We start from the raw sequence: 56,878 nt of genomic DNA on the forward strand, positions 1-56,878 counted from the left end.
GCGATGGAGGAGCCGCCGGCCTGTAGCTGCATGGTGATGCCCGGATGACGCGCGGCCAGCGCCTCTCCCCAGCGCAGCACCAGACTCGCCATGGTGTCCGAGCCGGTGGCACCCAGGGTACCGGTGATCGGCGCCGCCCAGGCGGCAGGCGTGGCGAGCCATAAAAGCCCACCCGTGAGAAGCGCCGCGACAATCCTGGCGGGCCTGCTTCTGCAACTCTTCAAACGCACCACCTCTTGTGATTAACTGACGCCGTTGAGTAACACATCATCGTTACCCTTTCCTGTTACAAACATACGTCACCACGATATGCCACGCGACATTCGACAACAACAAGCCCCCGAAGTGACCCGACCATGACACCCCTTGAACACGATCTGGACGACGTGCCTGCCCCGCTTGGGCAGCTGACGTTGAAACTACTGGCGTCGCGCCAGGAGACCAATCTTTACGGCGATATTCCCGGCGGTTGGCTGGTCAATCAAATGGACCAGGCCGCGGAGCTTGCCGCTGGGCGCGAGGCCTGCGGGCGCACCGCGACGGTGGCGATCGAATCGATGGATTTCTTGAGCCCGGTGCGCGTTGGTTCTACCGTTAGCGTCTACACCCAGGTCAAGGAGATCGGCCACAGCTCGATCAAGATCGACGTCGAGGTGTGGGTCAGACCACCCCTGGGGCGCACCCTCAATGAGCGCCAGAAGGTGACCGAGGCGCGCTTCGTCGTCGTCGCCCTTGACGACAACGGCCGCATTCGCGCGGTGCATGCGACTAACGAGCTTTAACGCGTCGCTTTTACCCTGACAAATGAGAAAAGGGCGCCTGAGCGCCCTTGCATTGACATCATTAAACGCTGAAAGCGCTACGCGCCGATGCTGTCGCGGCCCTTGAAGTAGGCGTACTCGCCGATGTCGCTGAACGGGCGCATCAGCTGTTGGAACGCCGAGTAGGATTCGTAGACGCGGCGCGACTCTTCGTCGTTTTCGGTCTGGGTCTGAATTACCTCGCGGGTCGCCTCATAAAGCGCCTGCATGACGTCGTCCGGGAAGGTGCGAAGCTCGACGCCGTGCTCGTCGACCAGCGTTTCCAGCGCCTGGGCGTTATGGAAGGCGAACTCGGTGAACATGGCCAGGTTGGAGGCCCGTGCCGCTTCGCGAATGACCGCCTGCAGATCTTCCGGCAGCTCGTTCCAGGCATCCAGGTTGATGAAGCTTTCGACCAGCGCGCAGGGCTCGTTCCACACCGTGGTGTAGTAGTAGTCCGCCACTTGGTGCAGGCCGAAGGCCAGGTCGTTGTAGGGGCCGACCCAGTCCGCGGCGTCGAGAACGCCGGTTTGCAGTGATGTGAAGATTTCCGAGCCCGGCAGGGTCACGGTGCTCACGCCGATGGCGTTCATCGCTTCGCCGGCAAGCCCGGGCAGGCGCAGACGCAAACCCTGCATGTCCTCGAGCGAGTTGATCTCTTTTTTGAACCAGCCGGCCATCTGCGGACCGGTGTTGCCCACGGCGAAGGGCTTGAGGTTATGGTTGGCGTACACCTCGTCCCACAGCTCCTGGCCGCCGCCGTGGTAGATCCAGGCGTTCATCTCGGTGGTGGTCATGCCAAACGGCACGGCGGTGAAGAACTGCGACGCCGCCACCTTGCCGCGCCAGTAGTAGGGCGTGGAGTGGCCCATTTCGGCGGTGCCGGCGGACACCGCGTCGAACACCTCGAGCGCCGGCACCAGCTCGCCGGCGCCGTGCACGCGAATACGCATGCGCCCGTTGGAGAGCTCTTCCACTCGGCGGGCAAAATCGTTGGCGCCGGTGCCCAGCGCCGGGAAGTTTTTCGGCCAGGACGTGACCATGTCCCAGGTGTAGGTTTCCTGAGCCTGGGCGGTGCTCACGAAGGGAGCGGCGGCGACACCGGCGGCCCCGAAACCGGCGGTCTTGATGAATTGACGGCGTTGCATGAAGGAATTTCTCCACAGAATCTGTTTTTTTATAGTTGCACCTGAGCGCAAGCATCCCAGCCGAGTATGCGCCAAACCGGTTTTGCTGGGCAAGTTAGCCTAAAGGGGGGTGAGCTTGGCAAAGCCCAGTACCAGCCACTTATCGCCTTCGCCTTCGAAGCTCACCTGCACCCGCGCCCGCGCCCCCTGACCTTCGGCGTTCAAGATCATGCCCTCGCCGAACATCGGGTGGCTGACGCGCTGACCGATATGCAGCTCGGGCAGCTCGCCGTCGGACTCGATCGAGGTTTGCGCGTAGCTGGGGCGCGCTTGCGCGGTCACCGGGCGCGAGACATGGCCGCGCAGGCGCACCTCTTCCAGAAGCTGCGCCGGCAATTCGCGCAAAAAGCGCGACGGGCGTGGAAACACTTCCTTGCCGTGCAGCCGCCGCGTTTCGGCGTGGGTAAGATAGAGCTTCTGCATGGCACGGGTCACGCCCACGTAGCAGAGCCGGCGCTCTTCTTCCAGGCGCCCCGGTTCTTCGACGGACATCTTGTGCGGGAACAGCCCTTCTTCCACACCGGCGATGAACACCACCGGAAACTCGAGGCCCTTGGCGGAGTGCAGCGTCATCAGCTGCACGCTGTCCTCGAACTCCTCGGCCTCGTGGTCGCCGGCGTTGAGCGCGGCCTCGGACAGAAACGCCTCCAGCGCGGTCATGCCTTCTCCCGCTTCTGGCGTTTCAAAGGCATCGCCCTGAGTAAAGGCGCGCGCGGCGGTCACCAGTTCTTCCAGGTTTTCGACCCGCGCCTGGCCCTTCTCGCCGCGCTCGCTCTTGTGATGTTCGATGAGCCCGGTATGGGCAATCACATGATCGATGATCTCATGAAGGGTGAGGCCCGCGGCATCGTTATCGAGCTGCTCGATCAGGTTGGTGAATGCCTGCACCGCGTTGCCCGCCCGGCCCTTGAGCGTGCCGTCGCCGAGCGCATCGTGCAGCGCCTGCCAGAGCGATACGCTTTCAAGGCGCGCGCGGTGGCGCAGGATCTCGACGGTGCGCGTGCCGATGCCGCGAGTGGGCACGTTGATCACCCGCTCGAGAGAGGCGTCGTCGTCGCGGTTGAGCAGCAGGCGCAGGTACGCCAGGGCGTTCTTGATCTCGAGACGCTCGTAGAAGCGGTGGCCGCCGTAGATGCGGTACGGCATGCCCTGGCGGATCAGCGTCTCCTCGATCAGCCGCGACTGGGCATTGGAGCGGTACAGAATCGCCACGTCGCGCCGGTTCACGCCTTCGTCGACGCGCTCCTTGATGGTATCGACGATGTAGCGCGCCTCTTCGAGATCATTGAAGCCGGCGTAGACCGAAATCGGCTCGCCTTCGACGCCGTCGGTCCACAAATTCTTGCCCATGCGCTCGCTGTTGTGGCTGATCAAGGCGTTGGCCGCGTCGAGAATCGCGCTGGTGGAGCGGTAGTTCTGCTCGAGCCGCACGGTTTTGGTCTCGGGGAACTCCTCCTCGAAGCGGCGGATGTTCTCGATCTTCGCCCCGCGCCAGCCGTAGATCGACTGGTCGTCGTCGCCCACCGCGGTCATCGGCGTCTGCAGGCCGGTCAAAAGCTTGAGCCAGGCGTACTGCAGGGTGTTGGTGTCCTGAAACTCGTCGACCAGCACGTGGCCGAAGCGCTCGCGGTAGTGGTTCAAAAGCGCCGGGTTGTCGCGCAGAAGCTCCAGGCTTCGAAGCAACAGCTCGCCGAAATCGACCAGGCCGCCGCGCTCACAGGTGAACTGGTAGCGCTCATAGAGCTCGACCATCTGACCGAGATAGCCGTCACCGTCGACGTTGACCTGGTGCGGGCGAAGCCCCTCCTCCTTGCAGCCGGAGATGAAGCCCTGCACCTGGCGCGGCGGAAAGCGCTCATCGTCGACGTTGTAGTCCTTGATCAGGCGCTTGATCAGCCGCAGCTGGTCGTCGGAGTCGATGATCTGAAAGTTCTGGGGGAGCCTGGCGTCCTGCCAGTGAGTGCGCAGAAGCCGGTGGGCGATGGAGTGGAAGGTGCCCACCCAGACATGGCGCATCGAGATGCCCAACAGCGCCTCGAGGCGGGTGCGCATCTCGCGCGCGGCCTTGTTGGTGAAGGTGACGGCGAGCAGCGCGTAGGGCGAAAGGCCCTCGGCCTGCATCAGCCAGGCGATTCGATGCACCAGCACCCGGGTCTTGCCCGAGCCCGCGCCGGCGAGCACCAGAAGGTTGCCCTGGGGGGCGCTGACCGCCTCGCGCTGAGCGGGGTTGAGCTGATCGAGAATCGCCGTTACGTCATCCATGGTCGCCGCTGCCGGTTTGCAAATGGGCGGGTAGTTTAGCACAGCCCCGCCACTGGACGACCATACAGTGGCGCGAGGGCGGTTTGATCAGCCCTCTTCCGGGTAGCGCAGTGTGTTCAAGCTCTTCTTCACCGCCTTCAGCTGCTCGGCGAGCTTCGGCCCACGCGTTTTCGCCACGCCCACCGCCAGCACGTCGATCAGCACGAGATGCGCGATGCGCGAGCTCAAGGGCGTGTAGATTTCGGTGTCTTCGTGAACGTCGATGTAGAGCGGTAGGCTCACCTCGCTTGCCAGCGGCGATTCGCTCGGGCAAAGGCCGATCACCGTAGCGCCGGCCTCGCGCGCCAGGCGCACGCTCGCCACCAGCGCCCGGGTGCGCCCGGTTTGCGAGATCGCCACCACCACGTCGCCCTCCGTAAGCGTGACCGCCGACATGTTCTGCATGTGCGGGTCGGCGTAGGCCGAGGTCGAGATCTGCAGGCGAAAGAACTTGTGCTGGGCGTCGAACGCCACCGCGCCGGAGGCGCCGAAGCCGTAGAACTCCACCCGGTTGGCCATCGCCAGCGCGTTCACCGCGCGGCCGAGCGCCTCGTTGTCGAGCCGGTCGCGCACCGATAGAAGCGTCCCCACGGTGGAGTCGAAAATGCTGTGGGAGAACTCCGCCACCGAGTCGCTATCGTTCATCGAGAACTGGGCGAACTGGCTGCCCGAGGCGAGCATCTGCGCTAGCTGAAGCTTGAAGTCCTGAAAGCCGTTGCAGCCCAGCGCCCGGCAAAAGCGCACCACCGTGGGCTCGCTGACGCCGGCCTCGGTGGCGAGATCCACGATGCGCATATGGATCACTTCGTCCGGGTTTCGCAGCACGAACCGCGCGACCTTTTGTTCGGAGCGGCGAAAGTGCTCCATGCGGCGTCTCATTTCATCGAACAGGGCGCGACTCACGGTGAGCTCCTTGAGTGTCAGGGCACGGCCTGGTGCCGTTGGCGTTTGCGACAGTATGCCTGAACCCGGTGCGCTGTGCGCTCCCGGCTCGCGGGCAAGAGGATAGCGTTTAAAGGCCGTTGGCCTCTTTCTTCCTGAGCCGTCATCATTTTGTCAAGTAGGTTATAGTAATAAGTGTCGTGCCGCACTGCATCATTGCTTTCGCCGTCACGGATGCAGGTGGACAAGTGCTTATTCACCCAAGGGAGCATCGATGATGAAAAACGTCGAACGACTGACGTCGCTTAAAAACGAGCTGCTCGATATATTCATGGGAATGGAAGTCGACGAACACACCAAACGCCGCCAGAGCGCCGCCCAGCGCAATCTGCGCGCCCGACGCGGCATCGAGCTGCATCGCGAATCACAGAAGCTGTCGCGCGCGATCGCCCCGCTGGCAGACGAGGAGTTCCCGCCCAGCGCACTCCATTAAGCTTTCAGCGATCAAAATATCGCCGCGTTAATGCGCGGCCATAAAAAAGGCCCTGCCAATGGCAGGGCCCGGAGTTGGCTACAACTTCGCCGCGGTTTAAATGAAGCCCGCCACGAAGACCACGACCACGCCAATGGGCGCGACGTATTTGGTCAGCAGGTTCCACAGGCTGTAGTCGTACACGTCCATACCGAGTTCGCGCCGCGACTCCTCCTTGTTCAGACAGAGCGAGTAGAACACGATCGCGCCAAGGCCGGTCAGCGGAAGCAGAATCTTGCCGGTGAAGGTATCCAGGAAGTCGAAGATGTTCAGCCCGAACAGCAGCACGTCGGCCCACACGTTGAACGACAAGAGTGCCGCCACGCCCACCAGCCAGACGGCCAAGGCGCTTACCACCGTGGCGCCCAAACGCCCAAGCGCGGTGCGCTCTTCCAGCGTTTCCACCACCGGCTCAAGCAGCGAGATCGCCGAGGTAAGAGCGGCAAAGGTCAACAGCAAAAAGAAGCCGAGGCCCAGCAGGGTGCCGCCGACCATATTGCCAAACGCGATGGGCAGCGTGACGAAGATAAGGCCAGGACCGCTGGAGGCGTCCAGATTGGTCGCGAACACGATCGGGAAGATGGCAAGGCCGGCCAACAGCGCGATGGCGGTGTCCAGAATGATCACCGTACGCGCGGTGCCGAGCAGGTTGACGTCCTCACCCAAATAAGAGCCGTAAGCCATCATGATACCCATGCCCAGCGACAGGGTGAAAAATGCCTGACCCATGGCCGCCAGCATGACGCCGCCGTCGAGTGCGCTCCAGTCCGGTGTGAACATGAAGGCGAATGCCTGGCCGAAAGCGCCGCTGGTGGCGCCGTAACCCACCAGCACCAGCAGCAGCACGACCAGCGCCGGCATCAGAATGCGCGCGGCGGCCTCGAGCCCCTTGGTAACGCCGCGAGCGACGATGCCCACGACCAGTACCATGAAGAGCGTGTGCCAGATCAGAAGTGAGCCCGGGTTGCCCAGCAGCGCACCGAACGCCGCTTCGCTGGCCGCGGCGTCCTGGCCACTGAACGAGCCGATCACCGCACCGACCGTGTAATTGAGCGACCAGCCGCCGATGACGCTATAAAACGACAGAATCAAAAACGACGCCAATACGCCGCTGACCCCCACCATGGCCCAGCCGCGCGAGCGACCGTGGCGCTTGGCAAGATCCGCCATGGTATTGATCGGGTTTTTCTGACCGCGTCGGCCGATCATCCACTCCGCCACCAGAATCGGCAGCCCCACCAGCGCCACGCAGGCCAGGTAGACCAGTACGAACGCCGCGCCGCCGCTCTCCCCCGTGAGATACGAAAAGCGCCAGATATTCCCAAGACCTACCGCGGACCCCGCGGCGGCCAGCACGAAGCCCATCTTCGAGGACCACTGTGCGTGTGCCAGTTTTGCCATACATCACCCAGGTGTTCAGTTTTTAATATGCGTGTGTGCGTTTCGTCGAGCTCGACCTTACCAGGGCCAGGCCGAAAGTACGCGCAATTTATAGGAACGCGGCGCGCCATGCCAGCCGCTTGGGCTCAGTTTGATGAGCAAAGCATCATGAAACAACCCGTGCTAGAAAAGAGACGTTTGGGTTTCGCCGGGAAAGGCCGCAAGAGGCGCCAGAGAAGCTTTTTCGTTCAAGGCGTTATAGAGCAGCCGCGCCATCTGCGGCGAGGCGCGATTATCCGCGGTATGCACAAACAAGAAAGGGGTTTTCCCCTGATTTATCCACAGGTTGATGCGTGATATCCAGGGGGCGAAGTAGCGGCTATTGATCGCTTTGTCAATATGGCCGATGAAGCGAATGACCGGCGCATTTCCCGTGGAAAGCACGTGTAGCGGGAGTTTCGGCTTTTCCTGCTGCGCGTGGGCAAGCCCCTCGTGGCCATTGGGCGGCGTAGAGAAGACCGGGCGCACATCCAGCATCACGCGGTTGGCCCCAAAAGTTATCAACAATTGGTTGAGTCTCTTTTCTGCCTCTCCCTTGTGGAAAAAGAGCGGATGGCGCACCTCGACGGCGCAGGGCAGATGCGCCGGCCATCCAGCGAGCAGCGCCTCCAGCCGGGGCAGCTCATCGGGGCCGAAATCCCGCGGAAGTTGGACCATGGTGGGCCCCAACCGGTCGTGCAGCGGCGTAAACGCCTCGAGAAAGCACCATGCCTCATCCAGCCGCGTCAGACGCTGTTCGTGGGTAACGCGGGCGGGAAGCTTCAAACAGAAGCGAAAATCGCTCGGCGCCTGGCGCGCCCAGGCGGCGATGGTCTCGGCCTTCGGCGCCCCGCTATAGAAGGTGGTATTGCCCTCGACGGTCGAAAACACCGCCGCGTAGTCACTCAAAAGCTCGGTTTTGGCGTGGCGGGCGTAAAGGCTGCCCTGCCAATCCTGGTTGGCCCACATCGGCAGGCCCAGGTAGAAGGGGCGCGATGGCTGCATTGGCGCTTGTCTACTGGCCAAAACGTAATGGGGTAAAAGCGGTCGGCATGGGGAGGCTTAACTCGCGATAGAGGCGCGTATCTGCGCGGCTTTATCCTGCAACAGCGGCAGATAATCTCCGAGCAGCGTATCCATATCGATGCGCGCCGCGTTGGTGCTGATATTGATCGCACCGAGCAGGTGGCCACTTGCGTTGAAGGCGGGCACCGCCAGCGAGCGCAGCCCGGAATCCAGCTCCTGGTCGGCGATGGCATAGCCCTGCTTACGAACGGTGTCGATGCGCTGCCTGAGCGCGTGTTTATCCACAACGGTCTTGTCGGTGTGGCGCGTAAGGGCAATGCGCTCGAGATACGCGTCGAGCGCCGGCTCATCAAGCTGCGCCAGCAGCACGTGGCCCATCGACGTATAAGCGGCGGGCAGGCGGGTGCCCACGGAGAGCGTGATCGCCATGAGACGATGCGGCGCAGCGGAGCGTGCCACGTAGATCACCTCGTCGCCGTCGAGCTGAGCCAGCGACGAGGACTCGCCGGTCTGCGCGGTGATATCTTCCAGGAACTGCTGGATGACGCTACGATAATTGTTCGCGGACAGAAACGCATAGCCCAGCTGCAGCACCTTCGGCGCCAGCTCGAAATAGCGCTGATGCTTTCGCACGTAGCCCAGCGCGTGCAGCGTGAGTAGAAAGCGGCGCGCCTTGGCGCGGTTCATACCGGTACGCGCGGCGACCTCGCTTAGCGTCATGCGCGAATGGACGTCGTCGAAGGCGAGAATGACGTCCAGCCCGCTGGAGAGGGCGGAGACGAAATCACGGCTATCCGGCGTGAGCGTATCTTCCTGTAAAGCGTCTTTCATAATGAATCATTGACCGATAGGCGCGCAGTTGAAACCCTGAATCTAACACGATGTTCGAATAGCGAACAATTATTCGTTCGCCCTGGGTGCTGTCCTCGCCGACAATATCGTCCTGTGTTACTTACGAGGAGCCCTTTTAATGAAACAGAAAAAAATCACCGTGCTACACGGGCCGAACCTTAATCTTCTGGGCACCCGCCAGCCCGAGATCTACGGGGCCGACACGCTGGAGGACGTGAACAACCGGCTGCGCGAAGCGGCGCTGCTGGCCGGCTGGGAGGTCGTCTGCTTTCAAAGTAACCACGAAGGCGCCTTGATCGATGCGATTCACGCCGCCCGCCAGGACGGAACGCACGCGATCATCATCAACCCGGCGGCCTATACGCACACCTCCGTGGCGATACTCGATGCGCTCAACGCCTTCGAGGGCACGGTGTTCGAGGTACACATCTCCAACGTGCACCAGCGCGAAAGCTTTCGCCACCACTCCTACGTCTCGCTGCGCGCCGATGGCGTCATCGCCGGGCTCGGCACGTACGGGTACCGGGCTGCGCTTGATGCCATCATCAAAAGCGACGGCGCCTCTTAAAGCGCCAGCGACGGGGTATGCAGCAGTAGCGCGATGATCAGGCTTAGCGTGACAAACGATGCCACCGTCGCGGTCAGCATGGCCGCCGCGCTCATATCGCCCACACCAAAACGCTGGCCGAACAGTGGATAGATGCTGATCATCGGCGCCGAGGCGAATAAAACGGCGCCGACGATGTACACCGGGTCGATGCCGGGTATCACCCAAAAGGCCGCGAGCACCGCCAGCGGGTGGATCAGCAGCTTGCCGATCACGATCAGGCTGACGTGCCGGGTCTGCCCCTTGAACCGCAACCCGAACAGCGCGCCCCCGATCACAAACAGCGCTGCCGGCCCCGCTGCTTCAGCCAGCATGTCGATCGCCTTGGCCAGCGGCGCCGGCAGCAAAAGGCCGGAGCCTGCAAAGCCCAATGCGATCGCAAGCCCGACCAGTACCGGATTTTTGACCAGATTGAGTGCGGTTTTCTTGAGCGTCGTGCCCAGCCGCCCGCTGCGTTGGCTCGCCATCTCCGCCAGAACGAGCGCGGCGGGAATGATCAGCAGGTTCTCGACCATCATGTTCAGCGCCAACAGCACCGCCGCCGGCGAGCCGATGACCATCGCCGCTACCGGGTAGCCGATGAAACCGCTGTTGGCCGCCGCCATACCAAGCGCCTGCATGGCCCCAACCGCCAGGTTCTCGCGTTCGCGCCTCAAGCTGATCAGAAGCCCCAAACCGAACACCAGCGCCGACGCCAGCCCGTAAGCCACCAGGTAGTTGAGCTGAAGAATCTCGCCCAGCGGCTGCTGATTGAAAGCGCGTATCACCAGCGCCGGCAGCGCCAGGTAGAGCACGAAAATACTCACGCCCTGCATTTGTTCAGCACTCATCAGCCGGCTACGTCTTGCGACATAGCCGGCACCGATCAATAAAAAGATAGGCGTTGTGATCGCAAGAATGGCGAGCATGGAGATCCTTTTCGGCACGTGAAGCACATGATCGTTTCACCCGTTGCCGGGCGTATCCAGCTCATTATGTGACCAAAATACGTCTTAAGAAGATGGCGGCGACGTCACCAGTCGGTCGATATAGTGCTGGCGCAGCGAAATGACGTGCGCATCGATTCGATCAGCGCTCAGCCGATCTGCGGTAAAAAAGCGAAACGCATCCACGCCCTGAAAGACGAACAGCTCGACCCCGGAAAGGACGTCGGCGCCTGCTTGAGTGGCGGCGTTTAAAAATTCGGTATGCGCGGGCACGTATACGGCGTCGAACACCCAATGGCGCTTGCTGAGTCCGGCGGTGTCGATGGGGCAGCCCGGGTGATGAAGGTGGCCGATCGGCGAGCAATTGACCACGCCTTGCCAGTTCGCCAGCTTGCGCTCGGCCTGCTCCCGGGCAACGCAGTCGGCGGTGATGCCCATGGCGTTGAGATCCTGGGCCAGGCGCTCACCGCGGTCGGCGTCGCGCTCCATGATATGAACGCAGGTGGCACCCACCTCGCCCAGCGCGCAGGCCACCGCGCGGCCTACGCCGCCGGCGCCGATCAAGAGCACCTCACCGGCAGGGCGCTCGCCAAATGAGTGGCGGTAAGCGCTGATGAAGCCGGTGTAGTCGGTGTTTTCCGCGCGTAGCCCGCCTGCCTCGAACAGCAACGTGTTGGCGGTGCCGACGCGCTTGACGCCTTCACCGCAAATATCGGCAAGCTGTGCGGCGCGCTCCTTGAACGGGAAGGTGACGTTGGTGCCGCGATATCCTTCGCGGCGCAGTGTGTCTATGGCGTCCGGAAAGTCGAAGTCCTCGACGCCGCGGCTATCCACCAGGTCGTACCGGACGGTTTCGTTCAGCGCGGCGCCAAGGCGGACGTGCAGGTCGGGCGACTGGGACTGGGCGATGCCCTCTCCTACCAAACCGAGCTTGATCATGCGGGCGTCTCTTTCGTGTCGTCAGAAGGTGTTCGTGGGGCAATGGCGTCGATCTCTGCTTCCAGGCGCTGCTGGGCGGTCACGCGGATAAAGGCATTGGGCGCCCCCAGGCCTTGGTAGCCCTCGCGCTGCACCAGCTCGAAGAAGAACGCCTTATGCGCCGGCCGGGTATAGAGCTGGTGGAAGTCGCCGCCGCTGTCCTGGTCGAACAGCACGTCATGGTCCTGCATCCATTGAAGGGTTTGGGCGCTCAGGTCGAAACGCGCGCTCAGATCGCGGTAGTAGTTACCCGGAATGGGCAGCGTCGGGGCGTTGGCCTGGCTGAGCGCGGTGCCGGTTTCGCGTATCGAGCGGGTACGCAGCGCCACATGATGGACGCCGGAGCCGCCGTACTGGCGCACGAAGCGGTTGCTGGCGGTATCCGGCGAGGCGCTGGCGTTGAGCGCCAAACGAAACCGCCCGTTATGGTTTTGCAGCACCTGACTCTGGATGAGCCCGCGCGGGTCGGTCACGTCGAACGACGGTGTGATCTCAAGTGCAAAGATGGCGCGGTACTGAAGCATCAGCGACAGGTAGTCGTGATAGGAGAGCGCCACGCTGATGTGGTCGATATCGACCAGCGCACTTTGCGGAATCGGTTTTACATCGACGGTAAACTCACGATCCCAGGTGCGGCTGAGCTGGGAGTCGTCGATGATGTAGGAGAGGCTGCCATCGACGTTGCGCAGCGCGCTCATTCGGTGGCTCGAGCCGACGTCCTCGGGCTCGACGATATCGTAGCCCAGCTTGTCGGCGCGCTTGAACGCCTCGTAAGCGTTGTCCACCTTCAGTCCGATGGCGGTGATCGCGGTGGCGTCGCGTCCGGGCACCCGGCCGGTGAAATTCGACTCGGTGTTGAGTACCAGGTTCACGTCCCCCGCGGCCCAGCGTTCAGCGTTCAGTGTATGGTGGCGCCCTACGCAGGCGAGCCCCATCGCGGTGAGCTCGTCACGCAGCGGGTCCAGGTCCCCGGGCTCGACGGCGATCTCCAGAAACGCCACCGACTCAACCGGCTGAGGGGCGGGAATACCGCTGCCATTCTGCATGCTGCGTAAAAGGTGATAGGAGCGAAGCCCGTCGCGGGCGGTCTGGTCGCTGTGGCCCATGCGAAAGACATCGTTGAAGATCTCGTGGGAGAGCGGGCCGTCGTAGCGAGTCTCCTGGAGCATTTCCATGAACGCATCCATCTGCAGCTCCCCCTGGCCCGGAAAGCAGCGATAGTGACGGCTCCAGGAGAGGTGATCCATGGAGAGCCTGGGCGCATCGGCGGTCTGCACGAGAAAGATGTTGTCGCCCGGAATACGACCGATGGTGCCAAGCTCGGTCTGGCGCGAGAAGATGTGGAAGGTGTCCAGCACCAGCCCCACGTTTGGGTGGGCGGCGCGGCGCACCACTTCCCAGCTATCGCGATAATCATGAATGTGCCGGCCCCAAGCCAGCGCCTCGAAGGCGACGCGCAGCTGGCGCCTGGCGGCGCGCTCGCCAAGCTCACGGTAGTCGTCGGCGGCCCGGCTCAGACCCGGCAGTGAATCCGCGCGGGTGGTACTACAGGCCATCAGCAGATCGGTGCCCAGCTCCTGCATCAGGTCGAACTTGTGCTCGGCGCGATCGAACGCCTGCTGCCGGGCACGGCCCTCGAGGCCCTCGAAATCGCGAAACGGCTGGAGCGTGACCAGCCTGAGTCCGCGCGAGCGGATCAGCTCGCCGGCCTCCCGGGGGGAGCCGGTGAAGGCGGTCAGGTCGTTCTCGAAGAGTTCGAGGCCCTCGAAGCCGGCTTCGGCGATGGCGTCGACCTTCTCTTCGAGCGAGCCGCTCAGGCACACCGTGGCGATGGACGAATACATGACAACACGCTCCTTGCAGTCGGAAAAACAGCCGTCGAACACTCGGTGGCTAAAACCCAGTCGTTAAAACTCAGTTGCTAGAAAACGGGTCGCTAAAAACCCGGTCGCTCATGGATCAATAGCCAAAGAGTCTTGGCAGGAAAGTGACCAGCGTCGGCACGAAGGTGATCAGCAGCAGAATCAAAAACTGGACGAGCAGCATCGGCAGAATGCGCCGGATGATCGCGCCCATGCCGACGCCGGAAACCGAATCGGCGACGAATAGGCAAAGCCCCATGGGCGGCGTGATCAGCCCCATCATCAGGTTGAAGATCACCACGATGCCGAAGTGCAGCGGGTCGATCCCCAGTGCCATGGCGATCGGGTGAAGGATGGGCACCAGCACCAGAATCGCGGCGATCCCTTCCAGAAACAGTCCCACGACCAGCAGCAGCGCAATGACCGCGAGCAGGAAGGTCCACTGGGTGTCGATGCTCATCAGCGCCCACTCGGTGAGCATGTTGGGAACCCGCTCGAACGTCAGCACCCAGTTGGCGGCAGCGACGGCTCCCATGATCACCATGATCACGGCGCTGTCGCGCATGGCGCGGGCGAAAATCGCCGGCAGGTGCGTGAGCTTGATGTTGCGATACAGCACCACCCCCAGAATCAGCGCGTAGACCACGGCAAAGGCCGCGGCCTCGGTTGGGGTGACGATACCCGCCAGAATCGCGCCGACTACGAACACCGGCATCAGCGCCGGCAGCAGGCCGTGCAGCAGGGCGTGGCGGCGAGACTGCTGTTGCGTCTTCGAGGCGCCAAGGTCACCGGCAAAGAAGTAGACGTAGATCGAGAGCCCGAGTGCCAGCAAAAAGCCAGGCACGATGCCGGCCAGAAAGAGTCCGGGTACCGAGACGCCGGAGACCGTCAGCGCGTAGATGATGACCGGAATGCTCGGTGGAATGATCGGGCCGATCACCGAGGAGGCCGCGGTGAGCGCGGCGGCAAAATCCCGCGGGTAACCCTCTTTCTCCATCGATGGAATGAAAACCCGCCCGAGCGCGGAGGTATCGGCGATCGCCGAGCCGGAGAGCCCGGCAAAGATCACCGAGGCCCAGATATTGACGTGGGCAAGCCCGGCCTTGAGCCGGCCGACGATAGCACTGGCCAGGTTGATGATGCGGTGGGTGATGCCCGCCTCGTTCATCAACTCACCGGCCAGGATGAACAGCGGAATCGCCAGCAGCGGAAAGGACTCCATGCCGCCGAAGAACTGCTGCGACACGATACGAATGTGATAGGGCAGATCGCCGGTGCTCATCAGTACCGTTAGCGTGCCCAGAATGGCGAAGGCGAACGGTACACCGATCAGCACCAGCGCCAACAGCAGAACGAAAATCATGGCGCCACCTCCTGGTCGGCGGGCGTGGTTAATCTCAGTGCGCCCATGATCAGGGCTGACAGGCTCAAGAGCCCGCCGCCGAGCAGCATCGAGGCTTGGTACAGCCACATCGGCATGCCGGTACTCGCCGAGGTGCGACTTCCCCTGGCGTCGATGAACTCGATGGCCGAGACCACCAGTGCGATGCCCACCGCCATCACCACCAGGTCGATCAAGATCGCCTGCCAGCGTAGCCAACGCGCCGGCAGCAACCGGCGAATGAGGTCGAAGCCGATGTGCTTGTCCTGTAGATACGCCCACGCCATACCAAACATCAGCCCGTAGATCATCAGGTAGATGGCGGTATCTTCGCCCCAGCTGATGGAGCCGCCGTAGGTGTAGCGGGCGAAGGCGTTACCCGCCACCAGGAAAAAGATCAAAATCATGGCAAGGCCGGCCAGGCCGGCGTTGAACAGGATCAGGCCACGTTGCAGCCGGGCGAGAAGAGACGACATGAGAGCACCTTCGGGCGGTAGTCAGGCACACGAAACGACGAGCGGACCGCACCGGCCCGCTCGCAAAGCGTTATTCGACAGGGTTAAAAGCGTGCGGAAGCCTCTTCCACGGCGGAAGAGAGACGATCGATCCACGCGGCGTCATCGCCCAGCTCCTCGCTCAGGTACGCCTGCACCGGCGGCTGCGCTGCTTCGCGGAAGGCTTCGAGCTCTTCGGCGGTGGGCTGGGTAACTTCCATGCCTTCTTCTTGCAGCTTGGCGATGCCCTCGGCAGAGTTGAACTGCTGGATGACGCGACCGGTGTTGCCCGCCACCACGGCGGCGCGTTTCACCGCGGCTTGCTCTTCCTCGGTCAGCGACTGGAAGATTTCGTCGTTGATCAACAGGTGATCGACGCCGTAGACGTGGCCGTCCAGGGTCAGGTAGTCCTGGAACTCGTAGAAGTTGTTGCCGTAGATCACCGAAATCGGATTTTCCTGACCGTCGACCACGCCGGTGGCCAGCGCCGTCGGCACTTCGCCCCAAGCGATGCCCTGAGGTTCGGCACCCAGCGCGCTCACCATCTCGAGATACAGCGGAATGGTTTGCACACGGAATTTCAGACCCGCCATGTCCTCCGGCGAGTGGATCGCGCGCACCGAGTTGGTGAAGTGGCGAAAACCGGTTTCGCCGTAGGCCAGGGTGCGAAGGCCTGTTTGCTCCAGGCAGTGCTCGGCCAGCGCGTCGCCGAATTCGCCGTCCATGACCGACCACGCCACCGGAGCGGACGGGAAGGTGTAGGGAATGTCCGTCACGGCCACCGCCGGGCAGAAGTTGGCGTAGGCACCGGACACCATGGCAATACTGATGGTGCCGTCCTGGGCGCCTTCGATCAGTTCGGTTTCGCCACCAAGTGAGCCCGCCGGATAGAGCTCGACGGTCAGGTCCGTCTCGGCTTCCACCAGGTTTTTGAAGACTTGGCCGGCCGCGCCTTTCTTGGAGGTGGTCCAATCATCCGGGTCGACGTGGGCGAAGCGTAGCGTCTGAGCGCTCGCCTGGGCGGTGGCGGTCAGCACGGCGGTGGCGACGGCGGCGGTCAGCGCGCGTTTGAGAATGGTGTGGTTTAGGCGTGATGACATTGTTATTGTCCTCTATTTTAAGCGGTAAGCGGTCTCGAAAGCCGCATGACGTGACGTTTTCAAGGGTTTCGTAGTGTCTCCAAAAACAATGTACGAAATGGTACGTTCAGTCAATATGCGGCATACTAGACCAAAGGCTACCATCACAACAAAAGGCACTCTCATGGCACGTTCTGCAACCAACTCCGTATCTGCCAAGCCTCAGCGGCAGCGAAAAAACGATCCCGCATCGGTGCGCGCCGATATCATGGCGGTGGCGACACGTGAGTTTTCTGAAAAGGGGTTTTCCGGTGCACGCATCGACGAAATCGCCGACAAGACCCGTGCCTCCAAGCGAATGATCTATTACTACTTCACAGATAAGGAAACGCTTTATCTGCACACCCTGGAAGCGGCCTATCAAAAAGTTCGTCTTCAGGAGGCCGAACTCGACCTTGACCATTTACCCCCACTCGAGGCGCTAAGCCGGTTGGTACGATTCACCTTCAATCACCATACGAGAAATCCTGATTTCATTCGTCTGGTCATGATCGAGAACATTCATCACGGCCGGTTTCTGGCTCAGTCCGACCTCATTCAATCGCTTAACGCAGGAGTGATTGATGTGCTTTCGCGCGTCTATGGTCGTGGCGTGGAGGCGGGGTGTTTTCGTGCCGGTCTGGACCCGCGCGAGCTGCATTGGCTGATTAGCGCGCTGTCCTTTTTCAATGTTTCCAACCAATACACGTTTTCGAAAATTTTTGATTGGCAGCAGGATTCGCCGGAAAACCAGAAGAAGCTCGAAGACCACGTCAACGACATGGTGTTGCGCTATGTGCGCCCGGGCGATGAGTAGCCTTGAAGCGTAGGGTAGCCCAGGGTCACTGATTGCAAACGCCCATGGCGCTCATTAACGTAAGGTTCGAATACCGAGCATATGCACAGGTATGCTCGGCTCCCGTCTCGAAGATCATCATCACTGTTTTGGGTAGCAACGCTCACTGGAGGCTTTTCCCTCATGCCCGCTGACTTTTTCAAGCACCCCTTCATGAGTCGCACGGCACTGGCTGCCTGCGACGAGAACGCCGTGGTGGACGCCATGCTGGCCTTCGAGCTGGCGCTGGCCGAGGTTCAGGAGCAGGGGGGCGCGCTTGCCGAGGGTACGAGCCGGCGCCTGCGCGAACAGCTTCAAGGCGCTACCTTCGATACCGCCGAGATCGCCCAGGGGATCGCCACCGGCGGCAACGTGGCCATTCCCTTCGTCAAGCAGGCACGAGCGCTGCTCGACGACGAGCTCAAGAGCGCCTGGCACAAGGGCGCCACCAGCCAGGACGTGGTCGATTCGGCGCTGATGCTGCTGTTAAAGCCGCGCTTGCACGCTCTGGACGCGTGGCTTCTGCGCTGCCGTTCGGCGGCCATCGACCTCATGCAGACCCATGCCGAGACCCCCATGGTCGGGCGCACCCTCATGCAGCAGGCGCTGCCGATCACCTTCGGCGTCAAGGTGGCCCACTGGGCGGTAGGGCTCGAGCAGGCGCGGCGGCGCTTGAGGGAAATCGAGCTGCCCATTCAGTTCGGCGGCGCGGTGGGTGTGCATTCCGGGTGGGACGCAGAGGGCCTTGCGTGGATGGACGCGCTGGCAACTCGGCTGGGCCTGGCTTCGCCGGTGCTGCCCTGGCATACCGACCGCTATCCGGTGCATACGCTCGTCACCGCGCTCGACGCCGTGGCCACTGCTACCGACAAGATCGCCCTGGATATTTCCCTGATGACCCAGACCGAAATCGGCGAGGTGGCCGAGCCCGCTGCGCCCGGCATGGGCGAATCCTCGTCGATGCCCCATAAGCGCAATCCGGTGCGCTGTGCGCTGATTCGCAGTGCCGCGCGCCAGGTCCATGGCCATACGAGCGTGGTAATCAACGCCGCTGCCCAGCCTCTCGAGCGGGGGCTGGGCGAATGGCACGCCGAATGGGCGCCGCTGACCGAGAGCGCGCTGCTGGTGGAGGGGGCGCTTGAGCAGGCGGCGACCCTGCTCGAGGGGCTGGAGGTTCACGCCGAGCGGATGCAGCGCAACCTGGCGGCCACCGGGGGCGGCATCATGGCGGAGCCGGTGGCGAAGCTGCTGGCACCGGCGCTGGGAACGGATAAAGCGAAATCCGTGAGCGCCGAGGCCGCGGAGCAGGCCCGCCTGAACGCGCGCCCCTACGCCGAGGTGTTGGCCGACTATCCCGAGGTCACCAACGCCGTATCCCGGCAGGCGCTGGAGAAAGCCTGCGACCCGGCTTTATACCTTGGTAGCAGTACGCGACAGGTCGAGCGCGCCAGACAGTGGCTTATCAATGTATAAGTAGTTGAATAAAAATATAATTCCCGCTGCTTTTCTTCTTGGCCAGTGTCGAGCTGGCGCTGTCGTCCCGGTCACAGGTTTGACGGTCATCGTGTAGCGCAGTAACTTGTTCGTATCAAGAATCTATGTTCGTTATGCGAACTTCGTTGTGCGGACAGTGTTTTGCAAACAGTGTTGTGCGAACAGTGTGTTCCGATGATCATCTCATCCTGAAGAGGCAGTCCTATGGCCGAATTTCTCAGCCTGCATGACGCGGTAGCGCGCTTCGTTGAAGACGGCGCTACCGTCGCCATGGAAGGCTTTACCCATCTCATCCCGTTCGCGGCGGGCCACGAAGTCATTCGTCAGCAAAAGCGCGACCTCACCCTGATTCGCATGACGCCGGACATCATCTATGACCAACTGATCGGCGCCGGCTGCGCAAAAAAAGTGATCTTCTCCTGGGGCGGTAACCCGGGCGTGGGCTCGCTGCACCGACTGCGCGATGCGGTCGAGAAGGGCTGGCCGCACAAGGTCGAGATTCTCGAGCATAGCCACGCCGCCATGGCCTGCGCGTTCGAAGCCGGCGCGGCGGGCCTGCCGCTGGCGGTTTTTCGCGGCTATATCGGCAGCGAGTTGCCCAGCGTCAACGATCAGATCAAGTTCATCGAGTGCCCGTTCACCGGCGAGCGGCTGGCGGCGGTACCGTCGGTACGCCCGGATGTGTCGATCATTCACGCCCAGCGCGCGGACCGCCAGGGCAACGTGCTGGTCGAGGGCATCGTCGGCGTGCAGAAGGAAGCCGTGCTGGCGGCCAAACACAGCATCGTCACGGTCGAGGAGATCGTCGATGACCTCGATACCCACCCTAACGCCTGCGTGATTCCCGGCTGGGCGATCAGCGCCATTGCGGTCGCCGAGAAGGGGGCGCTGCCTTCCTATACCCACGGCTATTACGGGCGCAGCAACCGCTTCTACAAGGAGTGGGACGCTATCGCCCGTGACCGCGACACTTTCACCCAGTGGATCAAGGAAAACGTGCATCAAACAGGGGAGAACGCCTGATGAGTCTCGAGTACACCTCTTCTGAAATGATGACGGTCACTGCGGCGCGCGCGCTTGAGAACGGCTCGACCTGCTTCGTGGGCATTGGCCTGCCATCGGAAGCCGCCAACCTGGCGCGCCTGACCCACGCCCCGGACGTGGTGCTGATTTATGAGTCCGGCACGCTGCAGACCAAACCCAACGTGCTGCCGCTCTCCATCGGCGATGGCGAGCTTGCCGAAACCGCGCTGACCACCGTCGCGGTGCCGGAGATGTTTCGCTACTGGCTGCAGGGCGGCAAGATCGACGTTGGCTTTCTGGGCACCGCCCAGATCGACAAGTACTGCAACCTCAACACCACGTTGATCGGCGACTACCGCGAGCCCAAGGTACGCCTGCCCGGCGGCGGCGGCGCCCCGGAAATCGCGACCAATGCCGGCGAAGTGTTCATTACGCTCAAGCACTCCAGCCGTGCGTTCGTGGAGCAGGTCGATTTCGTCACCACACTCGGCTTTGGCCGGGACGGCAAGGGCCGCGATGACGTGCCCAACATCGGCAAGGGCCCGACCCGCGTGATTTCTGATCTGTGCGTGATGAAGCCCGACCCGGAGACCAAAGAGCTGGTGGTGGTGTCGCTGCACCCGGGTGTGACCCGCGAGCAGGTCCAGGAGGCCACCGGCTGGGAGATTCGCTTCGCCGAGCAGCTGGAAAGCACCCCGGAGCCCGACGAGAACGAGCTGACCATTCTGCGCGAGCTGAAAGCGCGCACCGATCGCGCCCACGCCGGCCAGTAAGGAGCCTCCCATGAGCGATGTCTATTTGTGTCACCCCCGCCGCACGGCGGTCGGCCGCTTCGGCGGCACGCTAGCCCCGGTACGCCCGGACGATATGGCCGCGACGATTTTCAAGGCGGTTCTTGCCGAGGCGCCACAGCTCGACCCGGCGGCCATCGAGGAAGTCTTCATGGGCTGCGCCAACCAGGCCGGCGAGGACAACCGCAATGTGGCGCGCATGGCGTCGCTTTTAGCGGGTATTCCCACCAGCGTGCCCGGCACCACCATGAACCGTCTGTGCGGTTCGGGCATGGACGCCGTGGGCACCGCGTTTCGCGCCATCAAGGCGGGCGAAATGGCGTTGGCACTTGCCGGCGGCGTGGAGTCGATGTCCCGGGCGCCCTATGTGATGGGCAAGGCCGACAGCGCCTACTCGCGCGGCCAAAAAATCGAGGACACCACCATCGGCTGGCGCTTCGTCAATCCGATCATGAAAAAGTCCTTCGGCATCGACTCCATGCCGGAGACCGCGGAAAACGTCGCCGAGCAGTTCAATATTTCGCGCGAAGACCAGGACGCCTTTGCGCTGCGCTCCCAGCAGAAGGCCGCCGCTGCGCAAAAGGCCGGGCGCTTTACGCGCGAGATCACCGCCATCGAGATTCCCCGCCGCAAGCAGGAACCGCTGGTGTTCGATACCGACGAGCATCCGCGGGAAACCACGCTGGAGAAGCTCGCGGGGCTCCCCACGCCGTTTCGTGACGGCGGCAGCGTCACCGCCGGCAATGCTTCTGGCGTCAACGACGGCGCCGCCGCCATGCTGGTGGCAAGCGAGGAGGCGGTGAAGCGTCACGGTCTTGAGCCGATGGCGAAGATCATCGGCATGGCCACCGCCGGGGTCGAGCCGCGCATCATGGGTTACGGCCCGGTGCCCGCGGTCAAAAAGCTTCTGGAGCGCACCGGCGTGTCGCTCGACGACATCGACGTGTTCGAGTTCAACGAAGCCTTCGCTGCTCAGGCGCTCGCCTGTATGCGCGATCTGGGGCTTGCGGATGACGACCCGCGGGTCAACCCCAACGGCGGCGCAATTGCGCTTGGCCACCCGCTTGGCATGTCCGGCGCGCGGCTGTTGCTCACCGCCGCCTTTGAGCTACAGCAAAGCGGCAAGCGCTACGCCCTGTGCACCATGTGCGTGGGTGTTGGCCAGGGTATCGCCACGCTGATCGAACGCGCCTGACGGAGGTTTTCATGGCATATCTGGAGTTCAACGGCCGCAGCGTCGCCTATCGGCTGCTCGGCGCCCAGACCAACCCGCTGGTGGTACTGGCGCATCCGCTGGGCATGAGTCAGGCGGTGTGGGACGACGTTCTTCCGGCGCTTCTGCCGCGCTACCGCGTGCTGACCTGGGATCTGCCCGGTCACGGCGCAAGCCAGGGCGTGAGCGGCGAGCGCGTCACGCCGGCGGATCTCGCCAATGAGGCGCTGGCGCTGGTGGATCAGGCGGGAGACGCACACTTTCACTTCGTGGGCACGTCCATCGGCGGAGTGATCGGTCAGCAGTTGATCGAGGCGCACGGCGACCGGCTACTGTCGGCCACGCTCACCAATACCGGCGCGGTCATCGGCAATCCCGAGCTCTGGAACACCCGTGCCGCGCGGGTGCGTGATGAAGGGCTTGCGGCGATGGCCGAGGAGATCGTGCCACGCTGGTTCGGCCCCCGTGCGTTCGAGGCAAGCCCTGCGCTAAAAGCGGGGTGGTGCGTGCAGATGGGGCGCGGTGACGATGAGTCCTACGCTCAGCTCTGCGAAATGCTCGGCCGCGATACCTTCACCGGGAAGCTTTCCGGCAAGGGTGTGAAGGTTCAACTGCTTGGCGGTAGCGACGATCTGGCTACGCCGCCCGAGACGCTTCAGGGGCTGGCCTCCGAGCTCGACGGCGCGCCGCTCGAGGTGTTCGACAATGTTGGCCACGTGCCCTCCGTCGAGGCCCCGGCGCGCCTGGCGCAGACGCTTTTGAGCGTCATGGCGGCTGAACTTGGTGACGTGGCCAACCGGGGCGTGAGCTACGCCACGGGCCTGACCACGCGCAAGCAGGTGCTGGGCGAGGAGCACGTCGAGCGCTCCACCAAAAACGCCAACAGCCTGGACGCGCCTTTCCAGCAGATGATCACCCGCCTGGCCTGGGGTGAGCTCTGGAGCAACGAGGACCTGACCCGGCGCGAGCGCAGCCTGATCACCACCGGCATTTTGGCGGCGCTTGGCCGTGAAGAGCTGACGCTGCACTTGAAGACCGCCCAGCGCATCGGGTTATCCGAGGCCGAGCTTCGCCAGGTGCTGATGCACGTGGCGATCTACGCCGGTGTCCCTGCCGCCAACCACGCCTTTGCGCTGGCCAAGGAGCTGGGCTGGGGGGAATAATCGCCGGGATGACGACGTATCACCAATAACAATGCATGCACTCAGCGTGTGCTTTCACCGGAGCCATACCATGACCCCAGTTCAGCTATTCATCGATGGCCAATCGTGCCCCGCCTCAGAGGGCGCCACCTTCGATCGCTGTAATCCGCTCAGCGGTGACGCGGTGTCTCGGACAGCGGCGGCGTCGCCTGCCGACGCCAACCGCGCCGTGGAAGCGGCCGAGCGCGCGTTCCCGGCCTGGTCGCAAACGGGCCCGGGCGAGCGGCGCGCCAAACTCAACAAGGCCGCCGACCTGATGGAGGCGCGCCAGCAAGCGTTTATCGACGCCATGGTGGATGAAACCGGGGCGACGCCGGGCTGGGCCGGATTCAACGTGATGGTAGCGGCCAACGTACTGCGTGAGTCGGCGTCGTTGACGACGCAGATCCAGGGCGACGTGATTCCTTCCAACGTGCCGGGGAGCATGGCGATGGGCGTGCGCGTTCCCTGCGGCGTGGTGGTCGGCATCGCGCCCTGGAACGCGCCCATCATTCTCGGTACCCGGGCGCTGGCCGGGCCACTGGCCTGCGGTAACAGCGTCATCCTGAAAGCCTCGGAGATGTGCCCTAAAACCCACGCGCTGATTGGGGAGGTGCTACATGAGGCGGGCCTGGGTGACGGTGTGGTCAACGTCATCCACAACGACCCGACACAGGCGGCGGCCGTGGTCAGCACGCTGATCGAGCATCCAGCGGTGCGGCGCGTCAACTTTACCGGCTCTACCCACGTCGGACGGATTATCGCCGAGCAGGCCGCCAGGCACTTGAAGCCCGTGCTGCTGGAGTTGGGGGGAAAAGCACCGTTTCTGGTGCTCGACGATGCGGACATCGATGCGGCGGTCGAGGCGGCGGCCTTTGGCGCCTTCTTCAATCAGGGCCAGATCTGCATGTCCACCGAGCGCCTGATCGTCGATGAGGCCGTGGCCGACGAGTTCGCAGAGAAGCTCGCGGCGAAGGCGAAGACCCTGCGTGCCGGCGACCCGCGCGAAGAGGGTAACGTCTTGGGCACGCTCATCGCGCCGGCCGCTGGCGACAAGCTCAACGGGCTGATCGACGACGCCACTGGCAAGGGCGCGCGGCTCGCCTGTGGCGGCAAGGCGGAAGGTGTGGTCATGCAGCCGACGCTGCTCGATGGCGTGACCGCCGAAATGCGGCTGTACGCCGAGGAGTCCTTCGGCCCGTTGGTCGCGATGATGCGCGTCAAGGGTGAAGAGGAGGCCATCCGCATCGCCAACGACAGCGAGTACGGCCTATCCGGCGCGGTGTTTACGCGTGATAGCGCCCGCGGACTGCGCGTGGCCGGCCAGATCGTCACCGGCATCTGTCATATCAACGCGCCCACGGTACACGACGAGCCCCAGATGCCGTTTGGCGGCGTCAAAAACAGCGGCTACGGCCGGTTCGGTGGCAAGGCGGTAATCGAGGAGTTCACCGACCTGCGCTGGCTGACGCTTCAGACCGGCCCGCGCCACTATCCCATTTAAGGCCGGCGCCTTGGCCCGCCTTCAATCACGACCCCGAAAGCGGCGCTTGGTGCGCCGCTTTTTTGGGTCCGCACCGCGCCAAGGCTACGCTCGCTGCGCGGCAGTGACGGCGTCGGTCACGGTCGCGCAGAACCAGCGCTGGGACGCCGCGCTACGGGGTTGAGCGTGCCAGTGCAGCGCCACCTCGAAGCCTGGCACCGTGAAGGGCAGTTCGTGGACCTTGAGCCTGGCATCCGCGAAACGTGCGGCGATCTGCAGCGGCAGGATCGCGATGAGGTCGCTGCCCTGAAGGACCTGAGGGAGCACCGAGAAGTGCGAAAGCGATAGGCTCACCTTGCGTTCGATGCCGCGCTGCGTCAGCACCTCTTCGACCAGGCCGTGGCCCGATGAGGAAGCGATCGATACATGCCTGCCATGAATGAATCGCTCGAGGCTCAAGTCGTCGACTGCGCCGCCTTGCCGGTCGAGCAGGCAAACATAGCGGTCTTCAAGCAGCACGTGCTTGTCGATACCCGCGCCGCCGAGCGTCCGGCTACAGATCACCGCATTGACCTTCCCGGTCGTCAGCCACTCTCGCGCCTTGTCGATCTCCAGCGGTACGACCTCGAGCTCAGCTTGAGGCGCCTGAGCGTAGAAGGATTTCAAAATGGCAGGCAGCAATGACATTTCACCCAGGTCGGTCAGCGCCAGGCGAAAGCGGAGCTTGCAGCGCTCGGGCGTAAAGTGACGGCTGCCGTCGATGGTGTCGCTGATCTGTCGCAAGGCCTCTTTCAGCGACGGATAGAGCTGGCGCGCCACCGTGGTGGGCTCCATTCCCCGGGCGGTGCGCACGAACAGCCGGTCGTCGAACAGCTCGCGGAGCCGATTCAAGGCGTAGCTGACCGACGGCTGGGTAACGTAAAGCTGCTCGGCGGTTTGGGTCACGCTGCCGGTTTCATACAGCATTACCAGGGTGCGTATCAGATTCAGATCGACCTGCGCCATTGCCTATAAACCTCATCTATTTTTATAAAAAATAATATTGATTTGATTGATTATAGGTGAGCCCGTTAGCGTGAATGAAACAAATTCAATCAGGAGCAGACGATGCCCAGCGTCCACGCGATTAGCTATGAACTCTTGCGCCGCCAGGGGATCACCAAAATCTTTGGTAATCCAGGATCCAATGAGCTGCCGTTTCTCAAGGGTATGCCGGCGGATTTCGAGTACATTCTGGGCCTGCACGAAGGCGTGGTGACCGGCATGGCGGACGGCTACGCGCTGGCAAGTGGCAAGCCTGCCTTCGTCAATTTGCACGCGGCCGCGGGGACTGGCAACGCCATGGGAGCGCTGACCAACGCTTGGTACTCTCACTCGCCGCTGGTGCTCACCGCCGGGCAGCAGGCGCGTTCGATGATCGGCGTGGAGTCGATGCTCGCCAACGTCGACGCGCCGCAACTCCCCCGGCCACTGGTCAAGTGGAGCTATGAACCGGCCTGCGCGGAAGACACGCCTCGAGCATTGAGCCAGGCGATTCACAGCGCGAACGCTCGGCCCCGGGGGCCGGTTTACGTCTCGATTCCCCACGACGACTGGCAGCGTGAGACCGGCGATGACGCCCGGCATCTGCTGGCGCGTGAGCTACATCAGGCCGGCGCACCGCAGGTGGCGCAGGTCGAGCAGTTGGCCCTGCGCCTTCAGTCAGCGAACAACCCGGTGTTGGTACTCGGCCCGGAGGTAGACGCCGAGCAGGCCAATGCCCTGGCCGTTGCGCTTGCCGAGCGTCTGAAAATGCCGGTGTGGGTGGCGCCGTCTGCGTCGCGCTGCCCGTTTCCCAATCGTCATCCCTGCTTTCGCGGCGTTCTGCCCGCAGCGATCGCCGGAATCACCGAGCAGCTCGAGGGTCATGATCTGGTCGTCGTCGTCGGCGCGCCGGTATTTCGCTATCACAAGTACGCGCCAGGGCATTACCTGCCGGATGGGGCCCGCCTGGTACACGTTACCTCCGACGCGGACGAAGCCGCTCGGGCACCCATGGGCGAGGCATACGTAGGCAGTGTGCACGCGATGCTCGAGGCACTCTTGCCGCATTTGCAGCCCAGCGAGCGGCCAATGCCCGAGGCGCTAACCGCGCCTGGCGGCGTTGCTGACGAAGAGAGCCGAATGGCGCCGGCCAACGTATTCGAGGCCGTGAACGCGCTGGCGCCAAAGGATGCCATCTACGTCAAGGAGGCCACCTCGACGGTAGAGATCTTCTGGGAGCGGGTCGAGATGCGCCATCCTGGCAGCTACTTCTTTCCCGCCGCCGGCGGGCTCGGGTTTGGTCTGCCGGCCGCAGTGGGGGTCCAGCTCGCCAGGCCCGAGCGTCAGGTGATCGCTCTGGTAGGGGATGGTTCTGCCAACTACGCCATTACGGCGCTCTGGAGCGCCGCGCAGTACCGCGTCCCGGTGATCTTCATCATCCTCAAAAACGGCACCTACGGCGCACTGCGCGGCTTTGCCAGGCACATGCAGGCGGAGGATGCGCCGGGGCTCGATGTACCCGATATCGACTTCTGTGCGCTGGCCAAAGGCTACGGCGTGGAGACCGTGTGCGCCAGCAATCGGGAGCGTCTGGAGGCCGCGCTGACGAAGGGCCTTGCCATGGATGCACCGCTACTGATCGAGGTGCCCACCCTGCAAACCTAGCGGCGGGCGCCGCCACGCTTTTGCGACACGCCGATCACGGCTATCGCCCTACAACGACAAAAAGAGGATGACCTCATGAAACGCGCCATCTCACAAGGCCTCATCGTAACGCTGGCCGCCACCGCGTCGCTTGCCGCTCACGCTGAGACACTGCGCCTGTCTCACTTCTGGCCGTCGGCCTCCGCCGTTCACAAGGAGATCTTCGAGGTCTGGGCCGACAGCGTCGAAGAAGCCTCCCAGGGGGAGCTCGACGTTCAGATATTTCCCTCGGGTACGCTGAGCAAGCCCGATCACGCCTACCAGGGTGCGGTCGATGGCATTTCCGACATCGCCGCCTCGCTTCAGGGTTACACGTCCGGGCGCTTTCCACTCTCCGAGATCGTGCAACTACCGGGCGTCTCCAGTAGTGCCACTCAAGGCTCCTGTATTCTGCAAACGATGTTCGACGAGGGGCTGATCGACAGCGAGTACGAGGACGTCAAGGTGTTGTTTTTATTCACCACGGGCCCGGCGTATCTGCATACGCGCAGCACCGAGATTCAGTCGCCGTCGGATCTGGCGGGGCTGCGTATTCGCCGCCCAAGCGACGTCGCCGGCGAAATGCTCTCGAGTTTGGGCGCCGACCCGATCGGCATGCCGGCGCCGGATATCTACACCTCGCTTCAGCGCGGCGTGATGGATGGTTTGAGCTTCCCCTGGGAGGCGATGCGCGTGTTCGGGATCAATGAGCTGGTCGACTATCATCTGGAGGTACCCTACTACTCTGGTGCGGTCATGGCGGTGATGAATCGCGATGCGTTTGAGGCGCTCTCCGACGAGGCGCGCGCGGTGATCGATCAGCACAGCGGCATGGCGTGGTCGCAGGTGGCTGGCGAGGTGTATCACCGCCTGGACGCGGTGGGGCGCGATGAAGCGCTGGAACAGGGCGACACCATCCATACCGTCGAGGACCCTCTCGGTGACCCGGCGTGGGCGGGCCCGCTGGAGGAGGGCACCGAGCGCTATCTGACGCGGCTCGAGGAGCGCGGGCTGGACAACGCTCGCGAGGTTTATGAGCGCGCGCTGAGCCTGCGTGACGAGTGCGGCGAGTAACGCCACGGTTTTCATGCGCGCGTGAATCGGCGAAGGTAGTGCTTTCGTTTCGCGGATAGAGCGCCATGCTGAACGCCCGTATCAAACTGCGCCACCTGACGGCGTTTCTCGAAGTCGCCAAGCGGCGCAGTTTTGCTCGCGCCGCCGAGGCGCTTTCGATCAGCCAGCCAGGCATCTCCAAGGCGATTCGCGAGCTCGAAGAGATTCTCGAGACGCCGCTGTTCGAACGGGGGCCCCAGGGCGTATCGCTTAGCCAGGCGGGGCTGACACTACTGCGCCACGCCGGGCCCGCTCTGCGAGCGCTCGATGAAGGCGTGGGTGCCATTGGCGACGGTCATCGCGGTACGCGCTGGCTGCGGGTGGGAGCGCTCTCTACCGTCGAAAGCCGTTTGCTGCCGCTGGCGATCCAGCACTTTCATGCCGCGCCACCGCTTGGCATCGGGGAGGTGTGCGTATCGGTCGTGACCGGGGCCAGCGCCTATCTGTTGTCGCGCCTGCGGTTGGGCGAGTTGGACATGGTGGTGGGCCGGATGACCGAGGCGCGGGAAATCGGCGATCTTTACTTCGAGCATCTCTACTACGAGCCACTGGTGATCGTTGCCCGCCGTGCTCATCCGTTGGCACGGGTGGCGCCGGTCGCCGCCGACCAACTCGTCGACTACCCCTGGGTGTTGCCGCCGCCCCAAACCACGCTGCGCCAGCAGGTGGACAGCTTCTGCGTGCGCCACGCCATCACGCTGCCGCCGCTGTTGCTTGAAACGCTGTCGCTGCCGGTCAGCCACCGCTATACGCTGGAAAGCGACGCGCTCTGGATCGCCCCGCGCGAGGCGGTGATCGGCGAGCTCGACAAGGGCGAACTCGTCGAGGTCGCGCTGCCTTTCGAGGCCCACGGCGGGTCGGTGGGGGTTTGCACCAACGCGAGCATGAAGGCCTCGATGAGCCGCGATGCGTTTTGCGAAACACTGCGTCAGGTCGCGGCACAGCGCATTCGACCAAGGTCTTAGCACTCATAACCCATGGGTTATGAGTGGCCATGACTCTTCAATTGGCAAGCGAGAGGCAACGCGCCACACTCGCGATTTACCGGCGCACGCCTGGCCGGTGCTTATAATGCCATCAAGAGCCTCTCCCATGACCCAGCACTATAACCGCTTCGTGACCCGTGACCGCACCTGGCATCCCCCGGCCTATGCCCCCGGCTACAAGACATCGGTGGCGCGCTCGCCCCAGCAGGCGCTGATGAGCCTGCAACAGCCCACCGCCTCGGAGCTGACCGGACCGGACTTTCGCCACCTGCGCATGGGCCGTTTCGACAACGACCTGCTGATGAACTTCACCCAGGGCGAAGGTCTGCCCCAGGGCGAGCGAATCATCATGTACGGCCGCGTGGTCGATCAGTTCGGCAAGCCCATACCCCATACACTGGTGGAAATGTGGCAGGCCAACGCCGGCGGGCGCTACCGCCACAAAAAGGATGCCTACCTGGCGCCGCTGGACCCGCACTTCGGCGGCGTGGGGCGCTGTTTGACCGACGATCAGGGCTTTTATCGTTTTCGTACCATCAAGCCTGGCCCTTACCCCTGGCCCAACGACGTCAACAGCTGGCGCCCGGCGCACATTCACGTTTCCGTCATGGGGCCCTCGATCTCGACGCGCCTGATCACCCAGATGTATTTCGAAGGCGACCCGCTGATTCCCCTTTGCCCGATCGTGCATACGCTGAAAGACCCGGACGCCGTGGAGACGATGGTCGGGCGCCTGGATATGGCTCAGAGCCGGCCGATGGACTGCCTCGCGTATCGTTTCGATATCGTGGTGCGCGGTGAACTCCAAACCTATTTCGAAAACCAGTAAGGCAGGGGAGAACCATATGAAACAGCCCAACACCCAGCCGACCAGCGAGCTGATGCTACGCGAGACCGCCTCGCAAACCGCCGGGCCCTACGTCCATATCGGTCTGGCGCCGGCCGCCGCTGGTAATCCGGAACGCGACGAAGAGATCTGGAACGAGATGGCCGGGCCCAATGCCAGGGGTGAACATATCGAAATCGTCGGCACCGTCATCGACGGTAACAATGACCTGGTTCGCGACGCGTTTCTGGAAGCCTGGCAGGCCGATGCCGATGGTCATTATCAAAAGGATTACGATTTACGTAATGACTTTAACGGGTTTGGCCGTACCGCCACGATCGCCGAACAGGGCGGTGAGTGGTCGTTCAAGACCATCAAGCCCGGCGCGGTGAGCCACCCAAACGGCCAGCCGATGGCACCGCACATCAACCTGGCGATCTTCGCCCGCGGTATCAATATTCACCTGCAAACGCGCCTGTACTTCGACGATGAGGTTGAGGCCAACGCGGCCTGCCCGGTGCTCTCCCGCGTCGAGTCCGATATCCGCCGCCAGACGCTGATCGCCAGGCGCGAAGAGCGTGATGGCGCCGTCCGCTACCGCTTCGATATCCATCTGCAGGGGCCGGGCGAAACGGTCTTTTTCGATTTTTGAGCCTTGTTCAGCATGCTATGAAAAAGCGCCGGGGCTTTGCCCCGGCGCTTTCGTATCTGCCGGCTCCTTAAAGCCGCCTCGTTTGCTCGGTTTTTTATTGAGCGTCAGGCGTCGCTCACCGCGCACTCTGCCTTGAGGCTCATGGCCGTATCGTAAATCTCTTGCGCATTACCGCCGACCTCGTTGAGATAGCGGTCGATGGTTTCCTGCAGCACCGGGCCCCAGTCGGGATCGGTGAGCGCATCGTCGATCTCGATGAACGTGTGGCCCGCCTCGACGGCCTCCTGGCGACCTTCGGCAATCAGCGTGTCGTAGACCTCGGCGGCGCGCATCGACCATGCCATGCCGCTGTGTTCATCGATCACCTGGCGAAGCTCTACCGGCAGGGCATCGTAGTTACGCTGGTTCATAACGGCAAACAGCGAGAGATCGTAAAGCGGTACTTCGGTGTGGTAGTTCGCCAGCTCGCTGAGGCGGAAGGTCTTCATGCCTTCCCAGTTGAAGCTCAGCCCGTCGACGACACCGCGCTGCATGGCAGTGAAGACGTCTGGCGCCGGCATACCGACGGCCTGGGCCCCCAGCCGCTCCATCATGTCACCGACCACCGAGGTGGGCCGGCGCAGCCGCAGGCCGGCCAGGTCCTCGGGCTTTTCGATCTGGCGCTCTTTGGTGTGCAGGTAACCCGGGCCGGTGGTAAAGAAAAACAGTGGCCGGGTGTCGGCATACTCGTCCTCCAGGTAGCCCTGGTCATAGAGCGACTGCAGAATACAGGCGCCTTCGCGGGCGCTCGAGGAGACGCCGGGCAGCTCGACGATCTGCGTCAAGGGGAAGCGTCCGGACGTATAACCCTGGGCCGAGGCGCCGATATCGGCAATGCCGCGGGCAGTGCTGTCATACGTCTGGGCGGACTTGGCGAGCGTTTGGCTGGGAAACACCTCCACGTCGAGCTCGCCGCCGGACGCTTCGCTGACGCTGTCGGCCCAGGCCTGAAAGAGCGCGCTGTCGACCATCGAACCGCCGGGCCAAACGTGGGCCAGGCGCAGCGTGGTCTGGGCCTGGGCGGCGGCGGGTAATAAAACGAGCGCGCTCATCAGCGCGGCACGCGTCACGGTTGTCGGGATTTTTTTCATTATAGTTATCCTTTTGCTTTCTCGAGCAGGATCCGGGTTGATGAAAACTTAAAGGTCCAATACCAGTACGCTGCTTTTAGCACGTGAACAGCACGGCGTGAACTGGTCGTTGGCCGCGTGCTCGTGCTCTTCCAGATACAGGTCGCGGTGATCCGGCTCGCCTTCGAGCACGCGGGTCAGGCAGGTGCCGCACACGCCCTGCTCACAAGAGACCATGATCTCGATACCGTTTTCGGCCAGTACCTGGTGGACGGTCTTGTCCGCCGGCACGGTGAAGCTTGCACCGCTGCTGGCGATGCGCACCTCGAAGCTACCGTCGTCGTCACTCGAGATGTCGGCGCCGCTGAAGTACTCGGTATGCACCTGATCCTCCGGCCAGCCACTAGCCTTGCAGGTGGTCATGACCGCATCGATGAAACCCTTGGGGCCGCATACGTAAACGTGGGTATCGGCCCTGGGGTGGCCGAGCAGCGCTTCGAGGTTCAGGTGCTGGCTGGCGTCGCCGTCGTCGAAGTGAAAGTGCACGCGTTCGGCGAAACTCGAGTCCTTTAGGCGTTGATAAAATGCCGTGCGCTCCTGGGAGCGGGTACAGTAGTGCAGCTCGAATCCAGCGTCGGTATGCGCCAGACGTTCGGCCATGCATAAAAGCGGCGTAATACCGATACCGCCGGCCAGCAGCAGCGTGTGCTCGGCGGGCTCGAGCGGAAAGTGATTTTTCGGCGCGCTGATTGGCACCAGATCGCCGACCTGGAGCTCATCGTGCATGGCGTGGGAGCCGCCGCGTGAATTGGCATCGCGCAGCACACCGATCAGATAACGGTCACGGTCATTTGAATGGTTGCAAAGCGAGTACTGGCGCACCAGCCCTTCCTTGACGCGCACATCGATATGCGCGCCGGCGCTGAACGCCGGCAGCTCCCGCCCGTGAGGGTCGGCAAGCTCGAAGGTAACGATATCGCGCGCCTCGACGTGGCGCGCCTTGACCTCCACGATCATCGAGGGGGCGGTGTGGGTCATACGCTCGCCTCCGTGCCTGCGGCTTCGCGCTCCTCGGAAAGAATGCGGTCGATGATCCGGCGTGCCTGTACGCCGCCGCCGTCGATGTTGAGCTTCAGAAGCTGGCGGTCCGGGTACCTGAGCAGATTGCGCTGTTGCGCCTCAAGCATCTCCAGATCCTCTTCGAAAATCTTGCCCTGGCCTTCGCGGATCTTGTCGGTCAGCGCCTGATCCTCGGGTTTGAAGTTGCGCGCCATGCCCCAGAAGTACCAGATCGAGGTATCCGACTCCGGTGTAATGAAGTCGACCACGATACTCGACGCCTTCTTGTCTGCCGGCGCCTTGGCCCCGCCATTACCGGCATGAGCGACGCCCACTTCGATCAGCACGTGGCTTGGCGGGGTGAAGCGACAGATCTGCCAGCGGTCCACCGGGACATCGTCGGCCAGGCCGTTGCCGCGCAGCGCCGCTTGCCAAAACGGCGGGGCCGGAATGTTCTCCATCTCGCGGCGGGTGACGACTTCATCGCCGTTGACGTTGGTATCCGGCGCGGCCTCTTCGATCTCCGGCTGGCCGATACTGGAGGCGTGAACGTAGGTCTCGTGAGTCAGATCCATGAGGTTATCGATCATCAGCCGGTATTCGCAGCCAATATGATAGAGTCCGCCGCCATAGGCCCACTCGGGGTTATCCGCCCACTCGAGCACGGGAATGAGGCTCGTGTCCGCCTTGTCAGAATCGCCTGGCCAGATCCAGATAAACCCGTAGCGCTCCTCGACCGGATACGTCCGGACGCTGGGAAAGCCGCGTACGCGCTGGCCGGGCATGCTGTCGCACTTGCCGCTACAGTTCATTTCCAGGCCGTGATAACCGCACACCAGCTTACCGTCGCGCACGAACCCCAATGAGAGCGGCGCACCACGGTGAGGGCAGAAATCCTCCATGGCGGTGACCCGGCCTTCATCACCGCGAAAGAAAACCAGCTGCTTATTGCAAATGGTTCGCCCGAGGGGCTTTTCAGAAATCTCGTCAGGTGTGCACGCAACGTACCAGGTGTTCTGGGGATAGGGGGCTTGATGAGTCACGGTGGTATCCTTTTAGGTATTATGGTTTTTTATAATTGGATCCAAAGTAAAGAGCGCGACCGTTTTATTCGTCAACCTATACTTTTGGTTTAGCTCTCATTGCGCGCAGCGATAAATGATTGATACAGGAGCGGTAATGGGCAATAACGATAAAAGCGTAGCCAGCCGATTGCGTAAGCTGATTGAGGATGGCTTCTATCCCCAGGGCGCGAGATTGGGTGAAGAAGCCGTGGCCAATCGCTTGGGTGTTTCCAGAACGCCTGTCAGGCTCGCATTTCGAAGCCTGGAGCAGGAGGGGCTTCTAAAGCGCGCGGGCAAGCGTGGTTATATGGTGCGGGAATTCACTAATGCGGACATCTACTGCGCCGTAGAAGTGCGTGGCGCGCTGGAGGGCTTGGCCGCCAAACGCGTAGCAGAGCGCGGTATGGCCGACGATCTGCGCGGCGATTTGCTTTTTTGGATCCAAAAAGGTCAGGGCGTGCTGGAGAAGGGGTTTCTTGAGGACGAGGATGTCGAGCGCTGGATCGAGCTCAATTACCGTTTTCACGAGCGGATCGTGAGTGCTGCCGGTAGCGCCGTCATTGGCGATGCCATTGCTCGTAACAACCATCTACCCTTTGCAGCGGCCGCTTCTATCGTGATTGATGATAATGACCTGATAAAGGAGTTTCGAAAGCTACAGTTGGCTCAATTACATCACGAGCTTATCTTTCAGGCACTGGACAATGGCGAAGGTGCACGGGCTGAAATGCTGATGCGCGAGCACGCTCTGATTGGCCTTCGCTATCAGGAGCTTTTTTGATTTTATTTGAAGATCAATCATTTCGATCAGTCCGTATTAACTCTGGATAATATTTAAATATATCGATATTTCAGGTGTTTATCGATTAATACATGGCTTAAAGGCGCCCTTTGATCTCTTTCCAGTAATTGACGTCAACTGTCGCGCGTTATCAAAGGCACCAAAAGAACGATCGATGTTCGACTGGTGAATTGAAAAAGGAGTCTCTCATCGAAAATACCGCCCATCTGTTGGCGAGAATAAGCTTTCGTCAAATCCGTTGTTTCATTGCAGTGGCGCAAAATGGCAGTTTCATGGCGGCAGCGAACGTGCTCGGCATAACGCAGCCCGCTGTCTCTCGCTCAATTCGAGAGATCGAATCGATACTTAATGTCTCCCTGTTCGATCGATCGTTACGCGGCGCGGTACTCACGCCACACGGTCGAAAACTTTTCGATGCCGCCGAGGCTGGTATAGCGCTAATGGCGGAAGGTGTACGGGCGACCCAGGATATTAGCGGTAGTCGTGAGCTACTGCGTATTGGGGCGCTACCCAATGTTTGCGGCTTGGTATTACCCGCTATTATCGAAGATTTTCAGCATGTTTACCCACACACCACTATTCGTATCGTTTCAGGCGCCAACGCAGACCTTTTAGCGCGGCTGCGCCAGGGGGGGCTGGATCTGGTCATTGGCAGACTGTCGGATACCGTTTCCATGAAGGGCCTGACTTTTCAGCATCTCTACGACGAGGAGATCGTCTTTGCCATGGGGGCGCAGCACGTGCTGGCGCAACCGGGTGCCAATGTTGAGCTTCGAACGGTGTTGGAAATGCCCATGCTGGCGCCAATTCCAGGGACTGTCATTCGTCAGGAGTTGGAGCGTTTTCTCTTTCGTAGCGGGGTAGTGGCGCCTAATTTCGCTCTGGAGTCCATCGATGCTGGGTTTATCAACAAGATCATACGCGCTTCAAATCATGTGGTGGTGACGGTTGAGGCACTAGTGACGGAGGCGCGTACCAGTGGAGACGTGGTGGTGCTGCCAATCCGCGATGATGCCTTACGCGGTCCGGTGGGACTAACCATGCTTCCTGATACGCAGCCGGGGCCGGCCTTGCGTATGCTGATGCAAATGTTTCGTGAGAACCTGCCAAGTGCTTCGCAACATACCAAAAATGATATGAAAATGATGGATAAAGAATAAGCTACTGGCAATTGAATGTTCTACTCTCATGGTTCAGCGCTTCATTCTGAGCTGGAGACAATAAAATGCTTAAAACAATGAAATCGATCAGCCTGGTAGTCGCCCTTGCTGGGGGAGCACTATCGGCGCACGCCGAAACACTTAGCATCGAGGGAGGCGGCAGCGCCTCATTGACTGGCATTGTGCCCCAGGCTTGGGCCCAGTTCACACCTGCTGCCGGATATGACCTTCAAGTATCTTTAGGACAGGCGCTAACTCGCTCAGCGATCAAGGTTGGAGCGGGCCGATTGGATCTGGCCGTGGTGCCGCCCCCGGCATTCAATGCAATGCAGCGGGGTGTCGGGCCCTACGCCAATACCGCCGAACAGGCGCAGTCCTTCGCGGACAACCTGCGCATGCTTTTCACTTTCCCGGGCGGATCGTTTCACCCCATCGTTTGGGCGGATAGCGGTATCGATAGCTGGGATGATATGGCAGGTAAGCGTATTTACGTTGGCCCCCCTGCCGGTGCGGCGGCCAACCAGGCGCGCGGTATGGTCCATGAAGCGTCCGGTGGACTAGAGGATGGCAGTGACTACGAAGGCGTCCGGCTGCCCTGGGAGAGCGCTAGTCAGGCGTTTCAGGATGGTCAGTTTGACATGTATATCATGTCGGCGGCCGTGGGCCAGCAGTCGGTTCAGGAGTTGAGCCTGCAACGTGACATTCGCATTCTTGGCGTACCGGATGAGGTGGTCGACAGTGAAGGCTGGCGCAATTACCTCGAAGATCAAGCGGTGCGCACCGAAGTAGTGCCTGCAGGTACCTACCAGGGTCAGGTTAATGGCGACATGGATCAAAACATCATGGTGACGGTGATGATGCTGGGCGCTAACAAGAATATGTCGGATGAAACCGCTTATGCGCTGACCAAGTCGTTCTTTGATAATCTCGATAACATGCAGTCTGCCAATGCCCTGTTGGCTCGCTTAAATGCGGATGACCCTTTCGCCGGCGCGAATATGCCGGTTCATCCTGGCGCTGCGCGCTACTACGAAGAACAAGGCATCAACATCCCTGAGCACTTGATAGCCGATTGAGCCATTTCCTGATCCCGTAGCGGATCAGGAAGCCTCTGCCTTGTTTTAAAGGATTCAGGCCTATTCAGGCCGGGAGACCATCCAATGACAACCCTTTTTTCACGCAGCTTAAAGATGCTGCAGTGGACGAGTTTTGCCGTGGGCCTCGCTATTGCCCTGGTAGGACTGGCGAATGTTCTGCCCACTTATGGTGTGCTCCCGCGGGTGGGGCCTTTTGAACTCGACTGGTTCCGTCCCTTGTTTTACTGGCTGTGCTTTCTGAACTTTCTGATATGGGACGCCCAACGTCTGGCTCAGCAGGAACGTCTAACGGTTTTGCATGTGGCTCTCTATACCGTGGCGCTGGCTCTAATGAGTTGGGTTTGCTGGGACTATTACCAGATCTCGATGATTCTGAAGGATAGTTTCATGTTCTTCTCGGCCAGAGAAGCGTGGATGGCTGCCATCCCGGCGGTACTATCCATTATTGCTTGCTGGCGGCTGTGGGGCGGGCCCATCGCCATTCTTGGAGCCATTGTATTTGGCTATCTGGTGACCGGTCCTTATTGGCCGGGCGTCTTTGAAACCATCATCGGCGACATGAACGAGTTTGTGGCGCAGAATATCTGGTATGACGCCAGCCAGGGCATTCTTGGCAACATCATGGGGATCGTGCTTTCCACTGTATTACCCTTCATCATTCTTGGGGCAGTGCTGGAAGGCTGTGGCGCAGGTGCCTCAATGATTCGCATCTCCTTTCACTTGATGCGCCGGTTTCGCGGCGGCCCGGCCTACGCCGCTATCTTCGCCTCGGCACTGTTTGGAACCGTTTCCGGCAGCGCTGTAGCTAACGTGGTAGGCACCGGCGTCGTCACTATTCCCATGATTCGCCGGCGTGGGTTTTCCGGCAACTTTGCTGGTGCGGTAGAAGCTTCTGCCTCCACCGGCGGACAAATCTTGCCGCCCATCATGGGGGCCGCTGCGCTTGTTATGGCGGATATCGTCGGGGTTAGTTATCTCACCGTGATCCTCGCTGTAGTGATTCCCGCTATCGCTTACTACGTGAGCCTGTTTCTTACCGTATTTTTTGAAGCCGAAAAACTGGGTATCGTCGCCCGCGAAGATGAAGAAGCCAACATCGAAAAGCCGATGGGGCAGGACTGGGTCAATCTGGCACTGGTATTTGGGCCCATTGCGCTGATCGTCTGGTTGCTGATCAGCGGCCTCTCTCCGGCAGGAGCTTCCATTGCGGCAATCCTTGCGCTGGTGCCCATGAGCTTCATCAACCCGGACGTTCGTCGCGCGCCATGGAAGTTGATTGTCGCTTTGGCAGACGGTGGCAAGACGGTGGCGCAGCTCGCCATTGCAATTTCCATCGTTGGTATCGTGGTGTCGACGCTCAATGCGACCGGCATGCCGACCAAGTTTGCCGTGCTCTTGTCGGCAGCCGCGAACAGCTCGCTTATCGCTGCCTTACTCATTGCCGCTGGCGGGTGCATCGTGTTGGGTATGGGCATGCCGACCCTGCCTGCTTACATCGCGATTGTGGCGGTGATGGGGCCGACGCTCACCGGCTTTGGGGTTGATCTATTGACCGCCCACCTGTTTGTCTTTTTCTTCGGCGTGGCTTCGGTGATTACACCGCCCGTGGCCATTGCGGCTTACGCGGCTGCTTCGATTTCCAAGGGGACCCCCATTGGCACGGCGGTCGAGGCGACGCGGGTAGGGGCGATGATCTTCATCATTCCGTTTGCCTTTGTCTACAACCCGGCACTGCTGCTAGGCAGTGAAGCGGCGGCAGCGGCGTCGTTTGGCTTCGTGTTCTTTTCACTGCTGACGCTGGCGGTATCCCTGTATCAAGCAGCCAGCGCGCTGATCGGCTTTGACAAGCGACCACTACCGATCTGGGAGCGGTTACTGCGCATTATATGTGCAATGGTTTTGCTGTCGCCCTATATATGGGCCGGAGCGATTGCTTTGATACTGAGCGTTGCGCTCATTATCTGGCGACGCATGGCCACTCGCAATTCTCGTGCAAACTCTACTTCTGCGAGGCTCACTGATGTCTGATCGACCCAATTTCATTCTTTTCATCACCGATCAGCATCGCGCTGATTTCCTTGGATGCTATGGCCATCCGTTAGTGCGTACGCCCAATATCGACACGATGGCGGCGCAAGGTACGACCTTTGATCGTTTCTATGTCGCAAGCCCTGTGTGCATGCCCAATCGCGCCAGCCTGATGACCGGGCGTCTGCCTTCCGGGCATGGTGTGCGCTACAACGGTATTCCGCTTTCTCAACGCAATGTCACCTTCGTCGAGCTATTGCGCGACGCCGGCTATGAAACGGCGCTGATCGGCAAGAGTCATTTGCAGACGTTTACCGGCATTGCGCCGTTACAGCAGCCTGATGAGGCTCGCCCTGGCTACCATAAGGCAAAGGGTGAGTTGGGCGAGGCAGTGCGTCATGACTTTGCTTCCCCCCTCTACCATGTCGAGGAGCCTGATTTTTGGGCGGGTGAGATGCCCAGGGTGCCAACACCTTTTTATGGCTTCGATCATGTGGAGCTGGTAACGGGACACGGCGACCAGGTGGGGGGCGACTATACCCAGTGGATGCTCGAGCGCAAGCCCGAGGCGAGCCGATTGATGGGGCAAAAAAATCAGCTTCCGCACGACTACTCCTGCCCGCAAGCGGTACGTACCGCCGTACCGGCAGAACTATACTCGACTTCCTACATTGCTGAACGCGCCAGTGCATGGATCGATGCGCGTAAGGATAGCGATCGTCCCTTCTTTTTGATGGTGAGCTGGCCTGACCCTCACCACCCCTTCAACCCGCCAGGCGAGTACTGGGACATGTACTCACCGGATGATATGCCGTTGCCGGCGGCCTTCAAGGCCAGCGACTGGACTCCGCCGCCGCACGTGGCTGGCGTATTGGAAACCCGTCAAGCGGGCAAGGCCAACCTTCAAGGCATGAACGCTATTGGTTGTTCGGCCAGAGAAGCGCAGGAAGCGCAGGCGTTGACCTGTGGCATGATCACGATGATCGATGACGCAGTCGGTCGGGTACAGCAGGCGCTGACCGATTCAGGAAGAGCCGATGAGACGGTCACCATATTCACTTCTGACCACGGCGACCATCTGGGTGATCATCGGTTGCTGTTCAAGGGAGCCGAGCAATATGAACAGATTACCCGTGTGCCTTTTATCTGGGCCGATCCTGAAGGCGAGCGGGGCGTACGTAGTGAGCGGCTGGGCCAAACATTGGATATCGGCGCAACGATTCTGGAGCGAGCCCGCATCGAACCGGCCTGGGGAATGCAGGGGCGTGATTTGACCGATGCCTCGACAGCACCGGATTCCTTGCTCATCCAGTATGCCCATCAGGCGCCCATGAATGGCCTGGGGGTATGTCCCAATATTCACTCGCTTCGAGATAAACGGTATCGATTATCGGTATTCCAGGGGCTGGAATGGGGAGAGCTCTATGATCTTGAGAGCGATCCTGGTGAGTTTCATAACCTATGGAGCGCTCCGGAAGCGTCGGCGCTCAAGACTCGGCTGCTGGAAAAATTACTTCAAACTGAGCTGGCGCACAGCGAAACGGTACCTGCGCCGGTCGCTCGCGCTTAGTAATGCGGAGAAGCGGGAATGGATGGATTCTAAATATAGACCAAGGTCGATTAGCTTTGGGGGCGACTAGTGGATTAAGGTTGACTCCATAAGACGAACTAATATTCGTTATGCGAACAACCGTATTCTACCTAAAGAACGGGAGCTCCTCATGAAAGCTGTTTTCGCCCGGTGTGCGCTCGCCGCCACCATCGCTGGCCTTTCCATCGCTTCCGCCCAGGCAGCCACCACGCTGCGTATGGCTCACTTCTGGCCCGGCGCCTCTGGAGTCAACGAGGATATTCTACAGGCCTGGGCCGATACCATCGCCGAAGAGTCGGGCGGTGACTTGACCGTACAAATGTTCCCTTCGGGTACACTCGCCAAGCCGGATTCCATCTACGAAGCGGCGGCTAATGGCATTACCGACATCGGCGCAACCGCTCAGGGCTACACGGCGGGGCGTTTTCCGCTTTCCCAGATCGTCGAGCTTCCGGGCGTGGCGAGTTCGGCAACCCAGGGCGCGTGCGTACTGCAAACCCTTTATGACGAAGGCCACCTGGACAGCGAGTACGAGGATACGCGGCCGCTGTTCATGTTCACCACCGGCCCCGGCGGCATCCATACCACCGGCACCGATGTGCAGACACCGGCAGATCTCGAAGGACTTCGCATTCGCCGCCCGACCGCCGTGGCGGGTGAAATGCTCGAGAACATGGGCGCAAGCCCTGTCGGTATGCCGGCGCCGGACATCTATACGTCGATGCAGCGCGGCGTCATCGACGGTTTGAGCTTTCCCTGGGAGGGGCTTGGCAGCTTTCGTATCAACGAGCTGGTGAGCTATCACACCGAGGTGCCGTTCTACACACTGATTTTCGTCGCGACCATGAACCAGCGCGCCTACGATCGTTTGACGCCGGAGCAGCAGGCGGTGATCGACGACAACTCCGGCATGAAGTGGGCCGAGAAGGCTGGCGAGGTCTTTGATCGTCTCGATGTGGAAGGCAAGCAGGAAGCGGTCGACGCCGGGCACACGATTCGCGAAATCGAAAATCCGCTCGAGGACCCGGACTGGCAGGGACCGCTGGAGGAAGGTATCGAAACCTACCTGAGCCAGCTCGAAGAGCGCGGCCTCGATCAGGCGCGGGACGTTTATCAGGCCGCGCTGAGCGCCAGCGCAGCCTGCGAAAGCCCCCAGGAGTAATCGATGCAGCGTTCTCTGGAGAAGGCCAGCCACTGGCTGGCCTTTTGTTGTCGCGTGGTCGCCGGTGTGGCGCTAGTGGCGCTTCTAATGGTCACGATCGCCGATGTCAGTACCCGTTATCTCTATCGCTTGACCGACGGCGCGTTTGCGCTACGCGTGAGCGGCAGCGTCGAGCTGGTGAGCTACCTCATGCTGTGTTCGCTGCTGGCGGCCATGGCGGCCAACGTCGAAAAAAGCCAAGTGGTGGTCGAGGCGTTTTCGCATCGATTGCCCCAGTGGGTGAAAAATCGCCTTCACGGCGTCTATCTGCTGGGTTTTGCCGCGTTGGGACTGGTGCTGTTTACCGGGCTTCTGGATTCGGCGGCGGCGGCCTCGCGTCACGGTGAAGTAACCCAGGATCTGCGCCTGCCCATGGGACCCATTTACTACGCGGCGGCGGCCATGAGCCTGCTGCTCGGCATTCGCAGCGCCCTGCATGCGCTGCTGGGTGCGCTCTTTGGTGTCGATGTGGAGGTGGCCGATGGGGAGTGAAATGATCGGGGCCATCGGTCTTGGCCTGCTGCTGGTACTGATGGTGCTCAGAGTGCCCGTGGCGCTGACCATGCTGATCATCGGCGTGGGCGGCTTTGCGCAGATCATCAGCTGGGACGCCGCCATCGCGCAGCTCAAAACGGTGCCCATCGAGGTGCTGTCGAACTACAGTTTCAGCGCCGTTCCCATGTTCATCCTGATGGGCGTGCTGGCGGCACACTCGGGCATGGCGGGCAAGCTGTTTGACGCCACGCGCACGATCTGCGGCGGCTGGAAAGGGGGCCTGGCGATTGCCGCGGTTGGCTCCTGCGGAGTGTTTTCGGCGATTTCAGGCTCGTCGCTGGCCACCGCCAGCACCATGACCCGCGTGGCGCTACCGGAAATGGAGCGTTACGGCTACAACCGGGGCCTGGCCACCGGGGCGCTGGCCGCGGGCGGCACGCTCGGCATCATGATTCCGCCGAGTATCGCGCTTCTGATTTACGCCATTTTGACCGAGCAGTCGGTCGGCGACATGTTCATGGCGGGGCTGATTCCGGGCCTGATGGGGCTGGTCATGTACGCGCTGACGGTAACGGTCGTCATGCGTTTGCGCCCAGATTTGGCCGTGGCCGGCGAGCGGACGTCCTGGCGGGCGAAGTTTTCCTCGATATCCGGTCTCGTGCCTTTCTTCGCCGTTTTTCTGGTGATGATTCTGGGTATCTATTTCGGCCTGTTCACGCCCACAGAGGGCGCTAGCGTCGGGGCATTCGCCACGCTTCTCTACGCGCTTTACAAGGGCATGCGCGGGGCCGGTCTCTGGCGCAGCCTGCAGGAGACGCTGGCGCTGTCGTCGGTGGTGTTCTTCATGCTGGTCGGCGCCGAGACACTGGGCTACTTCATCTCGGTATCGCGCATCTCGTTTTCCATCAGCGACTTTCTCTACGGCATGGACCTGGCGCCCATCGTGGTGGTGCTGTGCATCCTGCTGCTCTACTTCGTGCTCGGCATGTTCATGGATTCCATCGCCATGCTGGTGATCACCGTGCCGGTGGTCTATCCGATCATCCAGGCGTTGGGGATCGATCCGGTCTGGTTCGGCGTCATCACGGTATTGACGGTCGAGCTTGGCCTGATCACCCCACCGGTGGGCATGAACGTGTTCGTGATCAAGGCCATGGCGCCGCACGTCGGGCTTGGCGAGATCTTCAAGGGCGTGGCGCCGTTCATCGTGTCGGACTTCGTTCGGCTGGCGCTGCTGATCATTTTCCCGATTCTAAGCACGTTCTTTTTGCTCTAGCCTTATCTGCTCTCATCCTTACTGGCTCCGGGCCTCGTTTGCGCTGGAAAAATACGGCGCGAGGTGGCCCTTGAGTCGGGCCCGGTCGGACGGGTCGTCGATGCGGCTGTTGGTCAGCATGTTGTCGAACAGCGCCTGGCGCTTTTCCCGCGACGAGGGCAGCGCCTTCACGTGAGTATCGATCCAGATCAGCTGAGTGCTTTCGTCGACCATCAGGTTGTCCAGGTGCAGGTCGCGGTGGTAGTAGCCCGCCTCGGCCAGCGCCGCGACCTGAGAGGCCAGGGTATCGATGAAGCGGGCGCGGCTTGTGTCATCGAGGGTGGCATAGTGGTCGCTTCCCGCCTGGCACCGGCTCATGTGCTCCATGGCATAGAGCGAGCCCAGCGGGTTCAAGAAGTTGAGCGCCACGCCGTAGCAGCGCACGTTGACAGTGCGCTGGCCCAGCTTTTTCAAAATACGCCGGCTCTGGTACTCCTTGTGGGCGTCATAGGAGCCGGTCAAGCGCTTGGAGATGATGTCGCGCCCCAGCCAGCGCCAGAAATCCTCGCGGGGCGAGTATTTATCGTGCACGAGCTTGAACAGCGTATCGGTCTTCTCCTGAAGGAAAAAGCGACTGCTGCTCTTGTCATCCAGGTGAGGCATGGGCGTCAAGCCGTGCAGATTCAGCACCGGATTCACCGGCGCGCGGTTGAGCAGGTACCAGCCAGGCCGCTTTAAAAAAAAGAATCGCTGTAATTTTTTATACATACGCAAGCCTTAAGCTACCGAGTGAGTACCCATAGGGTATCGTGGGAGATGACGGTCCCTGAATTATGGCACTACTCTGCGCGCTCTGAAAATTGGCGCTGCCGAAACGCGCGCGGAGCCAGCGACGTATTACGCTTGAAAAACCGGGTGAAGTAGGCCGGCTCGGAGAAACCAAGGCCGTCGGCGATCTCGGCGATGGTCATGTTGGTATAAGTAAGCTGGCGTTTGGCCTCCAACAACACCCGCTCGTGGAGTATCTGCAGGGCGCTCAGGCCCTCCTGCTGACGGCACAAAAGGTTGAGGTGTGCGCGGCTGAGCCCAACCTCGCCGGCCAGCGCCTCGATGCCGGGCTGCTCCCTGAAGCGCTGCTCGACCAACGCGTGGAACCGTTCAAGGTGCTGGCGGCCCTTTTCGCGTGGTTTGGGCACCAAACGCTGGGGCGTGGGTTTGCGCGGCAATACCAGGCGTTCGAGCTCGATGGCCAGTGCCTGGGCCAGCACCTCCAGAAGCTGTCGCCGCCCCGGTGCCGGGTGGCGATACTCACGGTCGATCTGCTCGACGAGCGTGACGATCTGCGCTCTATTTCCGGCGGTTTCGAGGGTGTAAAACCCCGGCTGCTTGAGCGCTCGGCCATCGTCAAGCGCCACCCCCAGATGGTCCGCCAGCGGTTGAGCCAGCGTCACGATGTACCCCGCCACGTCCGGCGAAAAACAGAACCCGTGAATCGTCATGGCCGGCACCACGATGACCCCCGCATCCCGCTGATAGTGGTGGGCGCCCTCCAGCTCCAGATCCACGCTGCCTTTAGTAATCAACAACACGTGAACCAGATCGGTATGGCGGTGCGGGCGAATACGCCAGTCGTGCAGCCGGCTGCGCTCGGGAATCGATTCGCAGTGCAAAAGATCCGGCGTGGGCCAGTGCCGGGTTTCGCCGTAGAGCTTGAATACGGGAACGATGGAAGAATACGACATCGCATGCTCCTGGCGCATGTGACTAAAGTTGATCATTTATACGCCAAAAATCCAGATAATAGGCGATATATTGCCTTATCCAAGCGCCTCATTCGATCAAAAATACAATTCATGACGCGTGATGAAACAATGCTTTGAGAGGGCCTTCAATGAAAACACAGGTGGCGATTATCGGTGCCGGCCCGTCCGGCCTGCTGCTGGGGCAGCTGTTGCAGCGCCAGGGGATCGACAACGTGATCGTCGAGCGGCGCAGCGGCGAGTACGTGCTGAGCCGTATCCGCGCCGGGGTGCTGGAGCAGGGCACGGTGGATCTTTTGCGTGAAGCGGGAGTCGATCGGCGCATGGATGAAGAGGGCTTGCCCCACGACGGCTTCGAGCTGGCCTTCGACAACCGCCGCGTGCGTGTGGCGCTGGATGAGCTGACTGGCGGCAGTCGGGTGATGGTTTACGGTCAGACCGAGGTGACGCGCGATTTGATGGCGGCCCGCGAGGCCGCCGGCGCCACCACGTTTTATGAAACGGACGACGTTCAGCTCTTCGATCTGGAAAGCGACGCGCCTTATCTCACCTTCGAGCATAACGGCGAAACCGTCCGGCTCGACTGTGACTACGTGGCAGGCTGCGACGGCTACCACGGCGTCTCGCGCCAGAGCATTCCCGGTGATCGCCTCACCGAGTTCGAAAAGGTCTATCCCTTTGGCTGGCTGGGGGTGTTATCAGACACGCCGCCGGTGTCGGATGAGCTGATCTACGCCCGCCACGAGCGTGGCTTTAGCCTGTGCAGCATGCGCTCCGCCACCCGCAGCCGCTACTACCTGCAGGTGCCGCTGGATGAAAAAGTGGAGGACTGGTCCGACGAGCGCTTCTGGGAGGAGCTCAAGCGCCGCCTGCCCGACGAGGTGGCCAACAAGCTCGTGACCGGGCCTTCCATCGAGAAGAGTATCGCGCCGCTTCGAAGCTTCGTGGTGGAGCCCATGCAGTACGGTAAACTGTTTTTGGTCGGCGACGCGGCGCACATCGTCCCGCCCACCGGCGCCAAGGGGCTCAACCTCGCCGCCAGTGACGTCAATACGCTCTACCGGCTGATGGTGAAGGTCTATCAGCAAGGCCGCACGGACTTGATCGAGCGCTACTCGCAGACCTGCCTGAAACGCATCTGGAAGGCCGAGCGTTTCTCCTGGTGGATGACGTCGATGCTGCACACCTTCTCCGAGAAAGACAACTTCGACAGTCGCTTGCAGCTCGCCGAACTCGATTACGTCACACGCTCCGAGGCGGGACTCAAGACGGTTGCAGAGAACTATGTCGGATTGCCTTATGAGCCGCTTGAGTAGTAGCAAAAAGCCCAAGCGGCTGCTTGGGCTTTGAGTAAAAAGGCGGTACTCATCTATTACATTCAACACTCGATCGCATTCACCGCCAGGCCTCCCTTGGAGGTCTCCTTGTACTTGTCGAGCATGTCGCGGCCGGTGTCGCGCATGGTGCGGATCACTTTATCCAGCGAGATGAAGTGGGTGCCGTCGCCGTGCAGCGCCATTTGGGCCGCATTGATCGCCTTGACGGTGGCGATGGCGTTGCGCTCGATGCAGGGCACCTGAACGAGCCCGCCGACTGGGTCGCAGGTGAGCCCCAGGTTGTGCTCCAGACCGATTTCCGCGGCGTGTTCGACCTGCTCTGGCGTGGCGCCCATCACTTCGGCCAGGCCCGCGGCGGCCATGGCGCAGGCGGAGCCGACCTCGCCCTGGCAGCCCACTTCGGCGCCGGAGATCGAGGCGTTTTTCTTGCACAGAATGCCGATCGCGCCGGCAGCGAGCAGAAAGTCGACCACGTTGCGATCACAAGAGCCTGCCTGGAACTTCATGTAGTAGTGCAGCACCGCCGGGATGATGCCCGCCGCGCCGTTGGTCGGGGCGGTGACCATGCGCCCGCCGGCAGCGTTCTCTTCGTTGACGGCCAGCGCGAAGATGTTGACCCACTCCATCGCGGAGAAGGTAGTCGCGATCAAGCACGGGTTCTGCTCGGCGGCGGACAGACGCTGGTGCAGTAGTTTGGCGCGGCGCTTGACGTTGAGCCCGCCGGGCAGCACGCCTTCGTGAGTCAGACCGTTGTCGACGCACTCGCACATCACCTGCCAGATGCGCCACAGCTCGTCGCGCACCTCCTGCTCGGGCCGCCAGGTCTTCTCGTTGGCCATCATCAGCTGGCTGACACTGAGCTTCTCGCGCTTGCAGATCGCCAACAGCTCTTCGGCGGAGTTGAAGTCGAAAGGGATCTCGGCACTGTCCATGTCCTCGAGCTTCGCGTCCACCTGGTGCTGGTCGACGACGAAGCCGCCGCCCACTGAGTAGTAGGTGTTCGCGAGCAAGACCTGGTCGGCTTCGTCATACGCGCAGAGCTTCATGGCGTTGGGGTGGTGGGGCAGGCTTTCGTCGTGAAAGCGCATGTCCCGTTCCCAGACGAAGGTGACGTCCTTCTGGCGATTGAGCGACAGCGTGTGCGTCTCCTTGAGCGCCGCGATCGTGGGGCCGATGATCGACGGGTCGATCCGATCCGGGCGTTCGCCCATCAGGCCCATGACGGTGGCATGGTCGGTGCCGTGGCCGACGCCGGTGGCGGAGAGCGAGCCGTAGAGATGCACTTCCAGACGGCTGACCCGGTCGAGTACGCCGGCGTCTTCTACCGCCGCGGCGAACTTGAAGGCTGCCATCATGGGGCCGACCGTATGCGAGCTGGATGGGCCGACGCCGATCTTGAAAAGGTCGAAGACACTGATAGGCATGGAAGACCTCTGATGAGAATAGCGCGCCGGCTCACCGGCGACGGGCGAACCCATCGGCCGGCAAGGCGACGTCGTTTGTTGTACTTACTGTAGTCGAGGTACCGCGTTGAGGGCGTTCGGTCAGTTGCCGAACACGACCGTACGGCCGCCGTGCAAAAACACCCGCCGCTCCAGGTGATAGCCGATGGCCCGAGCGAGCGTCAGACACTCGATATCGCGCCCCTTGGCGACCAGATCCTCCGGGTAGTGCGCATGGTCCACCGGCTCCACCCCCTGGGCGATGATCGGGCCTTCGTCCAGGTCGTTGTTGATGTAGTGCGCGGTGGCGCCGACCAGCTTCACGCCCTTGTCGTAGGCCTGGTGGTAGGGCCTGGCGCCCTTGAAACCCGGCAACAGCGAGTGGTGGATATTGATTGCGCGGCCGTCGAGCAGCTGGCACATGCGCGGCGACAGCACCTGCATGTAGCGCGCCAGAATCACCAGCTCCGCCCCGGTCTGCTCGATGATGTCGAGTACCTGGGCTTCCTGCTCGGCCTTGGTCTCCGGGGTGATCGGCAGGTGGTGATAGGGTAGATCATGCCACTCGGCCAGCGGCTGCAGATCCGGATGGTTGGAGACGATCGCCTTGATATCCAGCGCAAGCTGCCCGGTACGGTAGCGGTAGAGCAGATCGTTCAGGCAGTGGTCCGCCTTGGAGACCAGAATGACCGCGCCGGTGCGCTTGGCCGGCGGGGTCAGCTCGAAGCTCATGTCGAACTCGCGGGCGCGGGGGCCAAAGGCCTCCTCGAACGCCTGTTCGCTAAAATCGTCGAGCTCCGGGCGAAACTCGGCACGAATGAAAAAGCGCTCCCCCAGCCGGTCATCGAAGGAGCTGAGCTCGGTAATATAGCAGTGCTGCTCTTTTAAAAACCGGGTGACGACATCGACCGTGCCCAGAATGCTCGGGCACTGGGCGGTGATGATCCAGGTATCCGTTAGTCGGCTCATGGCGCTTCTCATTCATCAAGGTCAGTTCATCGCGGTCAGGGTGGCCGGCGGGTGCCGGCCGTCCTGCTTTTATTGTGTATCGATACCGTATTCTTTTGATGCGTCGAGCAGCCAGCGGTAGCAGTAGTCGGCGAAGCTGCGCCGCACCACCAGCTCCCACTCGGTCTCGCTTGAGCGGCGCAGCACCACGGTCGCCTTGGCGAAAATGGTGGTCACGCCCTTGCCGACCGGAAATGCATGGGGGTGAACGTCGAACGAGACCGTCTTCATCAGTACTTCCCGGGCGTTGTCGCCGGCAAGCGTCAGCACGGTCTGGCCACCGCTGACGTTGACGATGCTGACGTGGGCATCGCCCAGCGCCTCGCGAAGGCGGCGCTCAAGGTCGCACTCCTCGCCGCCGGGCACGATCACGAGCCACTCGTCCGGCGAGATCCACTGAATCGAGCGCTCGCCGGCCTCGTCACGCTCGACGGTGTTGGGCTTGGCAGGCAGGCTCATGCCCAGGACCTGGCGCACCGCCTCGTCGAGCACGATGGCGCCGCCGCGCAGCACCACGTGACCCAGCAGCGCCTTCTCGCGCAGCACCACGCCGGCATTGGCGCTGTGGGTGCTCTTTTGCTGCTGGTAGCTCCAGTGAAGCGGCGACTCGACCGCCGGATTACCGGCGGGCACGGTGTTGAACTGCTTGGCGCTCACGTTAGACATTCTGGCGCTCTCCTTTCGGGTCGATGAAGACGGGACTGACGATCTCGGCTTCATGCATCGTGCCGTCGGTCATCGGCAGGTAAACGGTTTGGCCCATGCGATCGCGGCCTTCGACCACCACTGCCAGGGCGAAGCCGTGGCCCAGTGACGGGCTGTAGTAGCTCGAGGTCACGTGGCCTTTCATGGCCATCGGGATACTCTGCTCCTTATCGAAAACGACCTGCGCGCCCTCTTCCAGCACGACGCTCGGGTCCTTCGGCTTCAAGCCGACGAACTGCTTGCGATCGCCGCGCAGGGTGTCGGGGCGGCTCAGCGCACGCTTGCCAATCCACGGGAAGGGCTTGTCGTAGCCGATCGCCCACTGCATGCCCAGATCTTCCGGGGTGACCGAACCGTCGGTGTCCTGACCGACGATGATCAGACCCTTCTCGGCGCGCAGCACGTGCATGGTTTCGGTGCCGTAGGGCGTAAGATCGTACTTCTCGCCGTGCTCGAAGAGTTTCTTCCAGACGTGCAGCGCGTAGTTGGCCTGCACGTTGATCTCGAAGGCCAGTTCGCCGGTGAACGAGATACGGAAGATGCGCGCCGGCACGTCAGCCACGGTGGCGTCGCGCCAGTCCATGAACTTGAACGACTCTTTATCCAGATCCAGGTCGGTCAGCTCGGACAGCAGCTTGCGCGCGTCCGGGCCGGTCACGGTCATGGTCGCCCAGTGGTCGGTCACGGAGTTGAAGTAGACCTGAAGCTCCGGCCACTCGGTCTGGTGCCAAAGCTCCAGCCATTCCAGCACGCCCGCCGCACCGCCGGTGGTGGTGGTCATCAGGAAGTGGTTGTCGGCCAGACAGCTCGTGGTGCCGTCGTCCATCAGCATGCCGTCGTCTTTACACATCAAGCCGTAGCGCACGCGGCCCGGGGCGAGCTGCGCCCACTTGTTGGTGTAGACACGACCCAAAAATTCCCGCGCGTCCGGGCCCTGAATGTCGATCTTGCCCAGCGTCGAGGCGTCCAGAATGCCGACTTTTTCGCGCACCGCCAGACACTCGCGGGCCACCGCTTCGTGCATGGTCTCTTTTTTGCCGTTGACCGTGCGCGGGAAGTACCAGGGGCGCTTCCACTGACCCACGTCCTCGAACTCGGCGCCGTTTTCCATGTGCCACTGGTGAAGCGCGGTGTAGCGTTTCGGGTCGAACAGCTCGCCGCAGTGACGGCCAACGATGGCGCCAAAGGTGATCGGCGTGTAGTTGGGGCGGAACACCGTGGTGCCGACGTCCGGAATCGAGCGGTCGAGGCAGCGCGCGGCGATGGCCATGCCGTTGATGTTGCCAAGCTTGCCCTGGTCGGTACCGAAACCGAGCGCGGTGTAGCGCTTGACGTGCTCGATGGACTCGAAGCCCTCGCGGGTGGCGAGTTCGATACCGGCGGCGGTCACGTCGTTTTGCAAATCGACGAACTGCTTCGGTGCGCGTAGCGCGGTTTTTTCGTGCGGTACCTGGTAGAGCGCGCAAGCCTTGCCGTCGCGGCGACCGCGGGTGGCGGGCAGGGTGATCGCCTGAGCGTCTTCAAAGCCCGTGGCCTGGGCGGCCTGGCGACCGGCGCGTTCGCCGTCGGCCAGGGTTTCGTCAAGCCCGAAATGGCCGGCGACGCCGCCGGCGGAGATCATGCCTTTCACTTCGCCGGGCAGAAAACCAAGTAGCTCCTCGTTCCACTGCGGGCGGGTGCCGGTGTGCGAAGACAAATGCACCACCGGGCTGTAGCCGCCGGAGCTTGCGATGGTGTCGCACTCGAGCTCCTCGACCTTGCCGGTGACCACGAAGCGCTCGAGATCGATCGCGCAGACGCGGGCGCCGGTGACGCGCTGGCCGCCGCGGGCCTCAATAACGGAGCTTCCGGTAATCACGCGAATGCCGCTGTCGCGGGCCTGGCGAACGAGGTCGCCGTCCGGGTTGGCGCGGGCATCGACGATCGCCACGACCTGGCGGCCGGCCTCTTTCCAGTCGAGCGCGGCGCGGTAGGCGTGGTCGTTGCTGGTCGAAAGCACCAGCTTCTTGCCCGGCACCACGGCGTAGCGACGGATATAGGTCGACACGGCCCCGGCGAGCATGTTGCCCGGCAGGTCGTTATTGGCGTACACCAGCGGGCGCTCGTGGGTACCGCTGGCGAGCACCACCTGGCCTGCGCGCACGCGGTGCAGCCGCGCGCGTGCCTGGCCGGCAAAGCCCGCCTCGCTGGCGGTGTCGGCCAGGTGCTCGGTGCGCCGTTCGTGCAGGGTGACGAAGTTGTGATCGTGGTAACCGTTGGCGGTGGTGCGCGGCAGCAGGGTTACGTTTTCAAGGCTTGAAAGCTCCTTGATGGTCGCCTCGACCCAGCGCGCGGCGGAGACGCCGTCCAGGGTTTCGCGGCTATCGAGAAGCGAGCCGCCCATCTCTTCCTGCTCGTCGCAGAGAATCACGCGGGCGCCGGCGCGAGCCGCCGACAGCGCAGCGGCAAGGCCCGCCGGACCCGCGCCCACGACCATCACGTCGCAGTGGTGGTGCATGTGGTCGTAGATGTCCGGGTCGGACTCGTGAGGCGCGCGGCCAAGACCCGCGCCCTTGCGGATGTACTTCTCATACGTCATCCACATCGAGGCCGGGGCCATGAAGGTCTTGTAGTAGAAGCCTGGCGGCATGAAGCCGCCGCCCAGCCGGCCGACCCAGCTCATCACGTCGCGCTGGACGTTCGGCCAGCCGTTGGTGCTGCGCGCGACCAGGCCCTTGTAGAGCGCCTGTTGGGTGGCGCGCACGTTGGGCACCTGGGTCTCTTCCCGGGCGCCGAGCTGGACCACGGCATTGGGCTCTTCGGCGCCGGCGGCAACGATGCCGCGGGCCCGCGAGTACTTGAAGCTGCGGTTGACGATGTCCACGCCGTTGGCGAGCAGGGCCGAGGCCAGGGTGTCGCCCTTCAGGCCCTTGTAGCGCTGGCCGTTGAAGGTGAATTCGAGCGTTTGGGAGCGATCGACACGGCCGCCGGCATCGATACGATTGGTCTGCGTCATGACGAGGTCTCCTCGTTCAAGGCCTTGGATTCGGGCTGGGCACCGATGGTTTGCCAGCCGCCGTCGGCGGTTTGTACGCCCTGTTCCTTACGGACCTTTTCCGTTTCGGCGGTAATGCTCGGCTGCTCGCCCATCCGGTAGGTTTCGAGGATCTCGTAGGTCACCGTGTTACGGGTGATGTTGAAGAACTTGCGACAGCCCACGGAGTGGACCCACATTTCGTGGTGAACGCCGCGCGGGTTCTTGCGAAAGAACAGGTAGTCGCCCCACTCTTCGTCGGTGGTGTTGTCCGGATCCTTCGGGCGCATCAGGTGAGCCTCGCCGCGCGGATGAAACTCCTCTTCCTCGCGGTGCTCCTGGCAGTAGGGGCAGTGAATATAGAACATGTCAGCTCTCCTCAGTGCGCAACGCCGGCGGCGCCGTGTTCGTCGATCAGCGCACCGGTGTGGAAACGGTCGATGGAGAACGGCGCGGCGATCGGGTGCATTTCACCCTTGGCCAGACTCGCCGCGAACACGTGGCCGGAGCCGGGGGTGGCCTTGAAGCCGCCGGTGCCCCAACCGCAGTTGAAATAAAGACCCTTGACCTTCGTTTTCGAGAGGATCGGGCAGGCGTCCGGGCAGGTGTCGACGATGCCGCCCCACTGGCGGTTCATGCGCACCCGCGAGAACATCGGGAACATCTCGACGATCGCCTGCAAGGTGTGCTCGACGGTCGGGTAGCTGCCGCGCTGGCCGTAGCCGAGATAGCCGTCGATGCCCGCGCCGATGACCAGGTCGCCCTTGTCGGACTGGCTGACGTAGCCGTGCACGTGGTTGGACATGGTGACGGTATTGAGCACCGGCTTGAGCGGCTCGGAGACGAGCGCCTGAAGCGGATGCGACTCGAGCGGCAGTTTGATACCCGCCATGTTGGCCAGCACCCCGGAGTTACCCGCGGCCACGCAGCCCACGGTGTTCGCTTCGATGTCGCCACGGTTGGTGTGAACGCCGAGCACCTTGCCGTCGCGAATCTTGAAGCCGGTGACTTCGGTGTTTTGCAGAAGATCGACGCCGAGGGCGTCGGCGCCGCGAGCGTAGCCCCAGGCCACCGCGTCGTGGCGGGCAACGCCCGCGCTTTTCTGCCATGAGGCGCCCATGATCGGGTAGCGCGCGCGATTGGAGATATCAAGCTCCGGCTCGATCTCCTTGATCTGCTGGGGCGTGACCACTTCGCTATCCACGCCGTTCAAGCGGTTGGCGTGCACGCGGCGCTGGATGTCGCGCATGTCCTGCAGGGTGTGGCCCAGGTTCAGTACGCCGCGCTGCGAGAACATGACGTTGTAGTTCAGATCCTGAGACAGCCCCTTCCACAGATCCAGCGAGTGGTTGTAAAGGCGCGCGGCCTCGTCCCACAGGTAGTTGGAGCGCACGATGGTGGTGTTACGCGCCGTGTTGCCGCCGCCCAGCCAGCCTTTTTCGACCACGGCGACGTTCTTGACGCCAAACTCCTTGGCCAGATAGTAGGCGGTGGCCAAACCGTGGCCGCCGCCGCCCACGATGATCACATCGTAGCGCTTCTTGGGCGTGGGGTTGCGCCACTGGCGCTCCCAGTTCTCGTGATGACCGAGCGCATGTTTAACCAATCCGAAGCCGGAATAACGTTGCATGAAATCTCTCCTGAATCGACTCCGTGGAGCCCGCGGGCGGCGGTCGTTACGCGACGGTGGCGTCTTCGACCGGCTCTGCCTGGGTTTGGGCCTGACCGTAAACCGGGTAGTGCGCGCACAGATCAGCGACGTGGTCGCGCACCCGGTTTTCGATCTCGGTGGTGTCCTGCTCGTCGGCCAGCACGTCGAGAATGTCGCAAATCCAGCCAGCAAGCTGCTCGCAGTCCGCCTCGACCATGCCGCGCGTGGTTACCGCCGGGGTGCCGATGCGAAGGCCGGAGGTGACGAACGGGCTCTGCGGGTCGTTGGGCACGCTGTTCTTGTTGACCGTGATGTGGGCGCGGCCGAGGGCGGCATCCGCGTCCTTGCCGGTCACACCCTGCTTGATCAGCGAGAGCAAAAATAGGTGATCGTCGGTGCCGCCGGAGACGACGTCGAAGCCGCGCTCGATGAACACCTTCGCCATGGCGCGGGCGTTGGCGATCACCTGACGCTGGTAGTTGACGAAGTCCTGGTTCATCGCTTCCTTGAACGCCACGGCCTTGGCGGCGATGACGTGCATCAGGGGGCCGCCCTGCTGGCCCGGGAATACCGCGCCGTTGAGCTTCTTGTAGAGCGCCTCGTCGCCGTCGGCGGAGAGGATCAGACCACCCCGCGGGCCGCGCAGCGTCTTGTGGGTAGTGGTGGTGACCACATGGGCGTAGGGCAGCGGGCTCGGGTAGAGGCCGGCGGCGACCAGACCCGCGACGTGGGCCATGTCGACCATCAGGTAAGCGCCCACTTCGTCGGCGATGGTGCGGAAACGGCGCCAATCGATCACCCGCGAGTAGGCGGAGAAGCCGGCGATGATCATTTTCGGCTGGTGCTCGCGGGCCAGACGCTCGACTTCCTCGTAATCGATCTCGCCGGTGCCCTCGACCAGGCCGTACTGCACGGCGTTGTAGTGCTTGCCGGAGAAGTTCGGTGCCGCGCCATGGGTCAGGTGGCCGCCGTGGGCCAGGCTCATGCCCAGAATGGTGTCGCCGGGGCTGACCAGCGCCATGAACACCGCAGCGTTGGCCTGGGCGCCGGAGTGCGGCTGAACGTTGGCGTAGTTGGCGCCGAACAGGCTACAGGCGCGCTCGATGGCAAGCGCCTCGACCTTATCGACGAACTCGCAACCGCCGTAGTAGCGCTTGCCCGGGTAGCCTTCGGCGTACTTGTTGGTCAGCTGGCTGCCCTGAGCTTCCATGACCAGCTTACTGGTGTAGTTTTCGGAAGCGATCAGCTCGATATGGGCTTCCTGGCGCGACGTCTCTTCGGCAATGGCGGAGGCGAGGGCCGTGTCGTAGCTGGCCAGGCGGGCATCGGGAGAAAAATTGTTGTGTGACATCTGGGTCTCCAGGCTAGTCGCGTTGTTCTGTCTGAGATCGATCGGTCTGTGTCCGGTCCAGGCGTTTGTTAGCGCCGCGCGTTGGGATGGGCTTGCGACGCTATCATGCCGCGATAGTATCGCCGGGCCTTGCCCCCAAGATGCTTGCCCACGTCACCGCTCGGCGTATTTGCGACATTTACGACAAAATCGTGACGCGTGCCGAAACAGGTCGCCCATCCGCCGTTCGATGTCGTCTGTGGGTAACTTATCCGCGCGCGAATCAACCATGCTGAAGCGGCACCTGATGCCGTTTGGCGGATCGTCGGCGCTTGCCGTCGGGATTGCGTCAAACACGCCAGTTTCACTCAAGAATAACGATGCAGCGCGACTCATAATCGCGGCCGCACCCGGAAGAGAGGATTATCCATGTCCAACAATCGCGGTGTTGTCTATGTCGGTGACGGCAAGGTCGAGGTCCAGAACATCGACTACCCGAAAATGGAAACCCCCAACGGCAAGCCCATCGACCACGGCGTCATTTTGAAAGTCGTATCGACCAATATCTGCGGCTCCGACCAGCACATGGTGCGCGGGCGCACCACCGCCCCGAAAGGCATGGTGCTGGGCCACGAGATCACCGGTGAGGTGATCGAGAAGGGCAAGGGCGTCGAGTTTCTGAGTATCGGCGACATCGTCTCCGTGCCGTTCAACGTCGCCTGCGGGCGCTGCCGCACCTGTAAGGAAGGCCACACCGGCCTTTGCCTGCACGTCAACGACGACCGCGCCGGCGGCGCCTACGGCTACGTCGACATGGGCGGCTGGGTCGGCGGCCAGGCGCACTACGTCATGGTGCCCTACGCCGATTTCAACCTGCTGAAATTCCCGGACCGCGACCAGGCCATGAACCAGATTCGCGATCTGACCATGTTGAGCGACATTCTGCCCACCGGCTTCCACGGCGCGTTGAAAGCCGGCGTCGGTGCGGGCTCCACGGTGTACGTCGCCGGTGCCGGCCCGGTGGGTTTGGCCGCGGCGGCTTCGGCGCGTCTTCTCGGCGCGGCGGTCGTCATGATCGGCGACTTCAACAAGGCGCGCCTCGA

51 protein-coding genes (2 of these 51 only partly in view) are annotated in these 56,878 nt (G+C 62.1%); 25 read left to right on the forward strand and 26 right to left on the reverse strand.

Annotated elements, in window-relative coordinates; translation table 11 throughout:
- Nucleotides 1–224 carry the 5' portion of a PstS family phosphate ABC transporter substrate-binding protein gene (locus RN346_RS00280; protein ID WP_311961794.1) on the reverse strand. The gene continues 715 nt to the left of window position 1, outside the view, so 224 of the gene's 939 nt are visible here — the first part of the coding sequence; the start codon lies at nt 222–224; its stop codon lies off the left edge, out of view.
- A 132-nt stretch (nt 225–356) separates the two neighbouring features.
- Between RN346_RS00280 and RN346_RS00285 the strand changes: the two genes are divergently transcribed.
- Nucleotides 357–782: an acyl-CoA thioesterase gene (locus RN346_RS00285; RefSeq protein ID WP_311959225.1), complete on the forward strand. Its 426-nt coding sequence runs from the start codon at nt 357–359 to the stop codon at nt 780–782.
- A 77-nt stretch (nt 783–859) separates the two neighbouring features.
- Here RN346_RS00285 and RN346_RS00290 read toward each other — a convergent pair whose 3' ends face one another.
- From RN346_RS00290 to hexR, 3 genes are all read right to left on the reverse strand, one after another.
- On the reverse strand, nt 860–1,948 hold the full coding sequence (locus tag RN346_RS00290; RefSeq protein WP_263585609.1) for a TRAP transporter substrate-binding protein: 1,089 nt from the start codon (nt 1,946–1,948) through the stop codon (nt 860–862).
- Nucleotides 1,949–2,047: 99 nt separating this feature from the next.
- Nucleotides 2,048–4,249 (reverse strand): DNA helicase II, encoded by a 2,202-nt coding sequence (gene uvrD / locus RN346_RS00295; RefSeq protein WP_311961795.1) that lies wholly within the window; start codon nt 4,247–4,249, stop codon nt 2,048–2,050.
- An 87-nt stretch (nt 4,250–4,336) separates the two neighbouring features.
- Nucleotides 4,337–5,191, reverse strand: coding sequence for a transcriptional regulator HexR (gene hexR / locus RN346_RS00300; protein WP_263585607.1), 855 nt, complete (start codon nt 5,189–5,191; stop codon nt 4,337–4,339).
- A 256-nt stretch (nt 5,192–5,447) separates the two neighbouring features.
- Here hexR and RN346_RS00305 point away from each other — a divergent pair, with 256 nt between their 5' ends.
- Nucleotides 5,448–5,663 (forward strand): PA3496 family putative envelope integrity protein, encoded by a 216-nt coding sequence (locus RN346_RS00305; protein WP_263585606.1) that lies wholly within the window; start codon nt 5,448–5,450, stop codon nt 5,661–5,663.
- Nucleotides 5,664–5,759: 96 nt separating this feature from the next.
- Here the strand turns inward: RN346_RS00305 and RN346_RS00310 are convergent, their stop codons facing one another.
- From RN346_RS00310 to RN346_RS00320, 3 genes are all read right to left on the reverse strand, one after another.
- Nucleotides 5,760–7,103, reverse strand: a complete 1,344-nt coding sequence (locus RN346_RS00310; protein WP_311961796.1) for a sodium-dependent transporter — start codon at nt 7,101–7,103, stop codon at nt 5,760–5,762.
- Between the two features lie 162 nt (nt 7,104–7,265).
- Nucleotides 7,266–8,126, reverse strand: a complete 861-nt coding sequence (locus RN346_RS00315) for a DUF72 domain-containing protein (RefSeq protein WP_311961797.1) — start codon at nt 8,124–8,126, stop codon at nt 7,266–7,268.
- A gap of 57 nt (nt 8,127–8,183) precedes the next feature.
- Nucleotides 8,184–8,978 carry an IclR family transcriptional regulator C-terminal domain-containing protein gene (locus tag RN346_RS00320; protein ID WP_263585603.1) on the reverse strand — a complete coding sequence of 265 codons (795 nt, stop codon included), beginning with the start codon at nt 8,976–8,978 and terminating at the stop codon, nt 8,184–8,186.
- Between the two features lie 139 nt (nt 8,979–9,117).
- Here RN346_RS00320 and aroQ point away from each other — a divergent pair, with 139 nt between their 5' ends.
- Complete coding sequence (gene aroQ / locus RN346_RS00325) at nt 9,118–9,567, forward strand: type II 3-dehydroquinate dehydratase (protein WP_263585602.1); 450 nt, start codon at nt 9,118–9,120, stop codon at nt 9,565–9,567.
- Here the strand turns inward: aroQ and RN346_RS00330 are convergent.
- The 6 genes from RN346_RS00330 to RN346_RS00355 all read right to left on the reverse strand — a co-directional run bounded on the left by RN346_RS00330 (nt 9,564) and on the right by RN346_RS00355 (nt 16,347).
- The gene (locus RN346_RS00330) at nt 9,564–10,514 is read right to left on the reverse strand and encodes an AEC family transporter (RefSeq protein WP_311959238.1); all 951 of its coding nucleotides are present in this window, start codon (nt 10,512–10,514) and stop codon (nt 9,564–9,566) included. The two genes, aroQ and RN346_RS00330, sit on opposite strands and share 4 nt — an antisense overlap.
- Before the next feature lie 84 nt (nt 10,515–10,598).
- Nucleotides 10,599–11,471 (reverse strand): shikimate dehydrogenase, encoded by an 873-nt coding sequence (locus RN346_RS00335; protein ID WP_263585600.1) that lies wholly within the window; start codon nt 11,469–11,471, stop codon nt 10,599–10,601.
- Nucleotides 11,468–13,354, reverse strand: coding sequence for a bifunctional sugar phosphate isomerase/epimerase/4-hydroxyphenylpyruvate dioxygenase family protein (locus tag RN346_RS00340; protein WP_263585599.1), 1,887 nt, complete (start codon nt 13,352–13,354; stop codon nt 11,468–11,470). The genes RN346_RS00335 and RN346_RS00340 overlap by 4 nt, the downstream gene beginning before the upstream one ends.
- Before the next feature lie 115 nt (nt 13,355–13,469).
- Nucleotides 13,470–14,735: a TRAP transporter large permease gene (locus tag RN346_RS00345; RefSeq protein ID WP_252108025.1), complete on the reverse strand. Its 1,266-nt coding sequence runs from the start codon at nt 14,733–14,735 to the stop codon at nt 13,470–13,472.
- Nucleotides 14,732–15,229, reverse strand: a complete 498-nt coding sequence (locus RN346_RS00350) for a TRAP transporter small permease (protein ID WP_263585598.1) — start codon at nt 15,227–15,229, stop codon at nt 14,732–14,734. The genes RN346_RS00345 and RN346_RS00350 overlap by 4 nt, the downstream gene beginning before the upstream one ends.
- Before the next feature lie 83 nt (nt 15,230–15,312).
- Nucleotides 15,313–16,347 (reverse strand): DctP family TRAP transporter solute-binding subunit, encoded by a 1,035-nt coding sequence (locus RN346_RS00355; protein ID WP_311959244.1) that lies wholly within the window; start codon nt 16,345–16,347, stop codon nt 15,313–15,315.
- Between the two features lie 163 nt (nt 16,348–16,510).
- Between RN346_RS00355 and RN346_RS00360 the strand changes: the two genes are divergently transcribed.
- From RN346_RS00360 to RN346_RS00390, 7 genes are all read left to right on the forward strand, one after another.
- A complete protein-coding gene (locus RN346_RS00360; RefSeq protein WP_263585596.1) occupies nt 16,511–17,182 on the forward strand; it encodes a TetR/AcrR family transcriptional regulator in 672 nt (223 codons plus the stop codon).
- A gap of 162 nt (nt 17,183–17,344) precedes the next feature.
- Nucleotides 17,345–18,673 (forward strand): adenylosuccinate lyase family protein, encoded by a 1,329-nt coding sequence (locus tag RN346_RS00365; protein ID WP_311961798.1) that lies wholly within the window; start codon nt 17,345–17,347, stop codon nt 18,671–18,673.
- A 225-nt stretch (nt 18,674–18,898) separates the two neighbouring features.
- The gene (locus RN346_RS00370) at nt 18,899–19,717 is read left to right on the forward strand and encodes a CoA transferase subunit A (RefSeq protein ID WP_263585594.1); all 819 of its coding nucleotides are present in this window, start codon (nt 18,899–18,901) and stop codon (nt 19,715–19,717) included.
- Nucleotides 19,717–20,490: a CoA-transferase subunit beta gene (locus RN346_RS00375; protein WP_311961799.1), complete on the forward strand. Its 774-nt coding sequence runs from the start codon at nt 19,717–19,719 to the stop codon at nt 20,488–20,490. Before RN346_RS00370 ends, RN346_RS00375 begins: the two co-directional genes overlap by 1 nt.
- 10 nt (nt 20,491–20,500) lie before the next feature.
- Nucleotides 20,501–21,703, forward strand: coding sequence for a 3-oxoadipyl-CoA thiolase (gene pcaF, locus RN346_RS00380; RefSeq protein ID WP_311961800.1), 1,203 nt, complete (start codon nt 20,501–20,503; stop codon nt 21,701–21,703).
- A gap of 11 nt (nt 21,704–21,714) precedes the next feature.
- Nucleotides 21,715–22,884: an alpha/beta fold hydrolase gene (locus tag RN346_RS00385; protein WP_311961801.1), complete on the forward strand. Its 1,170-nt coding sequence runs from the start codon at nt 21,715–21,717 to the stop codon at nt 22,882–22,884.
- A 70-nt stretch (nt 22,885–22,954) separates the two neighbouring features.
- On the forward strand, nt 22,955–24,406 hold the full coding sequence (locus tag RN346_RS00390; protein WP_311961802.1) for an aldehyde dehydrogenase: 1,452 nt from the start codon (nt 22,955–22,957) through the stop codon (nt 24,404–24,406).
- 84 nt (nt 24,407–24,490) lie between these two features.
- On the opposite strand, the gene RN346_RS00395 is transcribed toward RN346_RS00390, so the two are convergent.
- Nucleotides 24,491–25,390: a LysR family transcriptional regulator gene (locus RN346_RS00395; protein ID WP_311959256.1), complete on the reverse strand. Its 900-nt coding sequence runs from the start codon at nt 25,388–25,390 to the stop codon at nt 24,491–24,493.
- Between the two features lie 102 nt (nt 25,391–25,492).
- Between RN346_RS00395 and mdlC the strand changes: the two genes are divergently transcribed.
- The 5 genes from mdlC (at nt 25,493) to pcaG (ending at nt 30,668) form a co-directional block, all read left to right on the forward strand.
- Nucleotides 25,493–27,073 carry a benzoylformate decarboxylase gene (gene mdlC, locus RN346_RS00400; RefSeq protein WP_311961803.1) on the forward strand — a complete coding sequence of 527 codons (1,581 nt, stop codon included), beginning with the start codon at nt 25,493–25,495 and terminating at the stop codon, nt 27,071–27,073.
- Nucleotides 27,074–27,148: 75 nt separating this feature from the next.
- Nucleotides 27,149–28,165 carry a TRAP transporter substrate-binding protein gene (locus RN346_RS00405; RefSeq protein ID WP_311961804.1) on the forward strand — a complete coding sequence of 339 codons (1,017 nt, stop codon included), beginning with the start codon at nt 27,149–27,151 and terminating at the stop codon, nt 28,163–28,165.
- 65 nt (nt 28,166–28,230) lie between these two features.
- On the forward strand, nt 28,231–29,169 hold the full coding sequence (pcaQ, locus tag RN346_RS00410; RefSeq protein ID WP_311961805.1) for a pca operon transcription factor PcaQ: 939 nt from the start codon (nt 28,231–28,233) through the stop codon (nt 29,167–29,169).
- Between the two features lie 127 nt (nt 29,170–29,296).
- Complete coding sequence (gene pcaH, locus RN346_RS00415; protein WP_263585585.1) at nt 29,297–30,019, forward strand: protocatechuate 3,4-dioxygenase subunit beta; 723 nt, start codon at nt 29,297–29,299, stop codon at nt 30,017–30,019.
- Nucleotides 30,020–30,035: 16 nt separating this feature from the next.
- Nucleotides 30,036–30,668, forward strand: coding sequence for a protocatechuate 3,4-dioxygenase subunit alpha (gene pcaG, locus RN346_RS00420; RefSeq protein ID WP_311961806.1), 633 nt, complete (start codon nt 30,036–30,038; stop codon nt 30,666–30,668).
- Between the two features lie 104 nt (nt 30,669–30,772).
- Here pcaG and RN346_RS00425 read toward each other — a convergent pair whose 3' ends face one another.
- The 3 genes from RN346_RS00425 to RN346_RS00435 are packed head-to-tail and all read right to left on the reverse strand — an operon-like array spanning nt 30,773 to nt 33,879.
- Nucleotides 30,773–31,798: a TRAP transporter substrate-binding protein gene (locus RN346_RS00425; RefSeq protein ID WP_311961807.1), complete on the reverse strand. Its 1,026-nt coding sequence runs from the start codon at nt 31,796–31,798 to the stop codon at nt 30,773–30,775.
- Nucleotides 31,799–31,846: 48 nt separating this feature from the next.
- Nucleotides 31,847–32,815: a PDR/VanB family oxidoreductase gene (locus RN346_RS00430; RefSeq protein ID WP_263585582.1), complete on the reverse strand. Its 969-nt coding sequence runs from the start codon at nt 32,813–32,815 to the stop codon at nt 31,847–31,849.
- Entirely contained in the window at nt 32,812–33,879 is a 1,068-nt protein-coding gene (locus RN346_RS00435) for an aromatic ring-hydroxylating dioxygenase subunit alpha (protein ID WP_311959271.1), read from the reverse strand. Before RN346_RS00435 ends, RN346_RS00430 begins: the two co-directional genes overlap by 4 nt.
- A gap of 136 nt (nt 33,880–34,015) precedes the next feature.
- On the opposite strand from RN346_RS00435, the gene RN346_RS00440 reads away from it, so the two are divergent.
- The 8 genes from RN346_RS00440 to RN346_RS00475 all read left to right on the forward strand — a co-directional run bounded on the left by RN346_RS00440 (nt 34,016) and on the right by RN346_RS00475 (nt 43,550).
- Nucleotides 34,016–34,681 carry a GntR family transcriptional regulator gene (locus tag RN346_RS00440; protein WP_263585580.1) on the forward strand — a complete coding sequence of 222 codons (666 nt, stop codon included), beginning with the start codon at nt 34,016–34,018 and terminating at the stop codon, nt 34,679–34,681.
- Between the two features lie 191 nt (nt 34,682–34,872).
- The gene (locus RN346_RS00445; protein WP_311961808.1) at nt 34,873–35,862 is read left to right on the forward strand and encodes a LysR substrate-binding domain-containing protein; all 990 of its coding nucleotides are present in this window, start codon (nt 34,873–34,875) and stop codon (nt 35,860–35,862) included.
- 65 nt (nt 35,863–35,927) lie between these two features.
- Complete coding sequence (locus RN346_RS00450; protein WP_311961809.1) at nt 35,928–36,938, forward strand: TAXI family TRAP transporter solute-binding subunit; 1,011 nt, start codon at nt 35,928–35,930, stop codon at nt 36,936–36,938.
- An 84-nt stretch (nt 36,939–37,022) separates the two neighbouring features.
- Nucleotides 37,023–38,987, forward strand: a complete 1,965-nt coding sequence (locus RN346_RS00455; RefSeq protein ID WP_263585577.1) for a TRAP transporter fused permease subunit — start codon at nt 37,023–37,025, stop codon at nt 38,985–38,987.
- Entirely contained in the window at nt 38,980–40,557 is a 1,578-nt protein-coding gene (locus RN346_RS00460; RefSeq protein WP_311959280.1) for a sulfatase-like hydrolase/transferase, read from the forward strand. Before RN346_RS00455 ends, RN346_RS00460 begins: the two co-directional genes overlap by 8 nt.
- A gap of 151 nt (nt 40,558–40,708) precedes the next feature.
- Nucleotides 40,709–41,740: a TRAP transporter substrate-binding protein gene (locus RN346_RS00465; protein ID WP_263585575.1), complete on the forward strand. Its 1,032-nt coding sequence runs from the start codon at nt 40,709–40,711 to the stop codon at nt 41,738–41,740.
- Nucleotides 41,741–41,743: 3 nt separating this feature from the next.
- Nucleotides 41,744–42,271: a TRAP transporter small permease gene (locus RN346_RS00470; RefSeq protein WP_263585574.1), complete on the forward strand. Its 528-nt coding sequence runs from the start codon at nt 41,744–41,746 to the stop codon at nt 42,269–42,271.
- Nucleotides 42,261–43,550 (forward strand): TRAP transporter large permease, encoded by a 1,290-nt coding sequence (locus RN346_RS00475; protein WP_263585573.1) that lies wholly within the window; start codon nt 42,261–42,263, stop codon nt 43,548–43,550. The genes RN346_RS00470 and RN346_RS00475 overlap by 11 nt, the downstream gene beginning before the upstream one ends.
- A gap of 18 nt (nt 43,551–43,568) precedes the next feature.
- On the opposite strand, the gene RN346_RS00480 is transcribed toward RN346_RS00475, so the two are convergent.
- The gene (locus RN346_RS00480) at nt 43,569–44,297 is read right to left on the reverse strand and encodes a hypothetical protein (RefSeq protein WP_311961810.1); all 729 of its coding nucleotides are present in this window, start codon (nt 44,295–44,297) and stop codon (nt 43,569–43,571) included.
- Between the two features lie 71 nt (nt 44,298–44,368).
- A complete protein-coding gene (locus tag RN346_RS00485; protein WP_263585571.1) occupies nt 44,369–45,271 on the reverse strand; it encodes a helix-turn-helix domain-containing protein in 903 nt (300 codons plus the stop codon).
- 149 nt (nt 45,272–45,420) lie between these two features.
- Between RN346_RS00485 and pobA the strand changes: the two genes are divergently transcribed.
- Nucleotides 45,421–46,605, forward strand: coding sequence for a 4-hydroxybenzoate 3-monooxygenase (pobA, locus tag RN346_RS00490; protein ID WP_263585570.1), 1,185 nt, complete (start codon nt 45,421–45,423; stop codon nt 46,603–46,605).
- Between the two features lie 62 nt (nt 46,606–46,667).
- On the opposite strand, the gene RN346_RS00495 is transcribed toward pobA, so the two are convergent.
- The 7 genes from RN346_RS00495 to glyA all read right to left on the reverse strand — a co-directional run bounded on the left by RN346_RS00495 (nt 46,668) and on the right by glyA (nt 55,796).
- Complete coding sequence (locus RN346_RS00495; protein WP_311961811.1) at nt 46,668–48,050, reverse strand: L-serine ammonia-lyase; 1,383 nt, start codon at nt 48,048–48,050, stop codon at nt 46,668–46,670.
- Between the two features lie 120 nt (nt 48,051–48,170).
- Nucleotides 48,171–49,037, reverse strand: coding sequence for a formyltetrahydrofolate deformylase (gene purU, locus RN346_RS00500; RefSeq protein ID WP_311959292.1), 867 nt, complete (start codon nt 49,035–49,037; stop codon nt 48,171–48,173).
- Nucleotides 49,038–49,106: 69 nt separating this feature from the next.
- Nucleotides 49,107–49,742 (reverse strand): sarcosine oxidase subunit gamma, encoded by a 636-nt coding sequence (locus RN346_RS00505; RefSeq protein ID WP_263585562.1) that lies wholly within the window; start codon nt 49,740–49,742, stop codon nt 49,107–49,109.
- Nucleotides 49,735–52,776, reverse strand: a complete 3,042-nt coding sequence (locus tag RN346_RS00510) for a sarcosine oxidase subunit alpha family protein (RefSeq protein ID WP_263585561.1) — start codon at nt 52,774–52,776, stop codon at nt 49,735–49,737. Before RN346_RS00510 ends, RN346_RS00505 begins: the two co-directional genes overlap by 8 nt.
- A complete protein-coding gene (locus RN346_RS00515) occupies nt 52,773–53,162 on the reverse strand; it encodes a sarcosine oxidase subunit delta (protein ID WP_263585560.1) in 390 nt (129 codons plus the stop codon). Before RN346_RS00515 ends, RN346_RS00510 begins: the two co-directional genes overlap by 4 nt.
- An 11-nt stretch (nt 53,163–53,173) precedes the next feature.
- Nucleotides 53,174–54,424 carry a sarcosine oxidase subunit beta family protein gene (locus tag RN346_RS00520; RefSeq protein ID WP_263585559.1) on the reverse strand — a complete coding sequence of 417 codons (1,251 nt, stop codon included), beginning with the start codon at nt 54,422–54,424 and terminating at the stop codon, nt 53,174–53,176.
- Between the two features lie 46 nt (nt 54,425–54,470).
- Nucleotides 54,471–55,796, reverse strand: coding sequence for a serine hydroxymethyltransferase (gene glyA / locus RN346_RS00525; protein ID WP_311961812.1), 1,326 nt, complete (start codon nt 55,794–55,796; stop codon nt 54,471–54,473).
- 408 nt (nt 55,797–56,204) lie between these two features.
- Here glyA and fdhA point away from each other — a divergent pair, with 408 nt between their 5' ends.
- Nucleotides 56,205–56,878: the 5' portion of a formaldehyde dehydrogenase, glutathione-independent gene (gene fdhA, locus RN346_RS00530; RefSeq protein ID WP_263585557.1), read on the forward strand. 514 nt of this gene lie beyond the right edge of the window; only the first 674 of its 1,188 coding nucleotides appear in the window; it begins with the start codon at nt 56,205–56,207; the stop codon falls past the right edge of the window.

Source organism: Halomonas sp. PAMB 3232, assembly GCF_031954225.1.
GTDB lineage: Bacteria > Pseudomonadota > Gammaproteobacteria > Pseudomonadales > Halomonadaceae > Vreelandella.

Excerpts from the sequence above, each read along its gene's own strand:
- RN346_RS00285 (WP_311959225.1), top strand. The coding sequence starts at position 357 with ATGACACCCCTTGAACACGATCTGGACGACGTGCCTGCCCCGCTTGGG.
- RN346_RS00290 (WP_263585609.1), bottom strand. The coding sequence starts at position 1,948 with ATGCAACGCCGTCAATTCATCAAGACCGCCGGTTTCGGGGCCGCCGGT.
- uvrD (WP_311961795.1), bottom strand. The coding sequence starts at position 4,249 with ATGGATGACGTAACGGCGATTCTCGATCAGCTCAACCCCGCTCAGCGC.
- RN346_RS00305 (WP_263585606.1), top strand. The coding sequence starts at position 5,448 with ATGAAAAACGTCGAACGACTGACGTCGCTTAAAAACGAGCTGCTCGAT.
- RN346_RS00310 (WP_311961796.1), bottom strand. The coding sequence starts at position 7,103 with ATGGCAAAACTGGCACACGCACAGTGGTCCTCGAAGATGGGCTTCGTG.
- RN346_RS00315 (WP_311961797.1), bottom strand. The coding sequence starts at position 8,126 with ATGCAGCCATCGCGCCCCTTCTACCTGGGCCTGCCGATGTGGGCCAAC.
- RN346_RS00320 (WP_263585603.1), bottom strand. The coding sequence starts at position 8,978 with ATGAAAGACGCTTTACAGGAAGATACGCTCACGCCGGATAGCCGTGAT.
- aroQ (WP_263585602.1), top strand. The coding sequence starts at position 9,118 with ATGAAACAGAAAAAAATCACCGTGCTACACGGGCCGAACCTTAATCTT.
- RN346_RS00330 (WP_311959238.1), bottom strand. The coding sequence starts at position 10,514 with ATGCTCGCCATTCTTGCGATCACAACGCCTATCTTTTTATTGATCGGT.
- RN346_RS00335 (WP_263585600.1), bottom strand. The coding sequence starts at position 11,471 with ATGATCAAGCTCGGTTTGGTAGGAGAGGGCATCGCCCAGTCCCAGTCG.
- RN346_RS00340 (WP_263585599.1), bottom strand. The coding sequence starts at position 13,354 with ATGTATTCGTCCATCGCCACGGTGTGCCTGAGCGGCTCGCTCGAAGAG.
- RN346_RS00345 (WP_252108025.1), bottom strand. The coding sequence starts at position 14,735 with ATGATTTTCGTTCTGCTGTTGGCGCTGGTGCTGATCGGTGTACCGTTC.
- RN346_RS00350 (WP_263585598.1), bottom strand. The coding sequence starts at position 15,229 with ATGTCGTCTCTTCTCGCCCGGCTGCAACGTGGCCTGATCCTGTTCAAC.
- RN346_RS00355 (WP_311959244.1), bottom strand. The coding sequence starts at position 16,347 with ATGTCATCACGCCTAAACCACACCATTCTCAAACGCGCGCTGACCGCC.
- RN346_RS00360 (WP_263585596.1), top strand. The coding sequence starts at position 16,511 with ATGGCACGTTCTGCAACCAACTCCGTATCTGCCAAGCCTCAGCGGCAG.
- RN346_RS00365 (WP_311961798.1), top strand. The coding sequence starts at position 17,345 with ATGCCCGCTGACTTTTTCAAGCACCCCTTCATGAGTCGCACGGCACTG.
- RN346_RS00370 (WP_263585594.1), top strand. The coding sequence starts at position 18,899 with ATGGCCGAATTTCTCAGCCTGCATGACGCGGTAGCGCGCTTCGTTGAA.
- RN346_RS00375 (WP_311961799.1), top strand. The coding sequence starts at position 19,717 with ATGAGTCTCGAGTACACCTCTTCTGAAATGATGACGGTCACTGCGGCG.
- pcaF (WP_311961800.1), top strand. The coding sequence starts at position 20,501 with ATGAGCGATGTCTATTTGTGTCACCCCCGCCGCACGGCGGTCGGCCGC.
- RN346_RS00385 (WP_311961801.1), top strand. The coding sequence starts at position 21,715 with ATGGCATATCTGGAGTTCAACGGCCGCAGCGTCGCCTATCGGCTGCTC.
- RN346_RS00390 (WP_311961802.1), top strand. The coding sequence starts at position 22,955 with ATGACCCCAGTTCAGCTATTCATCGATGGCCAATCGTGCCCCGCCTCA.
- RN346_RS00395 (WP_311959256.1), bottom strand. The coding sequence starts at position 25,390 with ATGGCGCAGGTCGATCTGAATCTGATACGCACCCTGGTAATGCTGTAT.
- mdlC (WP_311961803.1), top strand. The coding sequence starts at position 25,493 with ATGCCCAGCGTCCACGCGATTAGCTATGAACTCTTGCGCCGCCAGGGG.
- RN346_RS00405 (WP_311961804.1), top strand. The coding sequence starts at position 27,149 with ATGAAACGCGCCATCTCACAAGGCCTCATCGTAACGCTGGCCGCCACC.
- pcaQ (WP_311961805.1), top strand. The coding sequence starts at position 28,231 with ATGCTGAACGCCCGTATCAAACTGCGCCACCTGACGGCGTTTCTCGAA.
- pcaH (WP_263585585.1), top strand. The coding sequence starts at position 29,297 with ATGACCCAGCACTATAACCGCTTCGTGACCCGTGACCGCACCTGGCAT.
- pcaG (WP_311961806.1), top strand. The coding sequence starts at position 30,036 with ATGAAACAGCCCAACACCCAGCCGACCAGCGAGCTGATGCTACGCGAG.
- RN346_RS00425 (WP_311961807.1), bottom strand. The coding sequence starts at position 31,798 with ATGAAAAAAATCCCGACAACCGTGACGCGTGCCGCGCTGATGAGCGCG.
- RN346_RS00430 (WP_263585582.1), bottom strand. The coding sequence starts at position 32,815 with ATGACCCACACCGCCCCCTCGATGATCGTGGAGGTCAAGGCGCGCCAC.
- RN346_RS00440 (WP_263585580.1), top strand. The coding sequence starts at position 34,016 with ATGGGCAATAACGATAAAAGCGTAGCCAGCCGATTGCGTAAGCTGATT.
- RN346_RS00450 (WP_311961809.1), top strand. The coding sequence starts at position 35,928 with ATGCTTAAAACAATGAAATCGATCAGCCTGGTAGTCGCCCTTGCTGGG.
- RN346_RS00455 (WP_263585577.1), top strand. The coding sequence starts at position 37,023 with ATGACAACCCTTTTTTCACGCAGCTTAAAGATGCTGCAGTGGACGAGT.
- RN346_RS00460 (WP_311959280.1), top strand. The coding sequence starts at position 38,980 with ATGTCTGATCGACCCAATTTCATTCTTTTCATCACCGATCAGCATCGC.
- RN346_RS00465 (WP_263585575.1), top strand. The coding sequence starts at position 40,709 with ATGAAAGCTGTTTTCGCCCGGTGTGCGCTCGCCGCCACCATCGCTGGC.
- RN346_RS00470 (WP_263585574.1), top strand. The coding sequence starts at position 41,744 with ATGCAGCGTTCTCTGGAGAAGGCCAGCCACTGGCTGGCCTTTTGTTGT.
- RN346_RS00475 (WP_263585573.1), top strand. The coding sequence starts at position 42,261 with ATGGGGAGTGAAATGATCGGGGCCATCGGTCTTGGCCTGCTGCTGGTA.
- RN346_RS00480 (WP_311961810.1), bottom strand. The coding sequence starts at position 44,297 with ATGTATAAAAAATTACAGCGATTCTTTTTTTTAAAGCGGCCTGGCTGG.
- RN346_RS00485 (WP_263585571.1), bottom strand. The coding sequence starts at position 45,271 with ATGTCGTATTCTTCCATCGTTCCCGTATTCAAGCTCTACGGCGAAACC.
- pobA (WP_263585570.1), top strand. The coding sequence starts at position 45,421 with ATGAAAACACAGGTGGCGATTATCGGTGCCGGCCCGTCCGGCCTGCTG.
- RN346_RS00495 (WP_311961811.1), bottom strand. The coding sequence starts at position 48,050 with ATGCCTATCAGTGTCTTCGACCTTTTCAAGATCGGCGTCGGCCCATCC.
- purU (WP_311959292.1), bottom strand. The coding sequence starts at position 49,037 with ATGAGCCGACTAACGGATACCTGGATCATCACCGCCCAGTGCCCGAGC.
- RN346_RS00505 (WP_263585562.1), bottom strand. The coding sequence starts at position 49,742 with ATGTCTAACGTGAGCGCCAAGCAGTTCAACACCGTGCCCGCCGGTAAT.
- RN346_RS00510 (WP_263585561.1), bottom strand. The coding sequence starts at position 52,776 with ATGACGCAGACCAATCGTATCGATGCCGGCGGCCGTGTCGATCGCTCC.
- RN346_RS00515 (WP_263585560.1), bottom strand. The coding sequence starts at position 53,162 with ATGTTCTATATTCACTGCCCCTACTGCCAGGAGCACCGCGAGGAAGAG.
- RN346_RS00520 (WP_263585559.1), bottom strand. The coding sequence starts at position 54,424 with ATGCAACGTTATTCCGGCTTCGGATTGGTTAAACATGCGCTCGGTCAT.
- glyA (WP_311961812.1), bottom strand. The coding sequence starts at position 55,796 with ATGTCACACAACAATTTTTCTCCCGATGCCCGCCTGGCCAGCTACGAC.